Origin of the sequence: Chitinophaga sp. SYP-B3965, assembly GCF_009647655.1 — a bacterium.
GTDB lineage: Bacteria > Bacteroidota > Bacteroidia > Chitinophagales > Chitinophagaceae > Chitinophaga.
Window position 1 is genome coordinate 576717 of the sequence record NZ_WJFD01000002.1, and the last position, 57671, is coordinate 634387.

Genomic DNA, 57671 nt, shown 5'->3' on the forward strand with positions numbered 1-57671 from the left:
TTCAACGGTTAGTATTCCTTTAGGCGCATTAAGTTCAGCGGGACAATTGATCCGCTTCCCTGGAAATTACCAGGCGCTGGATAGTATTATACTGGACCTCGCTATTCCGGCAGGACAACTTTTATCCGGGCAATTACTTTCCAGCATTCGCATAGAAACATTTAACGGTGCTACTTCTAATAATGATGCGACTGCATTCAACACTGCCTTAGGCAATGCACAATTACTGGGTATCGCTGTAGGCAATACCGGGAAATTCAGGATCACACTTCCTGCCACTGCAGCTTTTGATGCGGTGCAGGTTTCTCTTGCACCTGTTCTGGGTGGCCTGAGCAGTTTGCAGATCTATGAGGCAACCGCCATGGTGCCAGTAACAGTTAACCCGGCTACACAAACAATTCCTTACGGTACTACGGCCACCATCAATGGCGCCAACCGTTTATCCAGTGCAACTTTAAACTGGTACACAACCCCAACGGGCGGTTCTGCTGTTTTCAGCGGTCCATCGTTCGTTACCCCCAACCTCACTCGTCAGACGAAGTATTATGTGGAAGCTGCCACACCTGATGGTAAAACAAGTTACGTTCGTACACTGGCCACCGTTAATGTTGGTGGTGGCGCAGGACCGTTATGGACGTATGGCGACAGAGAAGAAAGTCCACAGATCACAGGTATTTGTCTTGGCTGTAATGTACAAGATGCTGCCAATGCAGTGGATGGTAATCCAAACACTTCTTCTTTGCTCAACATGACAATTGGTGCGCTGGGTGGCATATCCCAGATCATTCACTTCCCTGGTACCTACCAGGCACTGGACAGTATAGCACTGGACCTTGAAGTACCGAACCAATTGTTCAATGGACAATTGCTGGCCGGTATTACTGTGCAAACGTATAATGGCAGTACGCCTAACCCGGATGCCATTACGCTGGATAATAATGCGGTGCGTTTGCAGGCGTTAGGATTTGGTGTGGGCACAACAGGTAAATTCCGTATCACTATTCCTGTGAACAGTGCATTTGATGGTGTGAAAATTGGTACCACTGCAGCACTTGCAGGATTAGGGGCATTACGTATATACGAAGCCGTTGCCTTCATGCCAATAGTTATTACACCACCTGCTCCTGTGATCCCATCTGGTACAACTGCTACCATGACGGCCAGTGTCAGAGCACCCGGTGCAACTTATACCTGGTATGATACGCCAACCGGTGGAACTGCTTTAGGCACAACCGCCAGCTTTACCACACCTCCATTAACCCGCGGTAAAACTTATTATGCAGAAGCTGCTACACCAGATGGTAAAACCAGCTTTGTACGTACAGCTGCTCCGGTTACTGTAAGTGGTGGCCCTGGCCCATTATGGACGTATGCGGATCAGCAGACAAGTCCCATCATTGGTGGTATTTGCCTGGGTTGCAGTGTGCAAAATCCAAACCGCGCTGTAGATGGTGATACTACTACAGCTTCCACAGAAGTGATCACTGTTGGTGTGGCTGGCTCTGTTGGTCAGTTGCTGAAGTTCCCTGGTACTTACCAGGCATTGGATAGTATCTCCTTTACATTAGGAGTACCGAGCCAATTGCTCAGTGGGCAACTGCTTTCCGGCATCAGGGTACAAACCTTTAATGGTGGTGTTCCTAATAATGACGCAATCACTTTAGATAATAACCTGATCAATCTACAGGCCCTGGGTCTTGATCCAACGGGCAGTGTAGGTAAATTCCGTGTAACCATTCCTGTTAACAGCGGATTTGATGCTGCACAGGTAGATCTTACCGGTCTTGTTTCAGGATTAACTAACCTCAATATTTATGAAGCAGCGGCCTTTATTCCTGTAACGGTTACTCCGCCTGCTCCTATCGTTGTTCCATTTGGTAGTGATACAACACTCACTGCTTCTATTCGTATTCCAGGTGCTACTTTCAGCTGGTATGATACTCCAACAGGAGGCACGCCACTGTTTACAGGTGCTACTTTCAATACACCTGTCCTGATAGGTGACAGAACATTCTATGTGGAAGCGTCTACACCGGATGGTCTGAAGAGTTATATCCGTACTGCCGTTCCTGTTACAGTAAGAGTTGGTCCGGGTAGTCCTGATCTCTCTTGTGGCAGAGGTATTACACAAACAAACGGTACTGTTGGATTGCTTTGTTTACTGTGTGCCGTGAATACACCAGAACTGTCTGTGGATGATAATCCGCAAACATCTTCCAGGTTACATGTACCAGTTGGCTTGTTAGGTGGTGTGCAACAAACACTCACTTTTGGCCATGAAAGTTCTGTAGGTGATAGTTTGCGTATTGTGGTAGGATCTACTACCGGCTTACTGAATCTTGCTTTGCTGGGGAATGTTTCCATCCGGCCACGTAATAATGGTGTTGAAAATGCTGCAGATGTAAGGCCTGTTAATAGTGGGCTGCTTAGCCTGCAATTACTGGATGGTGGTGCACGGCAGGTAATTTCATTTGTGCCTTCGCAGGTATTTGATGAAGTAGAGTTCAGGATCACTGGTGTTGCTACGGCTCTTACTGAGGTTAACCTGTTCTATGTGCAGCAGATCACGCCAATGGCGAAAGTGGTTTCAGATACCGTGAATGTATGTAGTGGGCAAACGGCCACGCTGAATGCCAACTTCCCGGCCGGCGCTACGTTTACCTGGTATGATGCTCCTTCCGGCGGGAATTTATTATTCACTGGTGCCAGTTATACAACACCTGCTATTACAGCAGATGGAGTATATTATGTATCAGCAGTTTCCGGTACAGGATGTGCCAGCGAAACCCGCAAGCCTGTATTTGTGAAAGTTGGGTTGGCGAGCGTTTCGGTTACTTCCAACAACATTACTATTCCACAAGGTGGCACGGCTACCTTTAATGTAAATACGCCAAACGCTGCATACACCTACAAATGGTATAGTGTACCAAGTGGCGGAACAGCATTGTTTACCGGCACAAGCTTCACTACACCTCCATTAAATGCTACCACCACTTATTATGTGGAAGCTACTACTTCTACTGGTTGTGCCAGTGCACAAAGGATACCGGTGATTGCCACTGTGCAGATCACGAATCCGGATGCGCCTTGTGATATTGCAACGGCACAAACGAGCAATGTGAATGGTATCTGTTTAGGATGTTATGTAGATAACCAGGCATCTGCCATTGATGCCAGCACTACTACTTTCTCTACTATTCATATAGTAGCAGGACTGTTAGGTGGTTATGCACAGCAAACACTCATCTTCCCGAATCCAAGTGACCAGGGAGACAGTGTAAGACTGGTAATGTCTTTCCCTGCTTCTCTTGCAGATGCTGCATTACTGGGTAGTGTGGATATTGCTACATACAATGGTGCGCAATATAATAATGACAGGGCTACCCTTACCGGTGGCGGTTTGCTTAACCTGCAACTGTTGCCAGGTAATCAACAGGCGATTGTAACATTTGCACCGTCTGCTATATTCGACAGGGTAGAGATCCGTATGAATGCTGGTTTGGCTACTGCCATCAGCGCGGCCAATATTCATTTTGCACAACGCTTCATACCAGTTCCGGATGTAACACCGGATACGGTGAATACTTGTGTGGGCAGTACAGCAACGATTGCTGTAGCGCCAAGGACCAATACTATCTTCCGCTGGTATAGCCAGGCAACTGGTGGTACACCATTGTTCACTGGTACCACTTTCCAATCAGGACCAGTATCTACAGATACAGCCTTCTATGTGGAAGCGGTGAAAGCATCTATCAATTGCCCGAATCCGATCAGGACAAAAGCAGTTGTTAAGATCACGGGTGCACCTGCTGCTCCAACATTAGATAATGTTACTGTGAATACCTGTGCAGGTACTACGGCAACTATTAAAGCCACGGCTCCTGCTGGTGCTACCTTCCGCTGGTATGCACAACAAACAGGTGGTACACCAATATTCACAGGAGATACATTTATCACTGCTGCGCTGGACAGCTCTGCGATCTATTATGCAGAAACTGTATCCAGTGGTGGTTGTGCAAGCACTACCCGTACAGCAGTACAGGTAAATATTACAGCAAGACCAGCTACACCAGATGTAACACCACCAAGTGCTACAATTTGTGCTGGTAACATGACAACGCTTACTGCAACTTCTGCTACACCGGGTGTTACCTTTAACTGGTACTCCAGTGCAGCCATGGATAATTTACTGTTTACCGGCGCATCCTTTACCACACCAGCCTTAACAACTACCACTTCTTATTTCGTTGTGGCAGTAAATGGACAGTGTGTGAGCGCTGCTGCAAAAATGGTAACGGTAACCGTGAATGAAGTTCCGATCAAACCAGGTATCAGCATTAATCCTGCAAGTGGTTTGGTGGAATATGGACAAACTGCCACCTTAACAGCTACCTCTGCTTCGCCAGGTGCAACTTACCGTTGGTTCCTGGATTCGCTGAGCACTACGCCTATCTTTACAGGTGCTGTATTCACTACGCCGGTACTGACCAATAACACCCGCTACTTTGTAGAAGCGGTAGCAGCAGCTGGTTGTGCCAGTGCACGTACAGGCGCTACAGTGTTAGTGAACAGGAACTTTAACCCGGGTTGCGATTTCGCGAATGCACAAACCAACAGTACTTTCGGCCTTTGCGTATTGTGTGCTGTAAATAATCCGGATAATTCCGTGGATAATGACACCACAAACGCTGCGAACCTGAGTATACCATTGGGTATAGTAGGTGGTGGTATTTCTTACTTTATGAATTTCGGCAGTCTTGCATCTGCAGGTGATACCGTTAAAGTAAGATTGTCCTTCCCAACCGGACTGATAGATCTGAGCCTCCTTTCTAATATCACGATCACTTCTTATAACGGTGGTACTTCAAACGGAGACACCAAATCGCTGGATGCAGCTGGCCTGAAACTGGTACTGCTGGGCGGTTCTGATCAACGTGCCGCATTGTTTGCACCAGGCGCTGCATACGACCGTATTGAAATAAGAGTTACGGGTCTTGCTACTTTGCTCACCAGTGTGAACATTCAATATGCCAACCGTATCCTGGCTTCGCCAACGGTAACGGTTGATAATTCAACTGTATGCGCAGGTGCGCAGGCTACTTTAACAGCTACTGCATCTGATAGTACTACGGTAAGATGGTACACTGTACCAACAGGTGGTACACCAGTATTCACTGGTAAAGTATTTACTACACCAGTACTGAATGTTACTACCACTTACTATGCAGAAAGTTTCCGTGCATCTACGAATTGCGCTAACCCGATCCGTACATCAGCTACGATACAGGTACTCACGGTTCCACAGTCTCCACAAATTCTGAGTGGTGATACGGCAATCTGTGCTGGTAACAGTGCAATCTTGCGTGCCCGTGCGGTTGATCCAACACATACGATCCGTTGGTTCCTCAGTGCAACAGGTGGCACAGCCGTTTCGCTGGATAGCTTGTTTATAACAGGTGCGCTGACGACCAATACTACTTACTATGCAGAAGCATATAATGGAAGTTGCGGATCAGCAGTTCGTATACCGGTTGTTGTTACTGTGAGTACGGCGCCATCTGATCCTGTTCTGGAATCAGGTAACCTTACCATCTGTTCCGGTACCAGCGCCACTTTACGTGTAACGTCTGCTACTACAGGTATTACCATCAACTGGTACACTGTTCAGTCAGGTGGTACGCCAGCAGGTACAGGTGCGCAATTCATCACACCATCATTAAGTACTACTACTATTTATTATGTGGAAGCTACCAGCACAGCAGGTGGTTGTCCGAATGGTGGTGGAAGGATACAGGCAGTTGTGAATGTGAATTCAACACCGGCTGTTCCTGTATTGGCAGATAGTCTTAAGATAACCTGCCGCAATCAGCAGGCTACCCTTTCCATACAAAATCCTGTAGCAGGTATTACTTATAATTGGTATAGTGCAGCAACAGGCGGTACTTTATTACATACAGGGGCTACTTATGTTACAGCTGCATTGCTGGATAGCGCTACCTTCTTTGTAGAAGCTGTGGGCACAGGTAATTGTCCAAGTACCAGCCGTGCGATTGCAAGGGTGAGTGTGGTAACTACGCTGAATCCACCAACAGTGGAATCTGCAAATGTTACTGTCTGTCGCGGTGCACAGGCTACATTGAGAGTAACGGATCCACTGGGTGGTGTAACGTACAACTGGTATGATGCACCTGGTGGTAATAAACTGTTCACCGGTGCTGTATTCTTAACAGGAGTACAAGTGGCTGCGAGCAGTTACTTTGTGGAAGCAGTAAGTGCTGGCGGATGTGCCAGTGCTACGATGACACGTGTGGATGTTGCGGTAACAGATGCACCAACTTTACCGGTTGTATTAGGTAGTACAACAATCTGCCAGGGAGATGCTGTGAGCCTTTCCATACAAAGTCCGGGAGCTGGTCTTACTTATAGCTGGTATGATGCAGCAGCTGGTGGTAACAGATTGGCACAAGGTGTAAGCTTTGCTCCAACAGGTGTTACTTCTACTATTACTTATTATGTGGAAGCTTCCAGCGGCATTTGCAGCAGTGCAGGCAGAACGCCAGTAACGATAGTTGTGAATCCTGCGCCTCCGGCAGTAACGGTAGATGCAACCACTAAAACGGTTTGTATCGGCAACACGGCAGAGCTGCATGTGGTGAATCCGCAACCGGGCCTTACTTACCGCTGGTATGATGCAGCAACAGGTGGTACAATTGTTTCTTCTTCACCAGACTTTATAACACCGGCACTTTCTGCCAATAAGGATTACTATGTTGCAGCCATCAATGGTAGCAATTGCGCCAGCGTTACCCGCACAAGGGTGAGCGTTACAGTAACAAATGGTCCGGCAGTTCCTGCTGCACCAGCAGAAGTAACAGTGTGCCGCGGTAACCGTCCAACGGTGAGTGTGCAGAATGTGAATGCTAATCTGCAATATCGTTGGTACGATGCGCCGATCGGTGGTACTTTACTCTTTACCGGTACTGCTTATTCAACAGCAGATCCATTGAATACAAGAGATACCGTATACCTGGAAGCGAGCTTACCTGGTGGTACTTGTGTCAGCAATGGACGTGCACAGGTAATATTAATTCCTGCAGATGCGCCAGGTAATCCGGTACTTGTAAACAGTGGCGCGGTAACGGTTTGTACCGGAACTACTGCCACCTTCAACGTACAGAATCCAACGGCGAATGTTACTTACCGCTGGTATGATGCAGCTACGGGAGGTAATGTACTCCTGGCAAATGGTACCAGTTATACTACAGGTAACCTCACCGCAAATATGGATGTGTATGTGGAAGCATTGATTGGAGGAGGTTGCGCAAGTGCGGGCAGAGCGAAAGGTACAGCTACAATAGCTCCTGTTCCGGGTGCTCCGCTGGTAACGGCAGATGCTAATACAGTTTGTCCTGACAGCAGTGCAACACTGAGAGCATCTTCTGCACAGGCAGGTCTCATCTTTAGCTGGTACACTACAGCAACAGGTGGTACAGCGGTATTCACAGGACCGGTGTTCAGAACACCAGGACTTAAAACTGCTACCACTTATTATGCGGCAGCCGGATTTAATGGTGGTTGCATGAGTACTACCCGTACGCCGATCACTATTAATATCTATTCCGTATTACCTGCACCAACAGTATCAGTAGCTACTAAAACACCTACATCCGTCACCTTCCAGTGGAATGCTATTCCAGGTGCATTGGGTTACAGGGTATCTGCTGATGGTGGTATCACATTTACACAACCAAGTTCCGGTCTCACCGGTACAACGCATACAGTGGTAAATCTGCTGCCAAACCAAACGATCACTTTACAGGTAATGTCCATTGGCGCCACAGAATGTGCTAACAGCGCATGGTTCCAGGGAGGTGGTGGAACAGATAACCCTGCGGGTAACGCCATCTTTGTACCAAATGCCTTCACGCCGAATGCTGATGGATTGAATGATGTGCTCCTTGTATATGGTACTACCATTGCAACGATGGAGATCAGGATCTTCAACCAGTGGGGTCAGCTGGTATTTGAATCCAAAGACAAGGGCCGTGGATGGGATGGTACGATGAGCGGTAAAAAACAACCGGTTGGCGTGTACAACTACATCCTGAGAGCTTCGCTGCAAGATGGTACAACAGTGAGTAAACGAGGAACTATTACGATCGTGCGGTAAGTATGATCGTCTGATAAAGCGATCGTCAGAGATTGCGGTTATCAAATAACCCAAATAAACCAGGCAAGCAATAAATGCCGGAATGAAGTAACCCTTCATTCCGGCCTATTCCAAAACTCGAAAAATTTTCTTCCTATGAAGAGTAAAATTTTAATAGCTGTGCTTTCATTGTGCACGTTATATGTAAAACCGGTAATGGCACAGGTTGATCCACACTTCGCACAATATTATGCCTACCCGCTCTGGCTGAATCCTGCACTGGCAGGAGTGATTGATGGTGATTACAGGCTCACGGGCAACTATCGTAATCAGTGGGCTAATTTCGGCACACCTTATTCTACTGCAGGTGTATCATTTGATGCAGCGACAGAAAAGAACGTGGGGCTTGGTATTACTGCGTTGAATATGTCTGCAGGAGAAGCGGGATACAATTATTTCAATGCAATGGCCACTGTTTCGTATAGTGGTGTGAAGATGGGTAAGAATGGTACCACCCGGCTGGTAGCAGGTATCCAGGCAGGGGTGATCAACAGAAGAGTAGACCAGTCTAAATTCCAGCTGGGCAGCCAGTATAATCCGGTGATGGGGTTTGATCCCAATATTCCATCCGGTGAAACTTTACGTGCTACTTCTTCTACGGTGTTTGATGCAAACGCGGGGCTTATGTTATTTGATGGTAACCCCAATCATCGCTTCAATCCTTTTATTGGTTTTGCAGGTGCGCATCTCACACAACCGGAAGATCCATTTATTGCAGAGAATAAAGAATCCAAATCATTACCTATCCGTTACACGGCACATGGTGGTTCCCGGATCAAGATAACAGACATGGTGAACCTTACACCGCATGGATTGTACATGCGCCAGGGGAATGCGGAAGAAATTGTAGCGGGGGTATATTCCCAGATCAGGGTGAATCCCGAGTTTGATCTTCTGCTGGGGGCTAACTACCGGTTTAATGATGCAGTGTCTCCGTTTGCAGGGTTCAGCTATAAGAGCTTCACACTGGGATTAAGTTATGATGCGAATACTTCCAACCTCCGGAGGTTAACCACCGGCAGCAATGCATTTGAACTTTCTTTATCCTTTATCGGCCGCAAACGCAGAATCATGCAGCCGGAATATTTTATCTGTCCGAGGTTATAATCGTAACATCAAATGATGAACTTTATGAAAAGATCTACACTCATCCTGCTGTTGGTTTTAACAGGCTTTGTTAACTCTTTGCAGGCGCAGACATATGTAACTGATTTTAAACGTACGGCGGATAATTATTTTGCACAGAAGGATTATTATTCCGCCGCACAATACTACAGCAAAGCACTGGGTACTTTCACGGTGAAACCAGGAGAGTACAAACCTTACCTGCTGGAGAAAGATGGCAAAACCAAACAGAAGAAACTGAAAGATTACGAACAGGTAGTATACCGCCTCGCAGAATCTTACCGGATGTATAATGATTTCGGTAACGCGGCGAAATGGTATGCAGAAGCTATCAACTTTGATCCGGTACAGTTTCCATTGGTGAAATACTGGTATGGCGTGTGCCTCCGGGCCAATGCTAAAACCGGGGAAGATTATGAAAAGGCGCTGGCACAATTCCAGCAGTTTCAACAATCCTATAAAGGAACGGATGATTATTCCAACAGGACTAAAATTGAAATTCAGAGTTGTGAATTTGCGATTGAAGAGATGAAACATCCTCCCCGGTATGAAGTGGTAAAAGTAGCAGGGAACATTAACCAGGGTGGTGCCAACTATGCACCGGTGCCGGTGAGTAATAATATGTTCTACTTTACTTCCTCCCGGCCGGATTCTACTTTACTTGTGAAGAAATCAAATCCTTTCATCAATACACTATACATCGCCAGGGGAGACAATAGCAGTTTTGATAGTAATGAGAAGTTGTCCATACCCATGGAAAAGGGCACAGAACAAGGTGTTGCTGCTATTGCTCCTGATGGCAATACGCTGTATGTAACAAGATGGACATCGAAAGATGGTAATAAACATTCTTCCATTTACCGCAGTACAAAATCCGGTAATGGCTGGACGGAGCCTCAGGCGCTGGATGCTACCATCAATGCTGCTGGGTATAGTGCAAAGGAACCGTTCGTTACCTCCGACGGGAAATATTTCCTTTTTGTATCTGACCGGCCTGGCGGGATGGGGAAATTTGATGTGTGGTATTGTACCATCAGCAGTGGGGGAACATTAAGTGCCGCCAATAATATGGGGAATACCATCAACACAAAAGAGGAAGAAAGTGCGCCGTTCTTTGATCCTATGAAACAAACACTGGTGTTCAGTTCTAATGGGCGTGTCGGTTTTGGCGGGCAGGATTTTTTCAGCAGCAAAGGGAATTTTGGTGGATGGTCTGTACCGGAGAATATGGGGTATCCCCTGAACTCTGCAAAGGATGATCAGTATTATGCGGCTTTACAAGCGAAGAATGCATTGCAGAAAGGATATATCAGTTCGGACAGGGAATCTATCTGCTGCCTGGAGATATTTGCGGTGAAACGTAAAGTGAAAATGGCGGGTGGTTTAGTGATGGATTGTGAAACGGGGAAACCACTTGAGGGAGCTAAGATCACTTTGCTGGATAGTACGCAAAGGAATATATTGGAAACACAGACTACCAGCTATGGGGGGAATTATATGTTTGAGCTGGAGATGAATAAGAAGTATAAAGTGCTGATCGAAAAAGATAATTATTTCTCAAAGAATTTCAATTTCTCTACAGAACAGCTTTCCATGGTTGACTCCATGATGAATCCTACTGTTTGTCTGAAACGATTTGAGATGAACAAACCGATTGTGATCAATGATATCTTCTATGATTACAATAAAGCTACTTTACGACAGGAATCAAAATTGATCCTGGATTCGCTTTACTATCTCCTGCTGGATAATCCGAAGATGGAAATAGAATTGGGGGCGCATACGGACAGTAAAGGAACGGATGCTTATAACCTTAAATTATCCAATGCACGTGCTAAATCTTGTGTGGATTACCTGATCAGTAAAGGTATTCCAACTACGCGTGTGGTGAGTAAGGGTTATGGGGAAGCGAGACCGGTAGCACCTAATACACTTCCTAATGGGAAGGATAATCCGGATGGCAGGCAGTTGAATCGCCGAACGGAGTTTAAGGTGTTGCGGAATTAAATTCAGATAACGCAGTAAAAATGTTCTGAACGGGAATTCTTTCCCAATATGAACCATATCCTATCATATACAAGTAGTAGCCGGCATTCGCCGGCTACTACTATTTTGGATCGATCTGTGAAAAAAAGAAGGTTTGTTTTTTAAGTAGAAAAAGAAACAATCAGGTTTCCCCTCGGCCTGGAAAAGAGTGAGGCTTTTTTTAAGTAGATATAAAAGAGCCCATCAATTTTCTTTATCTCAGAAAAAGAGATTTTTTTAGTAGAAAAGGAAACAAGGAGGTTTCCCCTCGGCCTGGAAAAGAGTGAGGCTTTTTTAAGTAGATATAAAAGAGCCCATCAGTTTTCTTTATCTCAGAAAAAAGAGATTTTTTTTAGTAGAAAAGAAACAATCAGGTTTCCCCTCGGCCCAAAAAAGGGAGTTGCTTTTTTTAAGTAAAAAAAATAGCGCATCAATTTTTCCTCTTCTCAAAAAAGGCTGCTCTGCATTGCAGAACAGCCCTCTCCATCTATCAACTAAAAATTAGTACGCTTATTTTCCGATGTTAGCTCTTGCTACAGTGCTATCCACTACTGGCGCAGCTGTTACATAGTTAACCCTTGCGAAATAATTGTATTTCAGCAGAGAATCATAATTGAACCTAACAGAATCACCTGTTGCTGGTTTAATCTTCCAAACCCTGATAGTTTTGGTTACAGCAGCACCTGTGGTTGTGCTGGTTTCATTACCCAGATCTAAACCAACTTCCAATGTAGGATTAGTAGTGCGCAGCAAGCCAGTATCACCTTTGATCACAGTGAATTTGTAATTGATGTCTTTTGTGCTTTTGTTGATCTTAACAGTCAGATCAAAAGAGCTGTCTGTTCTTTCCTGAATGATCACCTGGCCACCTTCTACTTCAGTAGCAGTTCTCAATGTGATTTCTTTTCTGCGCAATACTTTTGCATCATCGTCATCAGAGCATGAAGCGAGGGACATTCCAAAGATAGCAGTAGCGATAAGCCCCAGTTGAAGAGCTTTGTTTTTGTGAATAAGCATGGTTTCCGTTTTAAATTAGCTTGTTTTCAAAATTAGGTTAAAGTGTATTCCCGTTTGTGGTACGCTTGTAAAACGGGCATCGTTTTAAAATGTTACAAACATTTTAACGATTTCTTTGCAAATGCCTCCGGCAACATGACCGTGACCCGCTATGGCAGCGGTATTCAGTATAAAATATTTTTTTATTTACCCTGTATATTCTTGAATAACAATCATCGGCAACGATTAGTTCGAAGAATTATTGTTAAGGATGAAAGCAATTCGTCCGCTGTTGGAAATGGATAAAACGGCGTTGTAATTTTTCAGATGGCTGAATGAGTGAAACAATTACCTTTGTATCCTTCAATACAAACGCATATGAAAATGTAATACCGTCGGCCCGTTTGCGTGCTGACGACCCTCTCCCCGAACTGGCGCTACCACGTGGCGCATCATCACACTTTATTCTATTTATTTAATATCAACACTACAATGCGAACTATTACGCACGTTACGTCGCGCACGTTAAGGCTTTTGCAACTCATCAAAGAAGCGCTTAAAGGAGACGAAAAAGTATACACTACCGGCAGCATCAACCGGGCTTTAATATTACTGGCCATTCCCATGATGCTGGAAATGACCATGGAATCCCTCTTCGCATTGGTGGATGCGTTCTTTGTTGGGAGACTCGGCAAAGCTGCCATTTCCACCGTGGGTTTAACAGAATCTGTGTTAAGTCTTATTTATGCCATCGCCGTTGGGATCAGTATGGCGGCTACTGCCATCGTGGCCAGACGTATTGGGGAAAAAGACCCTGAAGGAGCTTCCAAAGCAGCGGTGCAGGCACTTTATTTATCACTGGGATTCTCTGTGATCGTGAGTATTTGTGGGATCATCTTTGCTAAAGAGATATTAGGACTGATGGGCGCGGATGCAGAAATGATCCGGAGTGGCCATAGATACACACAGATAGCGATGGGGTCTAACCTGGTGATCGTGCTGCTTTTCCTGATCAACGGGATTTTCCGTGGAGCGGGTGAGGCGAGTATTGCCATGCGGAGTTTATGGCTGGCCAATATCCTCAACATTATCCTTTGTCCTTTATTTATATATGGTTTCGGACCTGTTCCTGCATTTGGACTGGAAGGGGCTGCTATTGCCACTACGATTGGTCGTGGTACGGGAGTGGCTTACCAGTTATTCCATTTGTTTGGCGGCAAGCGGATGATACATGTTACCTGGCGGCACATCAATCCTGAATGGAGTACGATCTTGAAAATGATCAAACTGGCGTCTGGCGGTACTTTGCAGTTCCTGATCGGGTCTGCGAGCTGGATCTTCCTGATCCGTATTATTTCTCAATTTGGCGAAGACGCCCTGGCGGGATACACTTTCGCGATCCGCATCATCATATTTGCGATCCTGCCGGCATGGGGTGTTGCGAATGCTGCAGCTACTTTGGTGGGCCAAAATCTGGGAGCCGGAGAACCTGAACGGGCAGAAAAGAGTGTCTGGAAGGCAGCCTATCTTAATATGATCATCCTGGGATTTGTTTCTGTGGTGTTCATCATCTTCGCGCCCTGGATCCTCCGTTTCTTTTCTCAAGACCCGGCGGTACTGGCTTATGGCATAGAAGGGTTGCGGCTGATCAGCCTAGGGTATATATTTTATGCTTTCGGGATGGTGATGGCGCAATCATTTAATGGAGCGGGGGATACGAAAACACCCACTATCATTAACCTGATCGGGTTCTGGGTGATACAGATACCATTGGCCTATTTCCTGGCGATCACCCTCAAATGGGGCCCAACAGGGGTTTTCTGGGCCATTTTCATTGCGGAATCAGTGATTGCCCTCACGGCAGTGATCGTATTCAGAAAAGGTAACTGGAAGAAAATAAAGGTTTAGTAGCGAATTCATTACATTTGCTGCGTTTTTCAACCTTTAATCAATTCATTACATGTCTCTTACCGTAGTTGGAACCATGGCCTTCGATGATATCGAAACGCCCTTTGGTAAATCGGATAAAATCGTAGGCGGATCGGCTTCTTATATTGCCTGGGCTGCATCAAACTTTGTAACGCCAGTAAACCAGGTTTCTGTGATCGGGGGAGATTTCCCGCAGGCTGAACTGGATGCTCTCACTAAAAGAGGTGTGGCACTGGAAGGTGTACAGGTTAAAAAAGACGAAAAGTCGTTTTACTGGGCTGGTAAATATCATCTGGACATGAATTCCCGCGATACCCTCGTGACGGAATTGAATGTACTGGCTGATTTTGAACCGGTTATCCCTGCGAGCTATCAAGGCAGTGAGTTCCTGATCCTCGGTAACCTGAGCCCTCAGGTTCAGATGAGCGTGATCAACCAGATGAATCCCCGTCCGAAACTGATCGTGATGGATACTATGAACTTCTGGATGGATATTGCCCTGGATGATCTGCTGAAGACCATTAAGATGGTAGATGTACTGGTCGTGAATGATAGCGAAGCCCGTCAGCTGACAGGTGAATTTTCTCTCGTGAAAGCGGCGAAGAAGATCCTGACCATGGGGCCCCGTTACCTGGTGATCAAAAAAGGAGAACATGGCGCCTTGCTTTTCCATGAAAATCATGTGTTCTTTGCTCCTGCGCTTCCCCTGGAAGATGTATTTGACCCAACCGGTGCTGGTGATACTTTTGCTGGTGGATTTATTGGCCACCTGGCTAAAACGAAGGATATCTCTTTCGAGAACATGAAAACAGCGATCATCGTTGGTTCAGCGATGGCTTCTTTCTGTGTGGAGAAATTTGGTGCTGCCCGTCTGCGGGAGATCACTAAAGAGGATATCACTTCCAGGCTGGAGCAGTTCGTGGAACTGGTGAACTTTGATATTGACCTGGTATAGGGTTATTTATATTATATTAAAAAAGGACCGTTCTGTATAAGGACGGTCCTTTTTTAATATAAGGTTAGTATAAGGATGGTATAACCTTGAGCCTATGTCAACACAAGGATGGTATAACCCTGACCCTATGTTGAGCCTATGTCAAGCCTTTCCGTACCCTATGTTAAGCCTATGTCAAGAGAGCTAAAGCACCGCTTCACCCGTTTACATATGCTAAACTTTCGTCATGCTGCATGACAATCATTTAAAGATGTCATTGAGCACTTTTGCCAGGCGGATACCCCCTTTTGTGAGCTGTCCGTTGAGGTCATCCACGAAGATATAGTTGTACCGGTAGCTCAGTTTTTCACCATCCGGGGTACGGTCATATACCTTGTCTGAAAGCAGGTGAGAATCCCACATCCAGTCCGTAATTCCGCCCGTTTGGTAGGCCTTTTTATTTTGTGTTGTAACTACACGATTTAATATCTGGGCATATTCTGTGTAGCTATATTGTTGAAAATCAATCAAATGTTCATCCCATACCCGGTGAAGGTTGGTGGGGCGGTCAAACCAGGTGACATTGATCTTATTTCCCCCCTGATCTTCATCTCTTCCTACGTGAAGAGGCTGATGAAGGTCTCCGATCATGTGAACGAGGAAGCTGAGGGCATATCTTTTCCTGGCTTTGGAGGTAGCCGGATCTTTCAGCTCTTTGGTCATGGCCAGGATCTCTGTATAGAGGTTTTCTCCTTTAGCCTCACTAATCATTTTGTCAAATTCCTGCCGGGTGCAATGACCTGGAAAATCGAGGTAATGCCAGGAGGAAGTATGTTTATATTGATTAGTGGTATCTGCCTTAATGAAGTCCGGCCAGTTGGCGATCATGGCAAGGGTTTCGTTACCGATGATGTTCCGGATGGCCTGTTGTGCTTTTGGGGTCAGATAGTAGGAGGCGATCTCTCCTGTTACGCGGTGGCCAACAGGGCCCCAGGCTTGAACAGGATGAATGCCGGTAAGCAATAGCCCTGTTAACAGAGCGCTTAAAAGGAGCTTTTTCATGTTAAACTATTTGTCGAATTTTGAAACTCGAATTTCGCATTGTAAAATGACTTTATTATAAAATTTTAACAAAGTCTTTCCCTGCTAAAAACCGAAATTCGTGAACCCGATCACCAATCTGTATTAATTATGCCTTTTAAGCTCCAAGCACCATATAAACCTGCAGGCGATCAACCGGAAGCCATTCGATTACTCACAGAAGGATTGCAGGACGGTGAACGTTCCCAGACTTTACTGGGGGTTACCGGTTCCGGGAAAACCTTCACCATGGCTAATGTTATTCAAAATGTACAGAGGCCTACCCTGGTGCTTACCCATAATAAAACACTCGTGGCGCAATTATATGGAGAGTTCCGTCAGTTCTTTCCGGACAATGCGGTAGAGTACTTTGTAAGTTACTACGATTATTATCAGCCGGAAGCGTATATGCCGGTGAGTGATACTTATATAGAAAAGGACCTGGCCATCAATGAGGAACTGGACAAACTAAGGCTTCGTGCCACATCCAATCTGCTGTCCGGCAGAAGAGACATTATTGTGGTAGCCAGTGTGTCCTGTATATATGGTATGGGTAACCCTACGGATTTTGAAAACGGGATCATCCGGATCCATAAAGGCATGACCATTGGGCGGAATACTTTACTGCACGGACTGGTGAATGCGCTTTATTCCAGGACTACCGGGGATTTTAACCGGAGTAATTTCCGGGTACAGGGGGATACGGTGGATATTAATCTGCCTTATGTGGATTATGGCTACCGGATCACTTTCTTTGGAGATGAGATAGAAGAGATTGAGAGTTTTGATGTGAATAATGGCAAGCGGATCACGGTATTGGATACCGCAGCGATCTTTCCTGCCAATCTTTATATAGCCCCTAAAGATATGATGGTGCAGATCCTGCATGAGATCCAGGATGAGATGCAGGCGCAGGTGGAATATTTTAAAAGGAATGGCAAACTGATTGAGGCGCAGCGTTTATCCGAGCGCGTTAATTATGATGTGGAAATGATCAGGGAGCTGGGCTATTGCAGTGGTATTGAGAACTACTCCCGTTTCCTGGACAGGCGGAGACCTGGTATGAGGCCCTTCTGCCTGCTGGATTATTTCCCGAAAGACTTCCTGCTGGTGATAGATGAAAGTCATGCTACCATTCCACAGGTAAGTGGCATGTATGGTGGTGACCGTTCCCGCAAGCTCACTTTGGTGGATTATGGATTCCGGTTGCCTTCCGCATTGGATAACCGGCCGCTTAATTTCAATGAGTTTGAGAACCTGCTGAACCAGGTGATCTTTGTAAGCGCCACACCGGGAGAATATGAACTGAAGCAAACGGAAGGCGTGGTGGTGGAACAGATCGTCCGGCCGACGGGGTTATTAGATCCTCCTATTGAGATCAGGCCCAGCAAAAACCAGGTGGATGATCTTTTGGATGAAATAGACAAACGTATATTAAAAGGAGACCGGGTGCTGGTGACCACGCTGACCAAGAAAATGGCGGAGGAGATGGACAAGTACCTGCATCGTATTAATATTAAGAGCCGATATATTCACTCAGAGGTAGATACCCTGGAGCGGGTGGAGATCTTAAGGGACCTGCGTTTAGGTAATATAGATGTGGTAGTGGGGGTGAACTTATTGCGGGAAGGGCTTGATCTGCCGGAAGTATCGCTGGTGGCTATACTGGATGCAGATAAAGAAGGATTTTTAAGGGATGAACGTTCATTGACCCAAACGGCGGGGCGTGCGGCCCGGAATGTGGATGGGTTGGTGATCTTCTACGCAGATAAGATGACGGACAGTATGCGCCGTACGATAGATGAAACAGACCGGAGGCGTCAGCGCCAGCGTGAGTATAATATTAAACACGGTATCACGCCGATGACTGTACGTAAAACGGTTGAGCAGATCATGGGTTCAACTTCCGTACTGGAAATCAAGAACTTTGATGAGAATTCCCCTTATGCTGTGATGGATGCGATGGGATTGGTGACGGAAGATCCGGCGGTATATAACCAGGATACGATCAAAAGTATTCCGCAGATGGAGAAAGCGATCGCTAAGGTGCGGAAGAATATGGAAAAGGCGGCTAAAGATCTGGATTTCATGGAAGCTGCGCGGTTGAGGGATCAGATGTTTACGATGCAGAATGATCTGGAGGGCATGAAGCGGAAGTAGTTTTTAGGGGGAAAGAGCATAAACCGGTGATAATTTTCAGAAGGAAACACCATATAACCGGAATTGTTTTCAAAAAGGCCCTCTTCCCCCGAAATTCCAACCAGAAATAGTTGCTCAAACAACAAACACTGCATAGAATTATTTATAATATGAATGGAAGGATAATGGGTTTTTCAACAAACACTGTTATCCTTTTTAATATTTAAAACCTTTACAGTCAATCGTTTCAAGGCTTAGTGTAAGTTTTACAGTGTAACATGCACCCTGAAAAATTAGAATTTCGTAATTCTTTGTTAAAGCTTTCATAACTGCCACGTTATCAAATTGTTAAACCCATATATCCTACCCCGTTAGCCACCTTCATATTCCTAAAAACCGTTATAATATGTTTATTAATTATAATGTGATTGGTTTAGGAGCCGCATATCTCCCCATTTTTTCGAATATTTCCATTTTTAGGGCCTTCTATTTGATCTTTTAAAGCGTATAACTACTTTTATTTCGAAATTTAAAATGATACGCTATGAAGAAAATTGCGATTCAGGATTATCTGCCATTCATATTTTTAGCTGCGCTTGCACTAATTGGCATTTTTTTACCAACGGCTCCAACATTTGCTGACGCAAGCAAATATAATGCTGCGGATGTTGCCTGGGTTTTAGTGGCCACTACTTTGGTCTTTTTGATGACCCCCGGTTTGTCATTCTTTTACGGAGGAATGGTAAATAAGAAGAATGTGATCTCCACCATGATGCAGAGCTTTATTGCAACCGGCCTCATCAGTATTATCTGGGTGGTTGTTGGCTTCAGCCTTGCATTCGGAAATTCAAAAGGAGGACTGATCGGTGACCCCACCACTTATTTCTTCTTTAATAATGTAGGTTCAGGTGGTCCATGGGGTACTATTCCCATTTTATTGTTCGCGCTGTTCCAACTGAAGTTTGCCGTGATCACTCCTGCCCTGGTTGTTGGAGCAGTAGCTGAGCGGATCCGCTTCACTTCTTATGTATTATTCATGGTACTGTTCAGTCTTTTGGTATATGCACCAATTGCACACTGGACCTGGCATGCTGATGGTATCCTCTTTAAATTAGGAGTACTTGACTTTGCCGGTGGTACTGTTGTACATATTTCTGCTGGTTGTGCTGCTCTTGCCGGTGCACTTGTTTTAAGACGCCGTAAAGACCACATCGCTAAAAAAGAACTGCAACCTGCAAACATTCCTTTCGTACTGATCGGTACTGGTTTGCTGTGGTTCGGCTGGTTTGGTTTCAATGCCGGTTCTTCTCTCGCTGCTAACGGTTTGGCTGTAACTGCTTTTGCTGCTACCAATACTGCTGCAGCAGCTGCTGGTCTTTCCTGGATCTTCTTTGATGTGATCCGCGGTAGAAAACCATCTGTACTTGGATTCTGTATCGGTGCCGTTGTTGGTCTCGTTGCTGTAACTCCTGCTGCTGGTTATGTTGGCGTACCACAAAGTCTTTTCATTGGTTTTGTTGCTGCGATCGTTTCTAACATTGTTGTACATTATAAGAACAAATCTGCTATCGACGATACATTGGATGTATTCCCTTGTCATGGTGTAGGTGGTATGGTTGGTATGTTGCTGACTGGTGTGTTCGCATCAAAAGCTATCAATCCATTGGGTAACGATGGTTGGGCTTACGGTAACTTCGACCTGTTCTACAAACAAGTACTGGGTCTGTTGCTGGTAGTAACTTACAGCTTCGTTGTATCCTGGCTGATCTTCAAATTCATCAACTTCATTCACCCACTGCGTGTAACTGAACAAGAAGAAGAACTGGGTCTGGACGTTACACAACACAACGAAATTTATCACCCACAAAATCTGAGCATCAACGGTCAAGGTTCATTGGCTGAAGAAACCGCACAACACGGTTGATATAAAATATTGCCTGGTTAATTTGTTTGATCCGGAGAGTTAGTAATTAATTGTTTATCACCACGGCGCAGCGCCGTAATTTAAAGCGGGGAAACCGCCGTGGTGATTGACTATCCGGGCTTCCTTTGCCCCTTCCATACGCAAATAGTTTCTATATACGCAAATTTGTCATCAGCACCATAACAATAAAAGCGCCACACAAAACCCTTATCATTTTATTAACCAAAAACTCTCGCCTAATGAGAAAAAGTTTATTTGCCTTGCTGGCTATGTTTATTGCTATGTCCGCTTCTGCCCAGGATTCTTTACGCTTATTGCCAGTAGGATTTAAATTATCCGGATCTGCTGATGTTTATTACAAGTATGGTTTTAACGAAAACAAAAGTGATAATAAGACGAGCTTCACCAATTCCCATAACTCTTTTGAGTTAGGGATGGTTTCTCTGAAACTGGAAAGCAGTTTCAAGAATGTAGGATTGGTTGCGGATATCGGCTTTGGAAAAAGAGCAGAGGATTTCTCTTACAATGATGACAGGACCCGCTTTGCGGTTAAGCAATTATACATTTCATATGCACCAACTTCCTGGTTGAAATTCACCATGGGTAGTTTTGCTACTCACGTAGGTTACGAACTGGTGGATGCATATGCTAACAGGAATTACAGCATGTCCTACATGTTTTCCTATGGACCCTTTTTTCACACCGGTGCTAAAGCTGATCTGACTTTTGGCGAGCACAACTTAATGTTCGGCGTATTTAATCCAACCGATTTTAAAAATGCCTGGGATGGTCATGAAGGTATCAAGTACATTGGCGCGCAATATGGTTTTGCTTCTGCCAGCGTACCTTTCAAAGCATACCTGAACTACATTGGTGGTGTGGATACTTTCCAAACCCGTAATGATCAGTTGGACTTAGTACTTTCTTACCAGGTTGCGCCTAAATTCGGCCTCGGTTACAATGGTACTTACAGCACCTATAAAAACAAACCGGCCAAAACGGATGCTACCAACTGGTTTGGATCTGCTTTGTACCTGAACTTCGATCCTACTGAAAGCTTTGGTCTTACCCTGCGTGGTGAGTACTTCAGTGATAAAGATGGTTTGAAAGTATATACTGACCCTACAGAATTCCCTGATGGTGGCAGCGTAATGTCTTTCACTTTATCCGGTAATTACAGAGTGGGTGGTTTTACCCTGATCCCTGAGATCCGCCTGGATCAAAGCAACAAGGATGGCATCTTCCATGATAAGGATGGTGCGCCTAAAAAATCATCTGCAAGTGTAGCACTGGCTGCTGTTTACAAGTTCTAAATCTAAACACTGGCTCATATTAAGAAGGTTTAACCAGACCATTATGCTTATGGGGCCGGTTATCTTAGCCGGCCCTATTTTTAAGGCTCCTGCTTGCCTGGGAAAAAATCTCCCTGGCAAACAGGAGTTTTTGTATCTTATCGGCCCAGAAACAGGGTAAATAAGTATATGCTACAACGTTCCACATTGAAATTTCTGAAAGACCTCAGGCTGAATAACAATAAGGCCTGGTTTGATGATAATAAGGCAAATTATCAGCAGGCAAAAGAAGATTTTGAGAGCCTCGTACAGCAGATCATAGATGGCCTTGCCCGTGTAGACCCAGGGATAGAAGGCCTTCAGGTAAAAGATTGCGTTTTCCGTATCTATAAAGATGTAAGGTTCTCTAAAGACAAAACGCCTTATAAAGCTAACATGGGTGCTTCCTTTGCCAGGGGAGGCAAGAAAAGTCCGTATGCGGGATATTATTTTCACCTGGAACCCGGTGGAAACAGTTTTGCGGCTGGCGGCCTCTGGATGCCAGAGGGACCTGTAATTAAAAAGATACGACAAGAGATTGATTACAATTTTGCTGAATTTCAGCAAATAGTGGGGCAGAAAGAATTCATCCGGGTATTTGGTAAGGTAAATGGGGATTCACTTAAAACAGCTCCACAGGGGTATCATGAAGATAATCCGGCTATTGCCTATATCAAATTGAAGAGCTTTATTGTAAGCAATCATGTAACGGATGAATCAGCTACGCAGCCCACTTTAGTGCGGGAGATCCTGCGGACCTTTGCTGTGATGCAACCATTCATTAATTTCCTCAACAGCGCTCAAGTCGAATAAAAAAAACTACTACCCTTCACTTACTAGTTACCGGAGTTTTTCCGGCAACTAGTGTTTTTCATTGTTGCATGATGCTACCCGGCCTAACGTGATAATCGTTGTGCAAAGGTTGCATGGTGCAGCATGATAACAGTAAATCAATTTTTGTGTATCAAGAATTCAAAAGGGCGAGATTTACGGTTTTTCAAAAGGTTTTCTTTGTCAACTCTTGTTTGTGCAAATCTTTGGTTATAAACGTTTGCAACTTCAATGATGGGCATAATGCCGTCGAGTGTATCTTTCTGATCAACGATGTTCATAATACGGGACACCTGTGAGGAAAAATTAGTGCTCCACTCTTCTGTAAACTTGTGCATTAACAAAAGTTCACGGTTCGTGTTGGTTTTCATAGGATTAAGGGTGTTTAGTTTGATAGTTTAGTTGTCATCGAAAAAAACGATAAAGAATTTATTAGCATAGGATTGTATTATCAAAGTTGCTGCATATCCTCCACAAATCAATACTACTTCTGTGTAGTTTTTACCCTTTCTTTTTAACAGTTTTTCATGATATGATAAAACGCTGGCCAGTAGGCACTCTCTCAGTTGCTCTAATTAAAACAGATTGTTCGTATACCCCACGTCGTGATTTGATGGGGAAGTGAATTTACACCAAAAAAATCAAATTCCAAATATGCAACTGTATAAATCGTTGAGAATAAGAGAAGGATGACAACGTTATGAAGATGTTCGGATAATTATAAATAATAATCGGAGGAAAATCAATAGGGATAAGTGATTGAAGAACAGCTGTATAACAATTTAATGAAGAAGGGGTAACCAATGTTGCAACATAGATCACCCCTTCAAAACAATTTTTTATAAACTCTTTATAACCAGTTCTTTTTTTCTAAGAACTCTGCAATTTGTACTGCGTTGGTAGCTGCGCCCTTCCTTAAATTGTCTGCAACGATCCAAAGATTTAACGTGTTATCCTGTGATTCGTCTCTGCGGATACGTCCTACAAATACTTCATCCTTATCATGCGCATCTTTAGGCATGGGGTATAAACTCTTTGCAGGATCATCTACTACTATCACACCAGGTGTGGCAGCCAATAAGTTACGTACTTCTGTGAGATCAAAATCTTTTTCAAACTGAATGTTCACGCTTTCGCTGTGGCCACCCATCACCGGGATTCGAACAGTTGTAGCCGTTACCTTCACACGTTCATCACCCATGATCTTGGTGGTTTCCTTCACCATTTTCATTTCTTCTTTGGTGTAACCATTCTCCAGGAACACATCTATCTGTGGTATTACGTTCAGATCTATCTGGTAAGGATAGGCCATCGGGCCTTCAATACCTTTGCGTTCATTCATTAACTGATCTACTGCTTTTACGCCGGTGCCTGTAACTGATTGGTAAGTAGATACCACTACGCGTTGAATACCATACTTCTTATGTAAAGGATCCAATACTAACACCATTTGAATGGTAGAGCAATTTGGATTGGCAATGATCTTATCTTCCTGTGTTAAGGCATGTGCATTTACTTCTGGGACTACCAGTTTCTTGGTTGGGTCCATCCGCCAGGCAGAGGAGTTATCTATTACGGTGATACCTGCTGCTGCAAATTTAGGTGCCCACTCCAGGGAGGTGCTACCACCTGCGGAGAAAATGGCTACGTTCGGTTTCATGGCAATAGCCGTATCTGCGTTCACTACCTTATACGGCTTACCCTTATACATCACTTCCTTACCTACAGATTTCTCAGAAGCTACGGGTATCAATTCCGTTAAGGGGAAATTCCTTTCCGCTAATACTTGCAACATTTTAGTGCCTACCAGTCCGGTAGCACCTACTACGGCTACTTTCATTGTAATTTTAATTTTTTAAGAGAGCACAAAACTACTACAGAAAAGTTTATATTCGGTTAGTTTGTTGACTCATTAAATTCTTCTATTATGCAACCCATTGTTTGTGTACTGCTGCTGGCAGTGCTTTCTACGTATGATCCCATTCCCGCACGTTATGATGTGCTAATCCATGAAATACTTGCGGATCCTTCTCCCACGGCTGGTTTGCCGGAATTTGAATTCATTGAGCTGAAGAATGTTTCTGCTTTTCCTGTGAACTTAAGCGGTTGGGTATTAAAGGATAGCAGTACATCTGTTACCCTGCCTGCGTTTATTTTGCAGCCGGATAGTTTGGTGGTGATCTGTTCCCGTTCTGCGCTTTCTTCTTTTCCTAAAGCTCTTGCTACCAGCAGTGCTTTATCCCTTGGCAATGAAGGGGAACGGTTATCGCTGTATGATAAAAGCGGGCGGTTGATCCATTCCGTGGAATATAGTAAAGACTGGTATAACGGAAGTATTAAAGGAAATGGAGGATGGAGCCTTGAAATGATAGATACGCAATGGCCTTGTGCGGGGTCTGAGAATTGGAAAGCATCTGTTGCTTCTAATGGTGGTACGCCAGGAGTTAGTAATTCTGTGGCAGGGAATATTCCGGAACCGCCGTTGCCGGAATTATTACGGGTGTCTGTTACGGACAGCTTTCATCTGCAGTTACATTTTTCCGGGATTGTAGATAGTATTTCTGCGGTGGGGGCTTTGGCTTATATGGGGACTGTGACGGTTCATTTTAATATGGTAGCTGTTCAATTAGCTACTCCCTTGGAAAAAGGGAAGATCTATTCCCTGCAAACTGATCGCATTACAGATTGCAGCAACCGCCAGATCTCTCAACCGGCGCCGGTTTCGTATGCGCTTCCGGAAAAGGCAGATAGTTTCGACTTAGTTATTAATGAGGTATTATTTGATCCACCTGCCGGAGCAGCTGATTTTGCGGAGATCTATAACCGGAGTCATAAGGCCATTGACCTGCAGGATATTTATTTCGCTTCTCTTAATAATGATGGTTCTATTAAACAGTCCGTTCCGCTTGTGAAAGGGCCATTCTTATTGTTGCCGGGTGCCTGGCTGGCTTTTTCAACTGATCTGCCGGCTTTGTGCCGTTCTTATTCCTGCAAAGGGGTTTTACAGGAGATAGGTAGCTTGCCGACGTTGCCGGATGAAGAGGGTAATCTTTTGTTAGTTGGAGCGGATGGCCGGATAATTGATGCCTTATATTATAAACGTGCCTGGCATTTGAGCATTTTACCTGCTACGATGGGTATTTCACTGGAAAGGGTGCAGGCGGATGGGCATACGCAGGATCCGGGAAACTGGCATTCCGCTGCAGCCACAGCTGGTTTTGCTACACCGGGGTATGCAAATTCCCAGCAAATGCTTACGGGTAGCGGGCTTGAAGGGTTTCGCCTGACATCGGAAGTGTTCAGTCCAAATAATGACGGGCAGCAGGATGTGGCGCAATTGCAGTGGAATCTTATTGTTCCTGGTTACATTGCACAGATCACGGTGTTTGATGCGGAAGGGCGTCCAGTTCGCCATCTGGCTAATAATCAGCTGTTGGGGAGTAAAGGAAATATTAATTGGGACGGACTTTCGGATGCCGGACAGGCGGTAAGGCCGGGAATCTATGTTATCTTTATACGGATTTTTAACATGCAAGGAAGGATAAATACCCTGAAACTCCCGCTGGTATTGGCCGGAACCTCATAATTTGGGGTATTTTCAGGAGATTAAGAGATATCTATTGCTAATTTTTTATATTTGCCGTTCTTAAAAATGAATTCATGCAGTACAGAGAAATTGTTGCAGTAACCGGTTTAGGCGGTTTATTTCAATTGCTGGCCAGCAAACAGGATGGCGCTATTGTTAGATCGCTGGAAGACAAGAGCACCCGCTTCGTTTCTTCCCGGGTACATAATTTTACCCCATTGGAGAGCATTGAAGTATTCACTACTGGCGATAACGTAAACCTGGCGGCTGTTTTCCAGGCTATGCTTGATAAGGAAGCTCAATTCCCGCTTGCAGATGCCAAAGCTGATAACCAGACCGTAAAGGCTTATTTTAAAAACGTATTCCCCGAGTTTGATGAGGAACGTGTTTATGTAAGTGATATGAAGAAGATGGTGAAATGGTATGCCATCCTCAAAACGAATGATCTGCTGAAGTTTGAAGAGGAAACTGAAGAAGGTGCGGAAGAAGAGGCTCCAGCTTCTGTAGAAGAGACTAAGCCAAAGGCTAAAGCTAAGAAGGAAGCAGCTGAAGAGGCTCCGGCTTCAGAAGAAGAGAAAGCGGCTCCTAAGAAGAAAGCGCCTGCTAAAAAAGCAGCTGCTGATGCTGAAGGAGAAGAGAAAAAGCCAAAGGCTCCGGCTAAGAAGAAGAAAACGGAAGAGTAGTTCTTTCTTTTTGTTATAAGGGAGCTGCCGCGAGGCAATTCCTTTTATAAAGGAGAATTGATTCCCGTCAAAATAAAAAAATTCCAAATCCCCTATAGGATTTGGAATTTTTTTTGTGGGGATGTGTTTTTAGCTATTTTTAATGAATAACAGAAAGAATCATGCAAACTGCTCATATTTCCGCACCGCCCAGGCATTTTTTACCAGCCGATTTTACGGTTACCACATGGGACGCATTACAACCTTATTTTGAAGCACTGCAAAACAGGCCACTGCTAAACGTTTCCGAACTGGAACAATGGCTGGCAGATATCAGTGAAGTAGAAGCGGTGATCAGCGAAGACGCTTGCTGGCGCCAGATCCGGATGACCCGCGACACGGCCAACAAAGAATACGAAGAAGCATTCACTTACTTCTGCATGGAAATACAGCCTAAACTGCAACCTTATGCAGATGCGCTGAACCGCAAACTCCTGGCCTGTGAGTTCAAAGACCAGCTGGATCAACAGTTGTATTTCACTTATCTCCGCAATGTGCAGAAACAGGTGAAACTGTTCCAGGAAAAGAATGTGCCCATACAGGCAGAACTTAGTGTGATGGCCCAACAATATGGTGTGATCTCCGGTTCCATGACGGTAGAAGTAAATGGACAGGAATACACTTTACAACAGGCCGCAAAATTCCTGGAGAATCCTGACCGTGCTTTAAGAGAAGAAGTATTTACCAAAACGGCCGCCCGCCGTTTGAAAGATAAAGATCAGCTGGATCAATTGTATTCCACGCTGGTAGGCAAACGCCACGAAATAGCCCTGAATGCCGGTTTCGCCAATTACCGGGATTACAAGTTCGAAGAGCTGGGCCGTTTTGAATATACCAAGGAAGATTGCTTCCAGTTCCATGCGGCAGTGAAAGAACATATCCTTCCGCTGGTGAAACAATCCCTGGAAAGACAAAAAGCCAAACTGGGCCTGGATGTATTGAAACCATGGGATAGCGATGCAGAGCCACATGGCACCAAACCTTTGGAGCCGTTTAAAAGCGGAGAGGAAATGGTGAACAAGTCCATCGAATGTTTTACACAGCTGCGCCCTTTCTTTGGAGAATGTTTGCAGGTGATGAAAGAGATGGGCCGCCTTGACCTGGATAGCCGGAAGAATAAAGCCCCCGGCGGGTATAACTGTCCGCTGGCAGAAACCGGTGTTCCCTTTATTTTCATGAATGCTGCAGGACAAATGAAAGACCTCACTACGATGGTACATGAAGGTGGTCACGCTATTCATTCTTTCCTGAGCCATCATCTTTCTCTCAGTGCCTTCAAGGAGTATCCAATGGAGATTGCGGAAGTAGCCAGCATGAGCATGGAATTATTCAGCATGGACCATTGGGATATTTTCTTTGATAACCCGGAAGAATTACGCCGTGCTAAATTGCAGCAGCTGGAACGTTCTATCACCATTTTCCCATGGATAGCGATCATTGATAAATTCCAGCACTGGATCTATGAACATCCGCAACATACAGTGGCAGAACGTACCGCGGAATGGGTGAAGATCATGGATGAATTCTCTCCCGGCAATATCGACTGGAGCGGCCATGAGGCATATCGTTCCAATAACTGGCAGCGTCAGCTGCATTTGTTTGAAGTGCCTTTCTATTATATTGAATATGGCATTGCACAATTAGGAGCGATTGCTATGTGGAAACAGTATAAGGAAAATCCAAAGCAGGCGCTGGACAATTATGAGAAAGCACTGAGCCTTGGTTATACAAAAACGTTGAGAGAATTATATACAGCTGCGGGGATCAGGTTTGATTTCTCTCCGGCTTACGTGAAAGAGCTGGCGGGTTTTGTGCAGCAGGAGATTGATAAGATCGTTTAAATTTACTTTATGCGGAGATGCACTAATTGCATCTCCGTTTTTTTATGAAAGCTATATCCCTTTCCCTATTAACCTTCCTGATCAGTCTTTCTTCCTTTGCGCAGAAAGACACTGCTCTTGCCAGGGCACTGGATAGTATTTATATCAGTGATCAAAGCCTACGGAAAATTTATGGCAGGCAGCCTGCTATGGATTCCTTTGCCAGTGCAAATGATGTTCCCAAAGGCATGGTATATCCCGCATTAGATGCAGAGATAGCCACCATCGATTCCCGCAATATGCGATTTATCAGATCAGTGATCAAAAAGCAGGGTTATCCGGGGAAGAGCCTGGTAGGTGAAAGAGCGAGCACAGTAGCGGTAAGTGTTATGCTGCATTCAAACAAGGTGAAAGCATACCTGCCGTTGTTAAAGGCAGCTGCCGAAAGCGGTGAACTTGCATTCAGATCTTATGCGGTGGCCCTGGACTATTACCTGATGCACAAAGGAGAGGAACAGGTTTATGGCACTCAGTTTGGCTGGGTGAAATTTAAGAAAGGAGGAGGAGGAACTATCATCTGGCCTGTTAAAGATCCGGAAGGTGTGAATGAGCGCAGGGGAAAAGCCGGATTCACCAGTACCGTGGAACAAAGTGCCACCCAAATGTCGATTGATTATAAGGTGTATCAATTATCTGACCTGGAGAAACAGGCGAAAGTGAAAAAGCCTATTTACACTCCTTACATACGCCGCTAACTACTACTTCCACATTATGCAATGCATAACCCTTCGGCAGTGAGATAACAGGCACATCTGTTTCTTCGAGGCATTGTGTACTGCCGCATTCTTCGCAACGGAAATGTACGTGGTGATCATGGTGTTCATGTTCTTTACATTCCGATCTGCAGATGGCATATCGTACGGAGGTATCTGTGGTGGGGATCTTGTGTACGATCCCTTTGTCCAGGAAGGTTTGCAGTGTACGGTAAATGGTTACCCTGTCGAACGACTTGCCGCTCAATTTTTCAAAATCCGCATGTTCGAGTGCACCATTACTTTTCAAAAAGAGCTCCAGGATCTTTACACGCGTATCCGTAATACTCAGGTTACTGGAGCGCAACAACTGCACGATGAGTTCTTTATTTTTAGCAGACATGTGATATCAATTTATTCATGCATCAGCTGATCTATTTCCTTGATCAGCTTGTCAATATCTTTATCTTTTGTTCCTTCATATAAACCCCTGATCTGGCCATCACCATCTACCAGTGCAAACCACTGGGTGTGAATGAAATCATCTTCACCGGTGTAATGACCATCGTCAACGAGGTAACTTTCGCGGGCCAGTTTGTACAGGTGCCTTTTATCCCCTGTTAAAAAGAGCCAGTTCTTTACATCTGCACCATGTTTAGCAGCGTATGCTTTTAACACGGGAATGGAATCGTATTCAGGATCTGAGGTATGGGAGAGGATGAGGAAATTTGGATTCTCCTTATACTTTGCATACACTTTCTCCATGTTCTTATTCATCACCGGGCAGATATTCGTACAGGTAGTGAAGAAATATTCTGCCACGTAGATCTTTCCTTTTACGTTGTCCTGCGTGATGGTCTTTCCATCCTGGTTGGTCAGTTTGAAACCCTGTACGGTGTGGCCAGGTGTTCCCAATACCGGCAACTTTTCCTTTCCGAAAAATTCACCGGTGCCTTCTTTGATCATCAGTCCGGCAAAACCCATGAAACCAACGCTCAGCAACACAAAAAAGGAGATATAAAAGATCGCTTTCTTAGACATATCAATTCCGTCTTAAATCTAATATACAAAGGTAGCACAGTTTGAGCAGATCACCATTTACTTGGTTACGAGTACGGCGTCGTCCAGGTTATAATATAATTCGTAAATGTTTTTCTCGTTGAGCCTTAGTCTGCCCTGGAAGCGAACGTAGTCATCTGTTTCAAAAGCTGGTTTGCCGGATTTGAACTTGAGGGTCATGATCGTTTCCGGGCCTGCGCCTCCGCAAAAGAAGCAGGAGCTGTTGGGATTGGCGGATAACACGAACATTCCACCTTTGGCATCTACGGGTACCACGTAACCGCTGATGCTGATGGTTTTTCCGTGCAGGGCTTTAATGGTGCGGGAAAAAGAAGGGTACAACATGGGCATTTGCATCTTTTCATCCCATTTACGGTCGAAGATCACGTCTGAAAGTTGTTTCCAGGTGATCTTCTGCACTGCGGTATCGTCCGGATAGTACACTGTGGACATGGGGAGGCTTGATCCTTGCGAGAAGTTTAAAATGAAATTTCCATGTTTGCAGTACCGCGAGACGTTGGAGCAGGACACCATCAGGAAAGCCATCGCTGCCACTAATAATCGTTCTATTTTAAGCATTTGCCAATGTTTTAGAAATGTTCAGCCGGAAAGCCCGGATAGCAGGAAAAAGTGCGGCCAGTAAACAGGCTGCGAGAATCGCTGCAGCCGTGATCAGATCTGCCGGCGTGATCTTCCATGCACCTGAGAAATTTAAATGATAATGTGAAAAGACCTCCTGTTGCAGGAACCATCCGCTTAACCTGCTGAGTAAAAAGCCGCCGAGGATACCAGCTATGCCTAAAATACCAGCTTCGGCCAATACTAAGCTTAATAGTTTTCCTCTTCCCCAACCCATACTTCTCAGCAGCGCGAGTTCATATCTTCTTTCATGGGTCCCCTGCACCAGCATTACAAAGATACTACAGGTTGCAAGGCCTGCCAATAACCATCCGAGGATCCGCAGCACTGCGGTGCCTGAGCCCATCAGGGATTGCAACCGGTTAATTTCTATAGCGGGAACAGCGGCTTGCATGTTGGTGTTTTCGTTCACCATGCGGGGCATTTGCAACTGGGCCAGAGGGCTTTTGAATTTGATGAGTACGGAAGTGATCTGGCGTTCATTTGTTTCGTGGATCGTCCATACGCTTTGTAATGAAGTAAGGATCAGTTGATCAACCGAAAGTCCGGTTGGCGGAAGGACGCCCGTAACCACATAATTATGTTCTTCATGTACATGCCCCTTTTCTCCCAGGCCATGTGTTCCGGCAAATTTACTGCCCACTTTCAACTGGCTGCGTTTGGCCACTGTGGCACCTATCACTACTTCCATATCTTGTGAGAATACTTTGCCGGTAGCTGGTTGCAGATTGTATTTTTTAAGATAAGCATCCGTTGTTCCGATGATGCGGTAACCCATGTAAGCATCTCCCAGTGAAATAGGAATGGCGGATTCAACAAGCGGATGCTGCATAAAACGTTGTGCTTCTTCCAGGGAAATATTTCCCGTAGGGGCGTCAATGTTATATACGCTGGATAAGATCAGTTGCAAGGGGCTGCCTTTTGCACCCAGCACCATATCCACTCCGTCGATCTGTTTCTCTAATTGTTCCTGCGCCTGGCGGCTCAATGTGATGAGCAGCAACAATACCGCAGTGCTGCAAGCCAGTAATAACCAGCAAAGCACTGCGTACAGCGGTTTATGTAAAAGATTTTTAAAAGCAATGCGCAGGATCATGACAGCGTAATATGATGAGCGAAAAGTTGTTTCAACCGGTTATCATGTGTAACAATGAGCAGTGCTGCTCTTTGTTCCGCAGCCTGTGCTGCCAGTAACTTGGCGACGGCTATGCAATTCTCATCGTCCAGACTGGCGGTGGGTTCATCTGCGAGTAATAATTGCGGGGATTGCAAAAGCGCGCGTGTGATGGAAGCACGTTGCTGTTCTCCCTGGCTCAGTTGGGCTGGTTTTTTATGCAGCAGCTGTTGGATACCCAGTTTTTCGGAAATCTCCTGTAGCCTTGTATTCTTAGATACCAGCAAAAGATTCTCTCTTACAGACAATGACGCAATGAAGTGAGACTGCTGATAAATGATGCCAATGTGTTTCCCCCGAAAAGCATCCATGGCTGCGGGCTTCATTGACTGAATGGCTGTACCTGCCACATGAATTTCTCCAATGGCGGGTTTCAGCAAACCCGCCAGGAGGTGCAGCAGGGTGGTTTTCCCTACCCCTGAGCCTCCTGTGATCAATAACACATCGCCTGCTGCACATTCCATGTCTGGAAACAACAACGCATGACCGTTTGGATGGGCATAGACAAGATTTCTGGTGTATAGCATAGTTCTTTTCTTTAAAAGCAACACAGTTGCATTCAGCCACTTACGAGTGGCGAAGATACCCATCCCATCTGATATTTTATTAGAAAGTTACAATTAAGTGCAACAAAGTTGCAAAAGTATCTTAGTTTTGTTCTCCATTAAAAAATCATCCACCATGCGTATGTCTCTTTTTTCCAAATGGAACCTGGATGCACTGGGTATTGGCGCTTCTCTTGTTTGCGCAGTACACTGTGTTTTGTTACCCCTGGTGATCACAGGTTTGCCTTTGCTGGGATTGGAAATGCTGGAAAATGAAAAGCTGGAGTATGCGCTGCTGGGCTTTTCTTTCCTTGTTGGGTATGCTGCTTTGTTCAGGGGCTACCGGAAACATCACCGTCATGCCAGGCCGCTGGTACTTTTTTCTTTGGGTTATGTGGCTTTGCTGGCAGGGCATTTCCTGACGGCGGAAAGCTGGGAACCCTTTGTGATCACGTTAGGAGCAGGACTGATCGTCTGGGCGCATTTGCTGAATCTGAGGGGATGTAAGCGGTGTAAATGACTCTTATATTTAGACTAGACTAAAAATAAGTTTAGACGAATATGGTTTTAAATTTTAAATTTGCCATATGACCTACAAATTTATCCTAACTATATTACTGTTTCAAGCAACTGAATTATTCGCACAGGGTCGTTTAAAGGGAACTATTACATCAGAAGACAAACCGGTACCATTTGCCAGCATCGGTTTTAAGGACTTAAAGAAAGGAGGCGTTACCAACGAAGCCGGAGAATTTGATCTGAGCGGGCTTACACCCGGAAGGCATATTTTACAGGTAAGTGCTGTGGGATATGTTACTTATGTGCAGCCGGTTCAGATCAAAACTTCCGGCATCACGGAGACTACAATCCGGTTAATGCCTACTTCTTCCAACCTCAATGAAGTAGTGGTCAGTGGTACCTTAAGAGCGGTTTCCAAAATGGAAAGCCCTGTGCCGGTAGAAGTTTATTCCCCCGTATTCTTCAAAAGAAACCCCACCCCCAGTATTTTTGATGCATTGCAAAATGTAAATGGCGTGCGCCCACAATTGAATTGTAATGTGTGCAATACAGGAGACATTCACATCAATGGTCTGGAAGGACCTTATACAATGGTGATGATAGACGGGATGCCTATTGTGAGTGCACTTTCTACAGTATATGGTTTATCGGGCATTCCAAACAGCCTGGTGGAAAGAGTGGAGATCGTGAAAGGACCGGCTTCTACTTTATATGGTTCTGAAGCAGTAGCGGGGCTTATTAATATCATCACCAAATCTCCTGTTACTGCACCTAAATTTACAGCAGATGTAATGGCTACCGGCTGGCAGGAATATAGTGTGGACCTTGGTTTGCGCATCAATGCCGGTAAAAATGCACAAGCCTTGTTAGGCGTGAATTATTATAACTATCAACATCCTATTGATAAAAACGATGATGGTTTCACGGATGTTACTTTACAACACCGCATCTCTCTGTTTAATAAATGGAACTTCTCGCGTAAGCATAACAGGGTAGCTACTATTGCAGCGCGTTATTTTTATGAAGACAGGTGGGGAGGAGAAACCCGCTGGAATAAACATTGGAGAGGAACGGACAGTGTGTATGGCGAAAGTATTTTTACGAGTCGCGCTGAAGTGATAGGCCAATACCAGTTGCCAACGAAAGAGCATGTGATGTTCCAGACATCTTTTAATTACCACAATCAGAATTCGGTATACGGTAAAACGGTGTTCCTCGCGCAGCAAACTATTTCTTTTGCACAGCTTACCTGGGATAAGGAAGTGGGGAAACATAGTCTCTTAGCGGGTTTACCGGTGCGCTATACTTTTTATGATGATAATACGGTAGTGACTACCATAAAAGAAGGGGCTGTTATAAAGAACAAACCGGAGCGTACTTTTCTGCCAGGTCTATTCTTACAGGATGAGTTGAGATTTAACAGCAGCCACACTTTACTGATGGGCATGCGTTATGATCACAACTCTATTCACGGTAACATTTTCACACCACGCCTCGCTTATAAATGGACGCCCAACTATCGCAATGTATTGAGATTGAATGCAGGAACGGGTTACAGGGTAGTGTCTATTTTCACAGAAGATCATGCGGCATTAACAGGGGCCAGGGAAGTAGTGATTGCATCTGCACTGAAACCGGAAAAGAGTTTGAACGTTAACCTGAACTATACTAAGAAGATCCCGTTGAATAATGCTTTCCTGAGTTTGGATGCTACCGCATTCTATACTTACTTTTCCAATAAGATATTGCCGGATTACAGCAAACCGGATACCATCCTTTATGATAACCTGAAAGGGCATGCCATCTCCAAAGGATTCAGTCTGAATGCAGACCTGATGTTTAACTTTCCTTTGAAACTGATTGCCGGTGTTACGTTTGTAGATGTATATGAGAAGAACGGCAGCCAAAAGGTGCGGCCTAAACTGACGGAGAAATTCTCCGGCACCTGGTCTGCTTCCTATACATTCCGGCATTCCGGTATCAGTATAGATTACACGGGTAACATTTACGGGCCGATGCTCTTGCCTTTACAAAGTGTATATGATCCGCGTGCTTCTTCCTCTCCTTACTGGAGCATTCAGAATATTCAGATGACCAAGAAATTTAAGAAAGGCTGGGAGGTTTATGGCGGGGTGAAGAACCTGCTGAACTATACGCCACCTAAGAATTCCATTGCACGGTCGCATGACCCGTTTGATAAGAAGGTGGTATATAATCCGGATGGTTCTGTGATGCCTACAGCGGAGAATCCGGACAGGCTTACTTTTGACCCCAGTTATGTGTTTGCACCCAACCAGGGGATCCGCGGATTCTTAGGTGTGCGGTTTACGAAACTATAAACTGAATCCTACTTTGATACCAAGATGAATGCTGGGTAATACATTGATCAGTTCGGTCTGGTCTGCATTAACTGAAGGGCCGGACTGTGTATAGTTGGTGTAGTTATATACTTTGCTGCGGATGCCCACCCCCAGGTAAGGATCGAGGATGAATTTATCCCGCTTTACCTGGCGGCCCAGGAGTAACTGGATGCCATACACATTTTTATCACCTTCATTCTTATAGATCGTACCATTTAACGTCTGGTCTTCATTAGGGTAGAAAACTTTTTTGTAGAATAACACTGGTTCAAAATAAGTACCCCGGGCTGTATTCTCAGATGTCTGGCGGAAGAGGTACCATTTCATGCCGGCACGGAATCCTAATCCACGGCCTTCCACAAATTGTTCCGTACTGATGCCGGGTTTTCTTTGGCCCACATCTACCCGTTTCGTAAAAACATAATCAGGATAATCTGTGTAGATACCGGATACACCCAATTCCAGGCTGATCTTTTCTGTAAGGTCCTGTTCCAGGTAGATGTCCAATGAACTGATGATCGTTGATGGATTTACTTTCAGGTACGTACGTTTACGGAATTTCTTTTCGGGTTCCTGGGCGTTGCTGGATAAACTGATAAAGGAGAACAGCAGAACAAAGGGTAATATTCTTTTCATAACAACTATAAGTTGAAGTAGAAACAGATGGATAGATTTAGCCGTTATCTACGGTAATTATTGTGTCAATAATCGTTCCACAATTAGGGGGAACCACTGGTGTTCCAATGCCTGCACTTTGCGCGCCAGGCTTTCCGGGGTATCCTCCACCGTGACTGTACATCTTTCCTGGAGGATCACACCACCATCATCATATTTTTCATTCACATAGTGGATGGTGATACCACTTTCTTTTTCTCCGGCGGCCAATACTGCTTCATGCACAAAATGCCCGTACATCCCTTTTCCTCCAAATTTGGGTAAAAGGGCGGGGTGTATATTAATGATACGATTTGGATAAGCAGCTACTAAGTTAGCGGGTACCTTCCATAAAAAACCGGCCAATACCACGAGGTCTGTCTCGGCCTCTTGAAGTAACTTAATGTAAGTGTCTCCCCGGAAGAATTGCTCTTTATCTATTAATACAGCAGGGATCTGTTCCTTTTCCGCTATCTTAAAGATACCGGCTTCTGCCTTGTTAGATAGTATGAGCGTGACTTTAGCCAGGCTGGAACCCCTGAAATGGTCAATGATCTTTTGTGCATTACTGCCTGCTCCTGATGCGAATAGGACGATATTTTTCAAGCCCGGTTGTTTAATAAGCTGCAAAAATAGGCAGATAAGACTTTATGAATCAGGTCTTTTTTATTAAATTTAGGAAGTGTGGGCTCCAAATGGTTGCAAGTTGATGATTATCATTTGCTGAGAATGACTAAAATCAGGTAATCACAACATTTATTATTCTAACTTGTTTAAGGGTTAATAGTTACATTATCACTGTTTCATTTTCAACCGGCATTTTCCCCAATGCAAAAATAGTATCATAGTTATCGCACGGACCTCTTCATTTTGGAAATATGATTTTTATCAGGAATTTATAACGTGATTGGAGGGGGAGGTTGGTAACATAGTACTACAATCAGCTACTGCAAAGCATTTTCGCGGGCGAAGGCCTCGCGAATAATATATAAAAAGTGTTTTCAAAACAAGGACAACTTTTTTTTAATTGTTGGTAAATTGTCAACATTCTGTCTTATTTTTGCGAGCACTTTTAAAGAAACCTTAGGTCAAATCTAAATAAATAGGCTGTGTATCGTGTTTCCATTCGTTTGCGTAAGCAATTTGTGAGTGTTCTTATCCTATGCGCGGGACTTGTTAGTTCATTTTCCGCAGCTGGGGCAGCAGATCCTGGTGCAGGTAAGACGCTATTTCAGCAGAACTGTGCTTCTTGTCACAACGTTCACAAGAAGATTACAGGACCTGCATTGGCTGGTGTTGAAGACAGGTGGGCTGATAAGAAACTGCTTCATAGCTGGATCCGCAACTCTGCGGCTGTTCTGGCTTCAGGAGATCCTTATGCCAATAAACTCTTCAATGAGTACAACAAGGTAGCCATGAGGGCTTTCCCTGCATTGAAGGATGAGGATATTGATAACATCCTGGCCTATATCAATTCGGCCCCTGATCCCGCTGCTGCTAAAGCTTCAGCACCTGCTGCCGGTGGAGAAACTTCTAAAGAAGAAGGCGGTAACAGTCTCCTCTTTGGTATCATCACCCTGATCCTTGCGATCGTAGCGGTGATCCTGATGCAGATCAACAGTAACTTGAACAAACTGGCTTCCGAGAAAGAAGGACATGAGAACGCTGAGCCGGTTCCTTTCTATAAGAACAAAGCATACATCGCACTTTGCATTGTACTGCTGTTCGTGGTTGGCGGTTATTTCACTATCCAGGGCGCTATCGGCCTGGGACGCCAGCAGGATTACATGCCTGAGCAACCCATCTTCTACTCCCACAAAGTACACGCAGGCATCAACCAGATCAACTGTTTGTATTGCCACTCTTCCGCAGAAAAGAGCAAACATGCAATGATCCCTTCAGAGAATGTTTGTATGAACTGTCACAAGGCCATCAATGAGTATACTGGTCCGGACCTGTTCACTGCTGAAGGCAAAAAAGTAAACGGTACTGCAGAGATCCAGAAATTATACGATCACGTTGGCTGGGATCCTAAAGCAAGCAAATACACTAAACCAGGCCAGCCGATTGAATGGACCAAGATCCACAACCTGCCTGACCACGTATACTTCAACCACTCTCAACACGTAAAAGCCGGTCAGGTACAATGCCAGACCTGCCACGGCGAAATTCAGAACATGGATGAAGTACATCAGTTTGCCGACCTCTCTATGGGATGGTGCGTAAACTGTCACCGTACTACTAAAGTGCAGTTCGTGGAAAACAACTACTACAGCATCTTCGAAAAATTACACCAGGATATCAAAGACAAGAAGATTGACGGTGTAACAGTAGATATGGTGGGTGGTACTGAATGTCAAAAATGCCACTACTAATAATATAATAAGGAAGCAAACGGACTATGTCTGATACATTAGACGACATAACTCAACTTTTTTAAATCGTAACTCGATATAATCACATGGAGCAAAAAAAGTATTGGAAAGGCTTGGAGGAGTTGCACAATACAGCTGGGCATCAGGAAACTGTGAAGAACGAATTCAGGGAAGACCTGCCGTTTGAAGAGAGTGAGAGCATGCTGAACGCTACTACCCCCCGCCGGGATTTCTTGAAATACCTCGGGTTTACCACTGCGGCTGCAACTATTGCAGCCAGTTGTGATATCCCTGTGAAGAAGGCCATCCCTTACGTGAATAAACCGCAGGATATTACGCCCGGTGTACCCAACTATTATGCTTCTGCCTATACTACTGATGGAGAATATGTTCCCCTGGTGGTTAAGACCCGCGAAGGCCGTCCGATCAAAATAGAAGGAAACGAAATGTCGTCAGTAACAGGGGGAGCTTCCACTGCCAGAGTGCAGGGAGCTGTACTGGCACTGTATGATGTTGCCCGTCTCCGTTATCCCGGTATCAATAAAGGACCTAAGGTTGAAGATCTGGCAAAGAGGATAGCAGAAACCCCGCATGCTGAGCTGGACAAACAGATCAGCGCAGCGATTGCCGGTAAACCTGTTGTTTTGTTGTCTACCACTATCATCAGCCCTACTACTAAAAAACTGATCGGTGAGTTCCTGGCTAAATACCCCGGCTCCCGTCACGTTACATACGATGCAGTTTCTTACTCCGGTGTTTTGCAAGCGAATGAAGCTTCTTACGGAAAGAGAACACTGCCATCTTATCATTTTGAAAACGCAAAAGTGATCGTAAGCCTGAATGCCGATTTCCTCGGTACCTGGCTGAATCCTTCTGAATACTCCCGTCAGTACGGTACTACCCGTAAGATCAATGCAAAGAATCCGGAAATGAGCAAACATTTCCATTTCGAAAGCATGATGAGCCTTACCGGTGCCAACGCAGACGAAAGATTCACTCACCGTCCTTCTGAAACAGGCGCCGTAGCATTAAACCTGCTGGCTGCTCTGGACAGATCGGTGACTGCTCCGGCTCTGGCTGATGCTAAACTGAAAGAAGGTATCGCTAAAGCGGCTAAAGCTATTCAGGCGAATCCTGGTAAAACCCTCGTGGTATCAGGTTCCAATGATGTGAATGTACAGATCATTGTAAATGCTATCAATAACCTCGCAGGATCTAACGGCGCTACCATCGACTGGGCAGTGACCAGCAACTACCGCCAGGGTATTGACAGTGAGTTCACGCAATTGGTGAATGATATGAACGCTGGTAGCGTAGGCGCATTGCTGATCTACGGTGCTAACCCTGTTTACAACTATTTTGATGCAAAGAAATTTGCAGATGGACTGAGCAAGGTACCGGTATCTGTTTCCTTCAACGAACGTTACGACGAAACAACAGAACTCTGTAAATATATTATCCCTGATCATCACTTCCTCGAAAGCTGGGGAGATGCAGAAGGCCGCACTGGTTACTATGGCTTTATTCAGCCAACCATTGCTCCGCTGTTCAAAACCCGCGCTTTCCAGTCTTCTCTCCTGAACTGGAGTGGCAACACTACTGCATGGGAAGATTATCTGAAAACAGAATGGATCAGTAAACTGGGATCACAGGAAGCATGGGATAAAACCCTGCAGGATGGTGTGATTGAACCACAAGCCGGCGCTGCTTTGGCAGGTGCTGCATTTGCTGGTGATATTGCTGGTGCTGCAGCTAAGATCAGCAGTGCTAAGAAAGGCGGTAAGCTGGAATTAGTATTGTATGAAAAAGTAGCGATCGGTAACGGCAGGGAAGCCAACAACCCATGGTTGCAGGAAATGCCCGATCCAATTACCCGTTCTACCTGGGATAACTACGCTTGTGTTTCCAATAGCCTCGCTAAAACTTTCTCTACTGAACTGGGCGATGATTACGAGATCACCGCTGATAAACAAGTATTGAAGATCAAAGCAAATGGTAAAGAAGTAGAATTGCCTTTGCTGATCGTTCCAGGTATTCACCCGGATGTTATTGCGATTGCAGTTGGTTACGGACGTGGTAAGAAAGAATACATTGGTAAAGCTGCCGGCGAAGTAGGCCAGAATGCTTATCCTTTTGTTTCTTCCAACGGACAAACTTTTGATTATTATTCCACAGAAGCAACGGCGGTTGCTGCTGGCAGAACATATCCGATCGGTCTTACTCAAACGCATAACAGCTATGAAGGCCGCCCGATCGTAAAAGAAACTACCCTCGAAGAATTCATCAGGAATCCTAAGAAGGTAAATGAAGACCGCCATGAGCTGGATAAATACGGTGCTGATTTCGCAAAGGATGGCACGCTGTATTCTTCGCACGCTTATCCTGGTATCAAATGGGGTATGTCTATCGACCTGAACACTTGTTTTGGTTGTGGCGCCTGTGTGGTAGCTTGTACTGCTGAGAATAATGTGGGTGTGGTAGGTAAAGAACAAGTGGTACTGGCACACGAAATGCACTGGCTGCGTATCGACCGTTACTTCGCTGGTGATGAAAACAACCCGGAAGTAGTGTTTCAACCGATGCTTTGCCAACACTGTGATAACGCTCCATGTGAGAACGTTTGTCCGGTAGCTGCTACCAACCACAGTTCTGAAGGTCTTAACCAAATGGCTTACAATCGTTGCATCGGCACCCGTTACTGCGCTAACAACTGTCCATATAAAGTTCGTCGCTTCAACTGGAGAGACTGGAACGGTGCGGACAGCATTGAAGGCAACCTGCACGATACCGGCGATATGAATGACGCACTCACCCGTATGGTATTGAATCCGGATGTAGTTGTTCGTAGCCGTGGTACAATGGAAAAATGTTCTTTCTGCGTTCAACGTTTACAAGACGCGAAGCTGACTGCAAAGAAAGCCGGCCGTCCGATGAAAGATGGAGAAGCGCGTACAGCTTGTCAACAAGCTTGTGCTGCTGATGCTATCGTATTCGGTAACATTAACGACAAAGAAAGCCGTATTTATAAGGTTCGTAATGAAGAGCAAGCAGATCGTCTGTACTATGTTTTGGAAGAAACACACGTACTGCCTTCCATCAACTATCTCGCTAAGGTCCGTAACAAGGATGCTGCGCCGGTAGCTGCTGGAGAACATGAGGCACACAAAGATGAAAAAGCTCATCACTAGAATGCGGAAGTTCCGGTAAAGGAACAGAAGCGAAAGATTGAATTGGTAAAAGAATCAGTTTTAAGTTTTGAAATAACGTAGCTCTATCTGGAAAGGTGGAGTGAGCAAAGCTCAAAATACTATGCATTTGAAGTACGAATCCACACTGAGAGAACCTTTAGTAGATGGGGTTAAGGATTATCACCAGGTAACGGAGGATATTATCGGGCCTATTGAAGCCAAGCCTGGCAAGCTGTGGTACATCGGTTTATTTATCTCCATTAGCTTGTTGTGTTTTGGGATTTTCTCTGTAACCTGGGAAGTATATTGGGGAACAGGGGTTTGGAACCTGAACAAAACTATTGGATGGGGTTGGGACATTACCAACTTCGTTTGGTGGGTTGGTATCGGTCACGCCGGTACGCTGATCTCCGCGATCCTCTTGTTGTTCCGTCAGGGATGGCGTACAGGGGTTAACCGCGCAGCAGAAGCAATGACCATCTTTGCGGTAATGTGTGCGGGACAATTCCCGATCTGGCACATGGGTCGTGTTTGGATGGCGTTCTTTGTACTCCCTTATCCTAACACCCGTGGTCCTTTATGGGTGAACTTTAACTCACCACTGTTGTGGGACGTGTTTGCGATCTCCACGTACTTCACTGTTTCCCTGTTGTTCTGGTACTCTGGTTTGCTGCCGGATTTTGCAACTGTACGGGACAGAGCTAAAACAAAACTTCGTAAGTATTTATATGGTATTGCTTCTTTTGGCTGGACGGGTTCCACCAAACACTGGCAACGCCACGAGTCATTATCACTGGTGTTAGCCGGTTTGAGTACGCCACTGGTACTTTCCGTACACACCATTGTATCCTTTGACTTTGCTACCTCTGTAATTCCGGGATGGCACACTACCATCTTCCCACCCTACTTCGTTGCGGGTGCGATCTTCTCCGGATTTGCGATGGTACAAACACTGCTGATCATCACCCGTAAGATCTTAGGCCTGGAAGAATACATTACAATTGGTCACGTTGAGGCGATGAACAAAGTAATTGTACTGACTGGTTCTATCGTGGGTGTGGCTTACCTCACTGAGTTATTCATGGCCTGGTATTCAGGCAGCCGGTATGAGTTTGATACTTTCTACAAATTCCGCGCCGCTGGTCCCCTGGGCTGGAGCTACTGGATCATGATGACCTGTAACGTATTGTCTCCGCAGGTGTTCTGGTTCAAGAAAATGAGAAGGAACATCATGGTTACCTTTATCATGTCTATCATTGTGAACATCGGTATGTGGTTTGAACGTTTTGTGATCATCTGTACTTCACTGTACCGTGACTACATTCCGTCCAGCTGGGGTTACTATCGTCCGTCCTGGCCTGAGGTTGGTTTCTACCTTGGAACGTTTGGGCTGTTCTTCACCTGTTACTTCCTCTTTGCTAAATACTTCCCGGTTATTGCGGTTGCTGAGATCAAGCATATCCTTAAAACTTCCGGTCATAATTACAAAGAGAAGATGGTGAAATACGAAACGGAAGACAATGATAAGTTTGCGCACGATCAGGCGCATCACTAATGAACTGAATTAGATTAACGGATTATAGAATATTATCCATATGGCTGTTAAAAAATTTGTTGTAGGCAGTTTTGATGATGAGGCGGTATTGTTTCCGGCGGTAAAGAAAGTTCGCTCTGCCGGGTACAAGATTCATGATGTGTATACGCCGTTCCCCGTGCATGGTCTGGACCATGCCATGGGCCTGAGAGAAACAAGCCTGCACACTGCTGGTTTCATTTATGGTATTACCGGTACAACTACCGCTTTATCATTTATGAGCTGGGTATTCACAACAGATTGGCCGATGAACATCGGTGGTAAACCTCACTTTCCATTACCTGCATTCATACCCATCACTTTTGAGTTGACGGTATTATTTGCAGCGGTAGGTATGGTGATGACCTTCATGTATCTCTGCCAGTTAGCTCCTTTTGTAAAGAAACATGTGTTCCATCCCCGTCAGAGTGATGACCTGTTTGTAATGGTGATTGAACTCACGGAGAAAACACGTGCAGAGGAAGTGAAAGCTTACCTGGATAGTGTTGGCGCCAAAGAGATCAACGAACAGGAAGTAGAAGCCGGCTGGTGGCTGGGTCGTTTTGACAGAGAAGACAAGTTATTCAGCCAGCGCACAACGCCGGTGAACGCTTAATCAAAAAAGAAAGATCAGTTAGAAATAAATATTTTGATGAAAAGGACTTCCAACATACTGATTGTAGCTGCCTTAGCTGGTGGAGCCTTACTGGCCGCCTGTAACAAGGGAGCACATAATAGAAAGCCCGGGACAATTTATGTACCAGATATGTACGAATCCCGTGCATACGAGTTTTACAATGGTCGCCTGACCAGTTTGAAACCCGTGGATGGTACTGTGAAGAGAGGGACCCTGCTTCCTTATCACCTGAAAGCAGAGGATACGGCACAGGCAAACCTGGTAAAGAACCCGTTGGTGTTGGATGAAGCCGGCATCAAAGAAGGTAAACGCCTTTTTGATATTTACTGTGGTGTTTGCCATGGTCAGAAGCTGGATGGTAACGGTCCGTTATATAAAGACGGAACGGGTCCATATCCTGCAGCCCCTGCTGCGCTGTTAACCGGTAAAGTACTGGAATACACAGAAGGCCGTATCTTCCATGTGATCACTTTCGGTTATAACGTGATGGGTAGTTACGCCAGCCAGCTGGATATGGAACAACGCTGGAAAGTGGTAGGTTATATCAAGCAGATGCAGAATGGTGGAAAAGCTCCGGCAGCGGCACCAGCAGCAGCTCCTGCAGATTCAGCAGCAGCACCTGCGGCAACAGCAACTGCAGCAGTAGTGGCAGCGAAATAATTTGTTTTAAACGCATTTCAACTTAGTATTTTAATATACAACAGTAATGAAGGACCAATTTGTAGTACCAGCAAGATTAAAAACGACCAGCTTCGTGCTTTTGGGCATTGGCTTGCTGACTTTATTGATCGGATTATTTGTTTTCAATGATGAGCATGGAGCTACCCGCTTCTGGGCTGGCATATTGCAAAACAGCACTTACTTTTTGCTGATAGCACTGGCCAGTACTTTCTTCATTGGTGTAACCACACTGGCACATGGTGGCTGGCAGCTTGGTTTCAGGAGAGTTCCTGAAGCGATCTCTATGGCTGTTCCTGTTCTGGGTGCTATCCTGCTGGTGGTGTTAGGTTTTCTGATCTTCGGTCACAAAGGTCACATCTACCATTGGCTCACTCCGCATGGCGATGTGATCCTGGAGAATAAATCTCCTTTCCTGAATGCTTCTTTCGTTTCTATTGCTTCCGTTATCACGATCGGTTTATGGTCTGCGTTAACGATCAAGCTGCGTAAGATGTCTCTGGAAGAAGATACCTGGACGATGGATGGAGATGCAGGCAAACGCCTTCTCTGGAGGAACACAGTATGGTGTGCTGGTTTCATTGTTGTATTTGCATTGTCTGTTGGTTCTACTACACCATGGATCTGGTTAATGAGCATTGATGCGCATTGGTTCTCTACTATGTACAGCTGGTATACATTTGCCAGTACGTTTGTATCCGGTATGTCCCTGATCGCATTGTTCGTAATATATCTGAAATCAAAAGGTCATCTTACTTATGTAAGTGAAGAGCATTTACATGACCTGGGTAAATTCATGTTTGCGTTCAGCATTTTCTGGGCTTACCTCTGGTTCTCTCAGTACATGCTGATCTGGTATGCGAACATGCCCGAAGAAACGATCTACTTCCAGCCGCGTGTTTGGGGTCCGTTCAGGCCTATTTTCTTCCTGAACCTGATCATCAACTTCGTTGCGCCGCTGTTAATATTAATGAAACGTGATCCGAAGCGTAACAATACTATGGTTGCTTTTATGGCAGGTGTGATCATCTTTGGTCACTGGCTGGATTTCTTCCAGATGGTAATGCCAGGCACTGTACACGAATTGAATTTCCCATGGTATGAATTGGGTCTTGGTCTTGGTTTTGTGGGTTTGATCATCTGGATCACCGGTAATCAACTGGCAAAAGCGCCACTGGCTCCAAAGAACCACCCGTACCTGAAGGAAAGTATCGTACACCACACCTGATGCGTGGCGTGGCACAAGAAGAATGAACGTATAGCATTAGATAACTTAATTATTATTCATAGCAATGTCAGGATTTTTAGCAGTTTTAGTAGTTGTTCTCATATTCGTCGTGATCTTCCAGATTGCGAAGGCTAGCGAATATGTGTCCATTCTGAAAGGTGAAAAGAAATCGCGCGAGCAATCCAACCGCATTAACGGTTTCCTGATGGTCGTATTCCTGGTATTAGGATTGATTGGGGTGTGGTGGTGTCATGATCTTTTCGAAGGCAGGATGTTGGGTAAATCCGCGTCCAAACAGGGAGAAGGTATTGACGATCTGATCAGGGTAACTTTCATCATTACCATTATCGTGTTTGTGATCACACAAATATTGCTGTTCTGGTTCGCATTTAAATACCAGGAAAAAGATGGCCGCAAGGCTTTCTACTTCCCGCATAATAATAAACTGGAGTTGATCTGGACAGTGATCCCTGCCATTGTGCTCACCGTGCTGGTGGCTTTTGGTATCCGTCACTGGTTGCGTATCACTTCAGAAGCACCAAAGGATGCGATGATCGTGGAAGTAACCGGTTCTCAGTTTGAATGGATCGTACGTTATCCGGGTAAAGACGGGCAGCTTGGCCGTAAGAACTTTAAGCTGATCGATAAAGCTATGAATCCTGTTGGTCAGGATTGGGCAGACAGTCTGAACACGGATGATGCGATTGCGGGTGAACTGCATGTGGTAGTAAATAAGAACGTGAAGCTGATCATTGGATCCCGCGACGTGGTGCATGATGTAGGTTTGTCTCACTTCCGCCTGAAAATGGACGCGGTGCCAGGTATTCCTACTACACTCTGGTTCACACCAACGATCACAACTGCTGAAATGAAGAAGCAATCAGGGAATCCTGATTTCGTATATGAACTGTCCTGCGATCAGATGTGTGGCAGCGGTCACTATTCCATGAGAGCGGTGATTGTTGTAGAAACACAGGCGGAATATGATGCGTGGCTGGCGCAACAGCCTACACAGTTTGCACAGGCACATCCGGCTCCGGCTGCGAAACCTGTTGCACCTGTTGCTCCGGCTGTGGATTCAACGAAAACAGTAGCGCTGGCGCATTAATTTGTGAAGGATCTTAGATTTTTAGAAGGAGTAAAAAATTAAAGAAATAGCCGGGGACCTGCCCCGTTTGCCGGCTGATCATAAACAGAACTTATTATGAGTAACGAAGCAACATTGCACAATCAGGATTTAATGCATCACGGTGTGGAGCATGGGCATGGTAATGGCCATGATGGCCACGACCATCATCATGAGGAAACATTCATCTCGAAGTATGTTTTCAGCATGGACCATAAGATGATTGCAAAGCAATTCCTCATTACCGGTATCATCTGGGCCATCATTGGTGCATTTTTCTCTGTATTGTTCCGTTTGCAACTGGGTTACCCTGATGCTACTTTCCCCTGGTTGGAAAGCATCCTGGGTCATTGGGCCGAAGGCGGCAGGATCACCGCAGAAGCATATTATGCGCTGGTGACGATGCACGGTACCATCCTGGTATTCTTTGTATTAACAGCGGGCCTTAGCGGTACGTTCTCGAACTTGCTTATTCCTCTGCAGGTAGGTGCGCGTGACATGGCTTCTCCTTTTATGAACATGCTCAGCTACTGGTTCTTCTTCCTGGCCAGCTGTCTGATGATGAGTTCACTGTTTGTGCAAACAGGTCCTGCTTCCGGTGGATGGACGTCTTATCCTCCATTGAGTGCATTGGGCGATGCTTCTATTGGTTCTAAAATTGGTATGGACCTCTGGCTGATGAGTATGGCGATCTTCGTTGTATCATCCCTGTTAGGTTCCCTTAACTATATTTCCACTATCCTGAACATGCGTACGAAAGGCATGAGCATGACCAAGATGCCGCTTACTATCTGGGCGTTCTTCTTCACGGCTGTGCTTGGTGTATTGTCTTTCCCAGTGTTGCTGAGTGGTTTCGTACTGTTGCTGTTCGACCGTCATGGTGGTACCAGCTTCTACCTGAGTGAAATTTTTGTAGCGGGTAAAGTATTGCCTAACGAAGGTGGTTCTGCTATCCTCTATCAACACTTATTCTGGTTCCTTGGTCACCCTGAGGTATATATCATTATCCTCCCGGCGATGGGTATCGTATCTGAGATCCTTGCTGTTAGTTCCCGGAAGCCGATCTTCGGTTACCTGGCGATGGTGGGTTCTATCTTTGCGATCACTTTGCTGGCCTTCCTGGTATGGGCGCACCATATGTTCGTAACGGGATTGAATCCTTTCTTGGGGGCCTTCTTTGTACTCTTAACATTACTGATCGCGGTACCTTCTGCTATCAAGGTGTTTAACTGGATCACTACGATCTGGAGGGGAAATATCAGGTTCACACCTGCTTCCCTGTTCTCTATCGGTTTTGTGAGCACGTTCATCTCTGGTGGTTTGACAGGTATCTGGTTAGGTAACTCTGCGATCGATATTCACCTGCACGATACGATGTTTGTAATTGCACACTTCCACATTGTAATGGGTGTATCTGCATTCTTCGGTATGTTCGCTGGTATCTATCATTGGTTCCCTAAACTGTATGGCAGATATATGAACCAAACACTGGGCTTCATCCACTTCTGGATCACGCTGGTGGGTGCTTACCTGATCTTCTGGCCAATGCACTACATGGGTATGGCTGGTATGCCACGCCGTTACTTTGATTACTCTAACTGGCAATCATTCAACATGTTCGGTGGACTGAATGAATTCATCAGCTTTGTGGTGATCATTGTATTTGCTACCCAATTATTATTTGTATTCAACTTCTTCTATAGCATCTTCAAAGGCCGTAAACTGACCACACCAAATCCGTGGGAAGCTACTACCCTTGAGTGGACGACTCCGATCAACCCCGGTCACGGTAACTGGCCTGGCGAAATTCCGGAAGTTCACCGTTGGGCTTACGATTACAGTAAAGATGGTAAGGATTTCATTCCGCAAACCGTTCCTGTATCGCCTGACGAGTCTAAGCACTAATGAAGGAATTTGAGAAGTAGAACTGTGATGAAATAAAATGTTGCAAGAAAATTCCATAAAGTTGTCGGTATCATACGCCATTGCGAGTAGAGTAAGGGATTACTTCATGATGATGAAATTCACACTCACATTCATGGTTGTATTCTCCTGTGTGGTTGCGTATTTACTGGTGCCTGGTGTGGGATTTGATCTGATAAAAGTTCTTTTATTATTTGCTGGTGGCATACTGGTATCCGGTTCTGCCAATACCATCAACCAGATACTGGAAAAAGAAACAGACAAACTGATGGCCCGTACGGCCACGAGGCCTATACCGGCTGGTAGGTTGTCTGTATCAGAAGCCAGTGTTGTGGCCCTGGTAACAGGTGTGGCTGGTATTGCGATCCTGGGTTTTGGTTTTAACTGGCTGGCAGCCGGTGTGAGTTTGGCTTCCCTGGTGTTATATGGTTTTGTATACACACCCTGGAAGAAATGGAATTCACTCGCAGTGCTGGTAGGTGCCATTCCTGGTGCTTTACCTCCATTGATCGGCTGGGTGGCCGGAGCAAACAGTTTTTCCGAAGGTGGATGGGCTTTGTTTGCGATACAGTTCCTATGGCAGTTTCCGCACTTCTGGGCAATAGCCTGGGTAGCGCATACGGACTATACAAGGGCTGGTTTCAAACTGATGCCAACAGACAGGGGGCCGGGTAAAATGATCGCATTGCAATCCGCGATGTATGCCACTTTACTGATCCCTGCGGGAGTAGCACCTTACCTGTTGAAGATAACTGGTCCTATTTCTGCGGCGATTGCCATCCTGATCGGCGGATTTTATTTGTATCGTGCCATTGAGCTGTACAGGAAATGTGATGTACCGTCTGCCCGCAAGCTGATGTTTGGATCATACATTTACCTGGCGGTGATATTGCTGGGGTTATTGTTTGATAAAGTAAATTTGTGAGGGAAATGATTACAATGAGCGCATCAAAAAATAAGATACATCCGCACAAGTATTCCATGTGGATAGCTATGGCCAGCATCACGATGATGTTCATAGGATTCACCAGCGCATACGTTGTGAAACGGGCACAGGCTAACTGGCTGAGCTTTAATCTGCCGGGCATCTTCTGGGTGTCTACCGCAGTGATCCTCACCAGCAGTTTGACCATTCACTTAGCGTTGCGCCAGTTCAAAGCACGTAACATGAGCAGTTATAAACAGCTGATCACGTTAACGGCCTTACTGGGAATAGCGTTTGCCGTTTGCCAGATCATTGGTTTTACAGACATGAAGAACCATGGCCTTGCACTCGATACTACGGTTTCAGCCTCTTTCATTTATGTGATCGTGGGCGCGCACATTCTGCACGTACTGGGTGGTGTGGTAGTTTTGGTGATCATGTTTGCGAGGGCTTACAGAACAAGGATCAGAACTTACAGTCCTGTGCCGATAGAAGTAGCCGCTACATACTGGCATTTTGTAGACGGGCTTTGGATTTACCTGCTGATCTTTTTCAGCCTTGCCAGATAATTAAGATACTGTTTAGAAAAATAAAATTCATAATTCGTACAAATGGATAACGCAGTAACAGCGAAGAAAAAATGGTGGAGCGGTGGGCATTCGCCCTTCAGTGTGAGCTATGGCAAGTTGATGATGTGGTATTTCCTGATCTCGGATGCCTTTACATTCGGCGCATTGCTGATATCTTACGGCACCCAAAGATTCATGGCACAAGCCTGGCCTGATCCTAACGTAGTGTTCCATTCATTCCCTTTAATGGGGCATGCAAACCTGCCGCTGGTATTTGTGAGCTTGATGACCTTCATCCTGATCATGAGTTCCGTTACCATGGTACTGGCAGTACATGCCGGTCATCATATGGACCAGAAAGCAACAGCAAGATGGCTGATCCTCACTATCATTGGTGGTATCATGTTCCTGAGCTGCCAGGCCTGGGAGTGGACGCACTTACATGAAGTAGGCGCCTGGTGGGGAAGGAATCCGTTCCCTAATCATGATGGTTCTGCACCACTGTCTACTAACTTCACAGACTTTTTCTTTACCATCACCGGTTTCCACGGTTTACACGTAACATCTGGTGTGGTGCTGAATATCATTGTACTGATCAATGTATTGAAAGGTACTTACCAACATCGTGGCCACTATGAAATGGTGGAGAAAGTAGGGCTCTACTGGCACTTTGTTGACCTGGTTTGGGTATTTGTATTCACCTGCTTCTACCTGCTGTAAGAACAGGACGATTAACTTGAATTGAACGTATTAATATAAAGAAAGAATTTACAGATCATGGCGCATACACATTCTGCAACCGAAAACGGGAAAGACCCAGCCGTAAAGAAAATCTGGAGAGTGTTCTGGATCCTGTTAGTTATTACTTCTGTGGAAGTAGCCCTGGCTTTCCTGCATCTGGAAACCGGCTTCCCCAGCAAGCTTTTCCTGAATTCGATATTTATTCTCCTCACGCTGCTGAAAGCATTTTATATCGTTGCGGAATTTATGCACCTGGGCAGTGAGGTAAAGAACCTGATCATGACGGTATTATTTCCGCTGTTGCTGTTCGTATGGTTCATTATTGCCTTCCTGATGGATGGTGATTCCTGGAAGAATATGAGGAAGAACCTCGCTCCTGGTACACCTGCGAAAGTAGAGGCTCCGGCACACGCGCCAGCACATCATTAATAAGACTTAGCTCAAATATTGCGAAATGTAAAAGTGATTCCATCCCCGTTGATAGAGCTCACTTTTACATTTTTGCTTTTATAACATTTTAAAATCTACTATCATTTCCAGGAAAGCATTACTCGGCGTTGCGTTGGCCATCTTAGTACCACTGGCAGGATACCTGATCGTGGATCATTATGGTAAGAACATTGTGCATGTTCCTCCTTTCCTTATTGCGGAAAGAGTGGATACTATTGTGAAAGATGGGAAAACCACTTATGATACGGTGTATCACCAGGTGAAGGATTTTACCCTCACTAACCAACTGGGGGAGCCGGTGCATATGAAAGACAGTGAAGGTAAGATCAGGATCGTGAGTTTCTTTTTTACGAGTTGCCCGCAGATCTGCCCTACCCTTACCACACATCTGAAAATGGTGCAGGCCGCTTTTAAAAAGAATGAGGACCTGGTGCAGATACTTTCTTTGAGTGTAGATCCTGAAAGGGATACGGTGCAATCACTGAAAAAGTATGCAGACAAGTATACAATAGATCCCAAGAACTGGTGGTTACTCACCGGGGATAAAAAAGAGATCTATGACCTGGCACGGAATGAGTTTTTTGTGAACGCCGTACAAGGGAATGGTGGGCCGGATGATTTTATCCATACAGAGAAATTTGTAGTGATAGATAAGGACCGTTATATCCGTGGATACTACAACGGGCTGGATACAAATGATATACGAAGGATGGTGAATGACATTGCTGTTTTACATATTGCTAAAGACAAAAAGAAACCGGGTCTGCTGAAACGGCTCTTTTCCTCTGGCGATTAGATTAAATAAGAATTATGAGTTTGAAGAATAAGAACCTGAATATACCGATAGCGATCGTTTCTATTGTGATCCCTGTGCTGGTAGCTGTGCTGTTTATCATACCGAAGCCTGATATTGAAGCGGGTTTTGATGTGAAGATCATGCCTTTCTTTCATGCGGTGCTGAATTCTGCTACGGCTGTATTACTGGTGGCGAGCCTGGTGTTTATCAAAAACGGGCAGCGGACTGCACACAAGTGGGCGAACCTTTCTGCGGTGGGGCTTTCTGTGATCTTCCTGCTGTCTTACGTTACTTATCACTTCCTCACAGACAGTACCAAGTTTGGGGACGTTGACCATAATGGCATTGTGGATAGTGCTGAAATTGCGATGGTGGCGAATGTGCGCTATATCTATTATTTCCTGCTGTTAACGCATATTGTGCTGGCCGTGATCATTGTGCCTTTGGTGCTTTTTACACTGCTCCGTGCTTTCCAGGATGATAATGTACGCCATCGCAGGATTGCGCGGATCACCTGGCCTATCTGGTTCTATGTGGCGGTTACAGGTGTGATCGTGTACATTATGATCTCTCCTTATTATTCCTGATCTATATCAGTTTCTTTAGTAAGGAATTACCTTAATTTAGTATAGTGAAAAAGCTGTTATTCCTTATAATGATCGTTGCGCTGTTGCTGCCTTGCAGTGACTTGCTGGCACAGTGTTCCCTCTGCACCAAAACGGCACAGCAATTAGGAGAAGGCCCTGCAAAGGGGTTGAACAACGGCATTCTTATGCTCGCGTTCACACCTTTGGCGTTGATGGCCTTCCTGGGCTATCGCTGGTGGCGTAGCCAAAGAGCAGACTGATCTTACTCGTCGTCTTCTTTACTTTCAAACTCCGGACAATCTACCCGAAGCTCTCCGGCTTTCAACGGCAAGCTGATAAGATGGCAATGATGCTGCGTTTTCCCTTTCTTTTCGTAGAACTGGCAATTGAAGCACATGCGTTGTGGCGTGATAACAAGTGTGCGGTTCAGGTCGTATATGAGACCCAGTAGTTGCTCCAGCAGGCTGGCCTGTTTTTCAGGCGTTATGGCATTCACAGATTCTTGCATCCGATGTGCAAACTTCTCGACTTTCTTAGCAATACCCTTGCCTGCTTTTGTAAGCAGCAAGGTATGACTGCGGTTATCATAAGCGTCCGCTTTCCGTTTCAATAGTTCCTTAGATTCCAATGTCTTAATAGCATCACTGATCGTTGCTTTCGTCATGTTGAAATGCGATGCAAGATGCGTAACTGTCTTTAGCTTGTCTGGATAATGCAGGAGGAAAGTTAAGATCTGAACCTGTATGGGGCTGAGGCCGTGTTGTTTAGCTTCATGCCAGAGCAACACACGAAAAGCTTCTGATAGTCTTTCCAGTGCTGCTACTACCTTGCTCGCAGTATTGTCTGCCTGATGTTCAGGATTAAAGGTAGATTCCTTTGTCATGTTTATTCTCCGTATCTGTTTTATGGTTTCTGTGTGAAATAATTGGTGGGCTTTCGATGGAAGGCGTCGAAATTACGAAACATTTATACCGCCGCTTATAGCACATTCATGCTGTTTTCTTAACGAAAATAAAACACACAAAATTGTTTGTGACACTGCGATTGCGGGGATTTTTCATACATTAAAACAAGGCTAACAATCTGATCTCAGACTGATTACCCATTATCATGTATTATATTTACAATGTTTGAAAGCAAAGTTTGCGAACCGGTAAAACACTGTAAGTTGAAATACTTCACTTCTTTATTCAATCGTAAAGGCTTGCCAGTAGCGGATTGCGTGTCATCATCGCAGTACATGCAAGTGCCCATAGAACGAGTGTTGTATATGGTGATGCGTGTATTTATTTTGTCTGTAAGCTGCGGTATTGTGGCAGTTGGGGCCTTGTTGCTTGTTCGTTTGATGAGTAATGTATTGTATTTCAACGAGTGGTCTGTTGCACCCGTCTCTCCAATTTATCATAACCTGGATATAACTGCTATCATATTGCCGGTGGCAGGTGTGTTAGCTGGTGTACTGTTGTTGCGTAAATGGAAATTCCTTTCGCCTTTAAGCAGTGTGTTGAATATTGGCAGTGGTATTCCTTTAGGGCCTGAAGGAGTTGCCATGAACTTCGGTGTGTTGATAGGTAAGCATCATGAACTGCTGATCACAGCAGGTGTTGCAGCTGGCTTTGCAGGTATGTTTGGAACACCTTTCGCTGCTATCATATTAGTAAGTGAACTGCTGTATAAGAAATTCATTCTTCACAGGATCGGTTTCATTGGTCTTGCGGCCCTTACTGGTGCAGCGATACACATGTTGTATTTTGGGATGGGGCCTTTCTTTGTTCTTCCTGCCGGTAGTTTTCCATCTCCTGCTGCTATTGGCTTATATGCATTGATCGGTGTGATTACAGGATTGAGTGCGGCACTGCTTGTATTTGTTGTGCAACAGCTGCGATCATTTGCAAAAGGTTGGGCATGGCCTGTTGCAAGTGCTCTGGCTGTAGGGGTTGCAGGAATGTATGCTCCGGAGATCTTAGGCAATGGTATAGAGCAAACTGCGATGATGTTGCAGGGTAAAGTAACGCTCTCTTTGCTGATCTCTTTTAGTATGATCAAATTTATACTGATCCTGTTTGTGTTGGGTACACGTACCAATGGGGGAATTGTATTACCGATCATTTCTATTGGTGCTGCGTTGGGCATCCTGATCGCATTATTAATACAACTTGTGTTTCCCGGTACTCCTTTGAATCCTCCACTGGCAGCGATGGTGGGGATGGCTGCATTGTTTGCAGGTGTTACACGCGGATGGCTTACGGCGATTGTTTTTGCGCTTGAATGTACGTGGCAGGGAGAAGGCATATTGCCACTGCTATTTGCCTGCACCATCTCCTGGATGATCTCTGGTTGGATGATGAAAAAAGAAGCTCCTTTGATTTAAGCATACTGCTGCACGATCTTATATAAATTGAACCCCGGGCTTTCCATCAGCTGTTGCACTTCTTTATACAGCGCTTGTTTATCTACATCCTGCATGCGGCGATGCTGAATGAGCTGATACGCTTTTTCTGCCAGTAAGAGGGCTTTGCGTTGTTTGTTTCCATGGATCTGATCTGTGTGATCATCCAGTGCTTTAATGAGTTCAGGAATTCCCTGTTGCTGTATAGCCACTGTTTTGATGACGGGTGTTTCCCATTCATCTGTTCTTTTGGTATGTGCCAGGAGGCGGAGGTTCTTTACGAATTCATCTGCTTTGGGACGGTCTGCTTTATTCACTGCGAAGATATTCGCTATCTCCATTAAGCCGGCTTTCATGGTCTGGATCTCATCTCCTGCTTCCGGTACAATTACTACTACGGTGGTATCTGCAATACCGGCAATTTCCACTTCGCTTTGGCCTACGCCTACTGTTTCAATAAACAGGTAATCAAAACCGGCGGCCTTCACAAGATCACTTACTTCCAGGATCTTTGGACTGAGACCTCCAAGGGCACCACGGCTTGCCATGGAGCGGATAAATACATCCGGATTGGAGAAGTGTTCACTCATGCGGATACGGTCTCCCAGCAAAGCGCCGAAATTAAAAGGGGAAGAAGGATCTACCGCAATAATGGCTATACGTTTTTGCTGTTCCAGGAGGGCAGATATGAGTGCATTCACCAGGGTACTTTTTCCTGCACCAGGCGGTCCTGTTATACCCACTACGCGTGTATGCCCTTCTGCGGGAAGTTCTTCCAGCAAACGGGCATATCCCGGCGCTTCATTCTCTACTAGTGAGATGCAGCGCGCCAATGTTTTAATATCACCTGATAACAGGCGGGGGAGTAATTGCGCGTACATGAAACAAATGTATCGATGATTTTCCACATCTTTGCAACTATGAAAGTAACAGGATTCACCTTCGTGAGGAATGCCATCAAGTACGATTATCCGGTAACAGAAGCGATCCGCTCTATTCTGCCACTATGCGATGAAGTAGTGGTGAGTGTGGGGAATTCGGATGATGGTACACTGGAGCTGATCGAGTCTATTGGCTCTCCCAAGATCCGCATCTTTCATTCTGTTTGGGATGATAGCCTGAAAGAAGGTGGGCTGATCTTATCTGTAGAAACGAATAAAGCCCTTGACCATGTAAGTGAAGACACCACCTGGGCTTTTTATATCCAGGCAGATGAAGTAGTGCATGAAGATGATTATCCGGCTATCCGTGCTGCGATGGAGCAGTATAAGGATGATCAGAGAGTGGAAGGCCTGCTGTTCAACTATCGCCATTTTTACGGCAGCTATGATTACGTAGGAGATTCCCGCACCTGGTATCAAAAAGAGATCCGCATCATCCGTAACGATAAACGTATCCGCTCTTATAAAGATGCACAGGGTTTCCGGTTGGGAGACCGTAAGCTGCAGGTGAAACCGGTGAAGGCATGGATGCATCACTATGGCTGGGTGAAGAACCCGGAAGAGCAGCGGGCAAAGATCAGGAACTCCGCCAAAATGTATAAAGGCAATGAACAGGAGGTGCTGAACAAAGTGGAAAAAGTAACAGAAGTATTTGATTACTCAGAACTGGTAGATTCCCTGGAACGCTTTACCGGCCAACATCCTGCATTGATGCAGGAACGTATTAAGATGCGGAACTGGCAATTTGATCACGACATCAGCCAGAAGAATTTCAAGAATCTGAAAGGCAGGGTGTTGTATTGGGTAGAGAAAACTTTTGGGGTGCGGTTATTTGATTACAAGAATTACAAGTCAATATAATTCCCGGTAGCGCTGCATATAAGCAGCGGCTGCTTTATCCCAGGAAAATTGTGCAGCATGTTCCCTTACGGCCTGTGCTTTTTGCGTATCCCTGAAATGCGCTAAACCTTCTTTCAATACTTCCTGCATATACCCCGGATCAAAATCATAAAAGTAATAAGCTGCATCGCCGCCTATTTCAGGCAGGCTCGTTCTGTCCGACAGGAAAACGGGTTTGCCGAAATGCATGGCTTCTATCACGGGCAGGCCAAAACCTTCTGCCAGTGAAGGGAAAACGAAAGCGGTGCAATTTTTCAGGTACCAGTATTTTTCTTCTTCTGTGATGGGGCCA

General features: G+C 45.2%; 46 protein-coding genes (2 of these 46 cut by a window edge). 32 read left to right on the plus strand and 14 right to left on the minus strand.

Translation table 11 applies throughout. From position 1 onward, the window contains the following. From GFS24_RS16545 to GFS24_RS16555, 3 genes are all read left to right on the plus strand, one after another. On the plus strand, window positions 1-8170 hold the 3' portion of the coding sequence (locus GFS24_RS16545) for a gliding motility-associated C-terminal domain-containing protein (protein WP_153661146.1). 1802 nt of this gene lie to the left of the window's left edge; only the last 8170 of its 9972 coding nucleotides appear in the window; its start codon lies off the left edge, out of view; it ends in the stop codon at window positions 8168-8170. Window positions 8171-8305: 135 nt separating this feature from the next. Next, window positions 8306-9316, plus strand: coding sequence for a PorP/SprF family type IX secretion system membrane protein (locus tag GFS24_RS16550; protein ID WP_153661148.1), 1011 nt, complete (start codon window positions 8306-8308; stop codon window positions 9314-9316). Between the two features lie 24 nt (window positions 9317-9340). Next, a complete protein-coding gene (locus GFS24_RS16555) occupies window positions 9341-11341 on the plus strand; it encodes an OmpA family protein (protein WP_173003103.1) in 2001 nt (666 codons plus the stop codon). A 528-nt stretch (window positions 11342-11869) separates the two neighbouring features. Here the strand turns inward: GFS24_RS16555 and GFS24_RS16560 are convergent. After that, a complete protein-coding gene (locus GFS24_RS16560) occupies window positions 11870-12376 on the minus strand; it encodes a hypothetical protein (protein WP_153661152.1) in 507 nt (168 codons plus the stop codon). A gap of 471 nt (window positions 12377-12847) precedes the next feature. Between GFS24_RS16560 and GFS24_RS16565 the strand changes: the two genes are divergently transcribed. Together GFS24_RS16565 and GFS24_RS16570 are read left to right on the plus strand one after the other, a co-directional pair. Next, a complete protein-coding gene (locus GFS24_RS16565; RefSeq protein WP_153661154.1) occupies window positions 12848-14263 on the plus strand; it encodes an MATE family efflux transporter in 1416 nt (471 codons plus the stop codon). A gap of 52 nt (window positions 14264-14315) precedes the next feature. Next, window positions 14316-15239: a PfkB family carbohydrate kinase gene (locus GFS24_RS16570; RefSeq protein WP_153661156.1), complete on the plus strand. Its 924-nt coding sequence runs from the start codon at window positions 14316-14318 to the stop codon at window positions 15237-15239. Between the two features lie 240 nt (window positions 15240-15479). On the opposite strand, the gene GFS24_RS16575 is transcribed toward GFS24_RS16570, so the two are convergent. Next, window positions 15480-16280, minus strand: coding sequence for a S1/P1 nuclease (locus GFS24_RS16575; RefSeq protein ID WP_153661158.1), 801 nt, complete (start codon window positions 16278-16280; stop codon window positions 15480-15482). A 129-nt stretch (window positions 16281-16409) separates the two neighbouring features. Between GFS24_RS16575 and uvrB the strand changes: the two genes are divergently transcribed. The 4 genes from uvrB to GFS24_RS16595 all read left to right on the plus strand — a co-directional run bounded on the left by uvrB (window position 16410) and on the right by GFS24_RS16595 (window position 22505). Then, window positions 16410-18458, plus strand: coding sequence for an excinuclease ABC subunit UvrB (gene uvrB / locus GFS24_RS16580; RefSeq protein ID WP_153661160.1), 2049 nt, complete (start codon window positions 16410-16412; stop codon window positions 18456-18458). Window positions 18459-18981: 523 nt separating this feature from the next. After that, window positions 18982-20361, plus strand: a complete 1380-nt coding sequence (locus GFS24_RS16585) for an ammonium transporter (protein WP_153661162.1) — start codon at window positions 18982-18984, stop codon at window positions 20359-20361. A 239-nt stretch (window positions 20362-20600) separates the two neighbouring features. Further along, complete coding sequence (locus GFS24_RS16590; RefSeq protein ID WP_153661165.1) at window positions 20601-21674, plus strand: porin; 1074 nt, start codon at window positions 20601-20603, stop codon at window positions 21672-21674. 168 nt (window positions 21675-21842) lie between these two features. Next, window positions 21843-22505: a DUF2461 domain-containing protein gene (locus tag GFS24_RS16595; RefSeq protein ID WP_153661167.1), complete on the plus strand. Its 663-nt coding sequence runs from the start codon at window positions 21843-21845 to the stop codon at window positions 22503-22505. Window positions 22506-22642: 137 nt separating this feature from the next. On the opposite strand, the gene GFS24_RS16600 is transcribed toward GFS24_RS16595, so the two are convergent. Next, on the minus strand, window positions 22643-22894 hold the full coding sequence (locus tag GFS24_RS16600) for a hypothetical protein (protein ID WP_153661169.1): 252 nt from the start codon (window positions 22892-22894) through the stop codon (window positions 22643-22645). A gap of 479 nt (window positions 22895-23373) precedes the next feature. Next, window positions 23374-24363: an aspartate-semialdehyde dehydrogenase gene (locus GFS24_RS16605; protein WP_153661171.1), complete on the minus strand. Its 990-nt coding sequence runs from the start codon at window positions 24361-24363 to the stop codon at window positions 23374-23376. An 87-nt stretch (window positions 24364-24450) separates the two neighbouring features. Between GFS24_RS16605 and GFS24_RS16610 the strand changes: the two genes are divergently transcribed. From GFS24_RS16610 to GFS24_RS16625, 4 genes are all read left to right on the plus strand, one after another. Continuing rightward, a complete protein-coding gene (locus tag GFS24_RS16610; RefSeq protein ID WP_153661173.1) occupies window positions 24451-26109 on the plus strand; it encodes a lamin tail domain-containing protein in 1659 nt (552 codons plus the stop codon). Window positions 26110-26183: 74 nt separating this feature from the next. Beyond that, window positions 26184-26792, plus strand: a complete 609-nt coding sequence (locus GFS24_RS16615) for a DUF5606 domain-containing protein (protein ID WP_153661175.1) — start codon at window positions 26184-26186, stop codon at window positions 26790-26792. Between the two features lie 161 nt (window positions 26793-26953). Next, window positions 26954-28672: a M3 family oligoendopeptidase gene (locus tag GFS24_RS16620; protein ID WP_153661177.1), complete on the plus strand. Its 1719-nt coding sequence runs from the start codon at window positions 26954-26956 to the stop codon at window positions 28670-28672. Between the two features lie 44 nt (window positions 28673-28716). Continuing rightward, window positions 28717-29406, plus strand: coding sequence for a DUF6624 domain-containing protein (locus GFS24_RS16625; protein ID WP_153661179.1), 690 nt, complete (start codon window positions 28717-28719; stop codon window positions 29404-29406). Here GFS24_RS16625 and GFS24_RS16630 read toward each other — a convergent pair. From GFS24_RS16630 to GFS24_RS16650, 5 genes are read right to left on the minus strand one after another with little or no spacing between them, the layout of a single operon-like run. Then, the gene (locus tag GFS24_RS16630) at window positions 29378-29806 is read right to left on the minus strand and encodes a Fur family transcriptional regulator (RefSeq protein ID WP_153661181.1); all 429 of its coding nucleotides are present in this window, start codon (window positions 29804-29806) and stop codon (window positions 29378-29380) included. The genes GFS24_RS16625 and GFS24_RS16630 overlap by 29 nt on opposite strands. Before the next feature lie 11 nt (window positions 29807-29817). Next, window positions 29818-30444, minus strand: coding sequence for an SCO family protein (locus GFS24_RS16635; protein ID WP_153661183.1), 627 nt, complete (start codon window positions 30442-30444; stop codon window positions 29818-29820). Between the two features lie 57 nt (window positions 30445-30501). Beyond that, the gene (locus GFS24_RS16640) at window positions 30502-31041 is read right to left on the minus strand and encodes a DUF3299 domain-containing protein (protein ID WP_153661185.1); all 540 of its coding nucleotides are present in this window, start codon (window positions 31039-31041) and stop codon (window positions 30502-30504) included. Continuing rightward, window positions 31034-32197 (minus strand): FtsX-like permease family protein, encoded by a 1164-nt coding sequence (locus GFS24_RS16645; protein WP_153661187.1) that lies wholly within the window; start codon window positions 32195-32197, stop codon window positions 31034-31036. The genes GFS24_RS16640 and GFS24_RS16645 overlap by 8 nt, the downstream gene beginning before the upstream one ends. Then, complete coding sequence (locus GFS24_RS16650) at window positions 32194-32802, minus strand: ABC transporter ATP-binding protein (protein WP_153661189.1); 609 nt, start codon at window positions 32800-32802, stop codon at window positions 32194-32196. The genes GFS24_RS16645 and GFS24_RS16650 overlap by 4 nt, the downstream gene beginning before the upstream one ends. A 154-nt stretch (window positions 32803-32956) precedes the next feature. Here GFS24_RS16650 and GFS24_RS16655 point away from each other — a divergent pair, with 154 nt between their 5' ends. After that, a complete protein-coding gene (locus GFS24_RS16655) occupies window positions 32957-33340 on the plus strand; it encodes a MerC domain-containing protein (RefSeq protein ID WP_153661191.1) in 384 nt (127 codons plus the stop codon). Between the two features lie 67 nt (window positions 33341-33407). Beyond that, a complete protein-coding gene (locus GFS24_RS16660) occupies window positions 33408-35678 on the plus strand; it encodes a TonB-dependent receptor (RefSeq protein ID WP_153661193.1) in 2271 nt (756 codons plus the stop codon). On the opposite strand, the gene GFS24_RS16665 is transcribed toward GFS24_RS16660, so the two are convergent. Beyond that, complete coding sequence (locus tag GFS24_RS16665) at window positions 35673-36335, minus strand: hypothetical protein (protein WP_153661195.1); 663 nt, start codon at window positions 36333-36335, stop codon at window positions 35673-35675. The genes GFS24_RS16660 and GFS24_RS16665 overlap by 6 nt on opposite strands. Window positions 36336-36392: 57 nt before the next feature. Beyond that, a complete protein-coding gene (gene purN / locus GFS24_RS16670) occupies window positions 36393-36959 on the minus strand; it encodes a phosphoribosylglycinamide formyltransferase (protein WP_153661197.1) in 567 nt (188 codons plus the stop codon). A 503-nt stretch (window positions 36960-37462) separates the two neighbouring features. On the opposite strand from purN, the gene GFS24_RS16675 reads away from it, so the two are divergent. From GFS24_RS16675 to GFS24_RS16745, 15 genes are all read left to right on the plus strand, one after another. After that, entirely contained in the window at window positions 37463-38728 is a 1266-nt protein-coding gene (locus GFS24_RS16675; protein WP_371730943.1) for a c-type cytochrome, read from the plus strand. Window positions 38729-38814: 86 nt separating this feature from the next. After that, entirely contained in the window at window positions 38815-41916 is a 3102-nt protein-coding gene (locus GFS24_RS16680) for a TAT-variant-translocated molybdopterin oxidoreductase (protein WP_153661199.1), read from the plus strand. A gap of 121 nt (window positions 41917-42037) precedes the next feature. Continuing rightward, a complete protein-coding gene (gene nrfD, locus GFS24_RS16685) occupies window positions 42038-43471 on the plus strand; it encodes an NrfD/PsrC family molybdoenzyme membrane anchor subunit (RefSeq protein WP_153661201.1) in 1434 nt (477 codons plus the stop codon). Window positions 43472-43511: 40 nt separating this feature from the next. Continuing rightward, complete coding sequence (locus GFS24_RS16690; RefSeq protein ID WP_074241824.1) at window positions 43512-44105, plus strand: DUF3341 domain-containing protein; 594 nt, start codon at window positions 43512-43514, stop codon at window positions 44103-44105. 36 nt (window positions 44106-44141) lie between these two features. After that, entirely contained in the window at window positions 44142-44786 is a 645-nt protein-coding gene (locus GFS24_RS16695; protein WP_153661203.1) for a c-type cytochrome, read from the plus strand. Between the two features lie 46 nt (window positions 44787-44832). Further along, entirely contained in the window at window positions 44833-46032 is a 1200-nt protein-coding gene (locus GFS24_RS16700; RefSeq protein ID WP_153661205.1) for a quinol:cytochrome C oxidoreductase, read from the plus strand. A 64-nt stretch (window positions 46033-46096) separates the two neighbouring features. Beyond that, window positions 46097-47140: a cytochrome c oxidase subunit II gene (locus GFS24_RS16705; protein ID WP_153661207.1), complete on the plus strand. Its 1044-nt coding sequence runs from the start codon at window positions 46097-46099 to the stop codon at window positions 47138-47140. A gap of 96 nt (window positions 47141-47236) precedes the next feature. Beyond that, window positions 47237-49063, plus strand: a complete 1827-nt coding sequence (locus GFS24_RS16710) for a cbb3-type cytochrome c oxidase subunit I (RefSeq protein WP_153661209.1) — start codon at window positions 47237-47239, stop codon at window positions 49061-49063. 61 nt (window positions 49064-49124) lie between these two features. Beyond that, window positions 49125-50006, plus strand: coding sequence for a heme o synthase (gene cyoE, locus GFS24_RS16715; protein ID WP_253906499.1), 882 nt, complete (start codon window positions 49125-49127; stop codon window positions 50004-50006). Between the two features lie 14 nt (window positions 50007-50020). Next, window positions 50021-50575: a cytochrome c oxidase subunit 3 gene (locus tag GFS24_RS16720; protein WP_253906500.1), complete on the plus strand. Its 555-nt coding sequence runs from the start codon at window positions 50021-50023 to the stop codon at window positions 50573-50575. A 42-nt stretch (window positions 50576-50617) separates the two neighbouring features. Then, a complete protein-coding gene (locus tag GFS24_RS16725) occupies window positions 50618-51295 on the plus strand; it encodes a cytochrome c oxidase subunit 3 (RefSeq protein ID WP_153661215.1) in 678 nt (225 codons plus the stop codon). 57 nt (window positions 51296-51352) lie between these two features. Beyond that, window positions 51353-51745 (plus strand): cytochrome C oxidase subunit IV family protein, encoded by a 393-nt coding sequence (locus GFS24_RS16730; protein ID WP_153661217.1) that lies wholly within the window; start codon window positions 51353-51355, stop codon window positions 51743-51745. Between the two features lie 133 nt (window positions 51746-51878). Further along, window positions 51879-52562 (plus strand): SCO family protein, encoded by a 684-nt coding sequence (locus tag GFS24_RS16735; protein WP_153661219.1) that lies wholly within the window; start codon window positions 51879-51881, stop codon window positions 52560-52562. A 14-nt stretch (window positions 52563-52576) separates the two neighbouring features. Continuing rightward, window positions 52577-53149 (plus strand): DUF420 domain-containing protein, encoded by a 573-nt coding sequence (locus tag GFS24_RS16740; protein ID WP_153661221.1) that lies wholly within the window; start codon window positions 52577-52579, stop codon window positions 53147-53149. Between the two features lie 44 nt (window positions 53150-53193). Continuing rightward, on the plus strand, window positions 53194-53409 hold the full coding sequence (locus GFS24_RS16745) for a hypothetical protein (RefSeq protein WP_371730952.1): 216 nt from the start codon (window positions 53194-53196) through the stop codon (window positions 53407-53409). 2 nt (window positions 53410-53411) lie between these two features. Here the strand turns inward: GFS24_RS16745 and GFS24_RS16750 are convergent, their stop codons facing one another. Further along, a complete protein-coding gene (locus tag GFS24_RS16750; protein ID WP_153661223.1) occupies window positions 53412-54032 on the minus strand; it encodes a MarR family winged helix-turn-helix transcriptional regulator in 621 nt (206 codons plus the stop codon). Between the two features lie 285 nt (window positions 54033-54317). Between GFS24_RS16750 and GFS24_RS16755 the strand changes: the two genes are divergently transcribed. Continuing rightward, a complete protein-coding gene (locus tag GFS24_RS16755; RefSeq protein WP_173003104.1) occupies window positions 54318-55520 on the plus strand; it encodes a chloride channel protein in 1203 nt (400 codons plus the stop codon). Here the strand turns inward: GFS24_RS16755 and meaB are convergent. Beyond that, the gene (meaB, locus tag GFS24_RS16760; protein WP_153661227.1) at window positions 55517-56419 is read right to left on the minus strand and encodes a methylmalonyl Co-A mutase-associated GTPase MeaB; all 903 of its coding nucleotides are present in this window, start codon (window positions 56417-56419) and stop codon (window positions 55517-55519) included. The two genes, GFS24_RS16755 and meaB, sit on opposite strands and share 4 nt — an antisense overlap. 39 nt (window positions 56420-56458) lie before the next feature. Between meaB and GFS24_RS16765 the strand changes: the two genes are divergently transcribed. Further along, a complete protein-coding gene (locus GFS24_RS16765) occupies window positions 56459-57340 on the plus strand; it encodes a glycosyltransferase family 2 protein (RefSeq protein WP_153661229.1) in 882 nt (293 codons plus the stop codon). Here GFS24_RS16765 and GFS24_RS16770 read toward each other — a convergent pair. Next, a protein-coding gene (locus GFS24_RS16770) for a glycosyltransferase family 1 protein (RefSeq protein WP_153661231.1) crosses the window boundary here: on the minus strand, window positions 57332-57671 show its final stretch. It continues 707 nt past the right edge of the window; the window shows 340 of its 1047 coding nt (coding positions 708-1047); the start codon falls outside the window, past its right edge; it ends in the stop codon at window positions 57332-57334. The two genes, GFS24_RS16765 and GFS24_RS16770, sit on opposite strands and share 9 nt — an antisense overlap.

Coding starts and splice junctions, on each gene's coding strand:
- GFS24_RS16610 (WP_153661173.1), top strand. CDS start 24,451: ATGCAACCCATTGTTTGTGTACTGCTGCTGGCAGTGCTTTCTACGTAT.
- GFS24_RS16560 (WP_153661152.1), bottom strand. CDS start 12,376: ATGCTTATTCACAAAAACAAAGCTCTTCAACTGGGGCTTATCGCTACT.
- GFS24_RS16765 (WP_153661229.1), top strand. CDS start 56,459: ATGAAAGTAACAGGATTCACCTTCGTGAGGAATGCCATCAAGTACGAT.
- GFS24_RS16570 (WP_153661156.1), top strand. CDS start 14,316: ATGTCTCTTACCGTAGTTGGAACCATGGCCTTCGATGATATCGAAACG.
- GFS24_RS16550 (WP_153661148.1), top strand. CDS start 8,306: ATGAAGAGTAAAATTTTAATAGCTGTGCTTTCATTGTGCACGTTATAT.
- GFS24_RS16655 (WP_153661191.1), top strand. CDS start 32,957: ATGCGTATGTCTCTTTTTTCCAAATGGAACCTGGATGCACTGGGTATT.
- GFS24_RS16660 (WP_153661193.1), top strand. CDS start 33,408: ATGACCTACAAATTTATCCTAACTATATTACTGTTTCAAGCAACTGAA.
- GFS24_RS16590 (WP_153661165.1), top strand. CDS start 20,601: ATGAGAAAAAGTTTATTTGCCTTGCTGGCTATGTTTATTGCTATGTCC.
- GFS24_RS16680 (WP_153661199.1), top strand. CDS start 38,815: ATGGAGCAAAAAAAGTATTGGAAAGGCTTGGAGGAGTTGCACAATACA.
- GFS24_RS16640 (WP_153661185.1), bottom strand. CDS start 31,041: ATGCTTAAAATAGAACGATTATTAGTGGCAGCGATGGCTTTCCTGATG.
- GFS24_RS16565 (WP_153661154.1), top strand. CDS start 12,848: ATGCGAACTATTACGCACGTTACGTCGCGCACGTTAAGGCTTTTGCAA.
- nrfD (WP_153661201.1), top strand. CDS start 42,038: ATGCATTTGAAGTACGAATCCACACTGAGAGAACCTTTAGTAGATGGG.
- GFS24_RS16555 (WP_173003103.1), top strand. CDS start 9,341: ATGAAAAGATCTACACTCATCCTGCTGTTGGTTTTAACAGGCTTTGTT.
- meaB (WP_153661227.1), bottom strand. CDS start 56,419: ATGTACGCGCAATTACTCCCCCGCCTGTTATCAGGTGATATTAAAACA.
- GFS24_RS16605 (WP_153661171.1), bottom strand. CDS start 24,363: ATGAAAGTAGCCGTAGTAGGTGCTACCGGACTGGTAGGCACTAAAATG.
- GFS24_RS16705 (WP_153661207.1), top strand. CDS start 46,097: ATGTCAGGATTTTTAGCAGTTTTAGTAGTTGTTCTCATATTCGTCGTG.
- GFS24_RS16635 (WP_153661183.1), bottom strand. CDS start 30,444: ATGTCTAAGAAAGCGATCTTTTATATCTCCTTTTTTGTGTTGCTGAGC.
- GFS24_RS16615 (WP_153661175.1), top strand. CDS start 26,184: ATGCAGTACAGAGAAATTGTTGCAGTAACCGGTTTAGGCGGTTTATTT.
- GFS24_RS16690 (WP_074241824.1), top strand. CDS start 43,512: ATGGCTGTTAAAAAATTTGTTGTAGGCAGTTTTGATGATGAGGCGGTA.
- GFS24_RS16630 (WP_153661181.1), bottom strand. CDS start 29,806: ATGTCTGCTAAAAATAAAGAACTCATCGTGCAGTTGTTGCGCTCCAGT.
- GFS24_RS16600 (WP_153661169.1), bottom strand. CDS start 22,894: ATGAAAACCAACACGAACCGTGAACTTTTGTTAATGCACAAGTTTACA.
- GFS24_RS16620 (WP_153661177.1), top strand. CDS start 26,954: ATGCAAACTGCTCATATTTCCGCACCGCCCAGGCATTTTTTACCAGCC.
- GFS24_RS16750 (WP_153661223.1), bottom strand. CDS start 54,032: ATGACAAAGGAATCTACCTTTAATCCTGAACATCAGGCAGACAATACT.
- GFS24_RS16625 (WP_153661179.1), top strand. CDS start 28,717: ATGAAAGCTATATCCCTTTCCCTATTAACCTTCCTGATCAGTCTTTCT.
- GFS24_RS16645 (WP_153661187.1), bottom strand. CDS start 32,197: ATGATCCTGCGCATTGCTTTTAAAAATCTTTTACATAAACCGCTGTAC.
- GFS24_RS16730 (WP_153661217.1), top strand. CDS start 51,353: ATGGCGCATACACATTCTGCAACCGAAAACGGGAAAGACCCAGCCGTA.
- GFS24_RS16695 (WP_153661203.1), top strand. CDS start 44,142: ATGAAAAGGACTTCCAACATACTGATTGTAGCTGCCTTAGCTGGTGGA.
- GFS24_RS16595 (WP_153661167.1), top strand. CDS start 21,843: ATGCTACAACGTTCCACATTGAAATTTCTGAAAGACCTCAGGCTGAAT.
- GFS24_RS16720 (WP_253906500.1), top strand. CDS start 50,021: ATGAGCGCATCAAAAAATAAGATACATCCGCACAAGTATTCCATGTGG.
- uvrB (WP_153661160.1), top strand. CDS start 16,410: ATGCCTTTTAAGCTCCAAGCACCATATAAACCTGCAGGCGATCAACCG.
- GFS24_RS16585 (WP_153661162.1), top strand. CDS start 18,982: ATGAAGAAAATTGCGATTCAGGATTATCTGCCATTCATATTTTTAGCT.
- GFS24_RS16710 (WP_153661209.1), top strand. CDS start 47,237: ATGAGTAACGAAGCAACATTGCACAATCAGGATTTAATGCATCACGGT.
- GFS24_RS16700 (WP_153661205.1), top strand. CDS start 44,833: ATGAAGGACCAATTTGTAGTACCAGCAAGATTAAAAACGACCAGCTTC.
- GFS24_RS16665 (WP_153661195.1), bottom strand. CDS start 36,335: ATGAAAAGAATATTACCCTTTGTTCTGCTGTTCTCCTTTATCAGTTTA.
- GFS24_RS16650 (WP_153661189.1), bottom strand. CDS start 32,802: ATGCTATACACCAGAAATCTTGTCTATGCCCATCCAAACGGTCATGCG.
- GFS24_RS16725 (WP_153661215.1), top strand. CDS start 50,618: ATGGATAACGCAGTAACAGCGAAGAAAAAATGGTGGAGCGGTGGGCAT.
- GFS24_RS16740 (WP_153661221.1), top strand. CDS start 52,577: ATGAGTTTGAAGAATAAGAACCTGAATATACCGATAGCGATCGTTTCT.
- GFS24_RS16575 (WP_153661158.1), bottom strand. CDS start 16,280: ATGAAAAAGCTCCTTTTAAGCGCTCTGTTAACAGGGCTATTGCTTACC.